General features: G+C 67.8%; 58 protein-coding genes and 1 pseudogene (1 of these 59 cut by a window edge). 21 read left to right on the top strand and 38 right to left on the bottom strand.

The annotated features are described in order from the left end of the window. Positions 1-37: 37 nt before the first annotated feature. Entirely contained in the window at positions 38-493 is a 456-nt protein-coding gene (locus U5918_RS03505) for a molybdopterin-dependent oxidoreductase (protein WP_335999483.1), read from the bottom strand. Between the two features lie 73 nt (positions 494-566). Beyond that, the gene (gene coaBC, locus U5918_RS03500; RefSeq protein WP_335999482.1) at positions 567-1,724 is read right to left on the bottom strand and encodes a bifunctional phosphopantothenoylcysteine decarboxylase/phosphopantothenate--cysteine ligase CoaBC; all 1,158 of its coding nucleotides are present in this window, start codon (positions 1,722-1,724) and stop codon (positions 567-569) included. Positions 1,725-1,878: 154 nt separating this feature from the next. Between coaBC and U5918_RS03495 the strand changes: the two genes are divergently transcribed. Then, a complete protein-coding gene (locus tag U5918_RS03495) occupies positions 1,879-2,388 on the top strand; it encodes an SCP2 sterol-binding domain-containing protein (protein ID WP_335999481.1) in 510 nt (169 codons plus the stop codon). Positions 2,389-2,497: 109 nt separating this feature from the next. On the opposite strand, the gene U5918_RS03490 is transcribed toward U5918_RS03495, so the two are convergent. The 3 genes from U5918_RS03490 to trpB form a co-directional block, all read right to left on the bottom strand. Next, positions 2,498-2,953: a YbhB/YbcL family Raf kinase inhibitor-like protein gene (locus tag U5918_RS03490; protein ID WP_335999479.1), complete on the bottom strand. Its 456-nt coding sequence runs from the start codon at positions 2,951-2,953 to the stop codon at positions 2,498-2,500. Between the two features lie 81 nt (positions 2,954-3,034). Then, the gene (locus U5918_RS03485; protein ID WP_335999478.1) at positions 3,035-3,769 is read right to left on the bottom strand and encodes an NAD(P)/FAD-dependent oxidoreductase; all 735 of its coding nucleotides are present in this window, start codon (positions 3,767-3,769) and stop codon (positions 3,035-3,037) included. Positions 3,770-3,811: 42 nt separating this feature from the next. After that, positions 3,812-4,984, bottom strand: coding sequence for a tryptophan synthase subunit beta (gene trpB, locus U5918_RS03480; RefSeq protein WP_335999476.1), 1,173 nt, complete (start codon positions 4,982-4,984; stop codon positions 3,812-3,814). A 123-nt stretch (positions 4,985-5,107) separates the two neighbouring features. On the opposite strand from trpB, the gene U5918_RS03475 reads away from it, so the two are divergent. After that, a complete protein-coding gene (locus U5918_RS03475; protein ID WP_335999474.1) occupies positions 5,108-5,638 on the top strand; it encodes a type II toxin-antitoxin system RatA family toxin in 531 nt (176 codons plus the stop codon). Positions 5,639-5,647: 9 nt separating this feature from the next. On the opposite strand, the gene U5918_RS03470 is transcribed toward U5918_RS03475, so the two are convergent. Continuing rightward, on the bottom strand, positions 5,648-6,394 hold the full coding sequence (locus U5918_RS03470) for a halocyanin domain-containing protein (protein WP_335999473.1): 747 nt from the start codon (positions 6,392-6,394) through the stop codon (positions 5,648-5,650). A gap of 98 nt (positions 6,395-6,492) precedes the next feature. Between U5918_RS03470 and U5918_RS03465 the strand changes: the two genes are divergently transcribed. The 4 genes from U5918_RS03465 to purL all read left to right on the top strand — a co-directional run bounded on the left by U5918_RS03465 (position 6,493) and on the right by purL (position 11,524). Next, entirely contained in the window at positions 6,493-6,909 is a 417-nt protein-coding gene (locus tag U5918_RS03465; protein ID WP_335999471.1) for a DUF7541 family protein, read from the top strand. 71 nt (positions 6,910-6,980) lie between these two features. Continuing rightward, complete coding sequence (locus U5918_RS03460; RefSeq protein ID WP_335999470.1) at positions 6,981-7,232, top strand: DUF6684 family protein; 252 nt, start codon at positions 6,981-6,983, stop codon at positions 7,230-7,232. A gap of 156 nt (positions 7,233-7,388) precedes the next feature. Continuing rightward, positions 7,389-9,284 carry a cytochrome c oxidase subunit I gene (locus U5918_RS03455; protein WP_335999469.1) on the top strand — a complete coding sequence of 632 codons (1,896 nt, stop codon included), beginning with the start codon at positions 7,389-7,391 and terminating at the stop codon, positions 9,282-9,284. Between the two features lie 83 nt (positions 9,285-9,367). Beyond that, positions 9,368-11,524, top strand: coding sequence for a phosphoribosylformylglycinamidine synthase subunit PurL (purL, locus tag U5918_RS03450; protein ID WP_335999468.1), 2,157 nt, complete (start codon positions 9,368-9,370; stop codon positions 11,522-11,524). 1 nt (position 11,525) lies between these two features. Here the strand turns inward: purL and U5918_RS03445 are convergent, their stop codons facing one another. Then, positions 11,526-12,017, bottom strand: a complete 492-nt coding sequence (locus U5918_RS03445) for a cupin domain-containing protein (protein ID WP_335999466.1) — start codon at positions 12,015-12,017, stop codon at positions 11,526-11,528. Positions 12,018-12,071: 54 nt separating this feature from the next. Then, the gene (locus tag U5918_RS03440; RefSeq protein WP_335999464.1) at positions 12,072-12,257 is read right to left on the bottom strand and encodes a DUF7550 family protein; all 186 of its coding nucleotides are present in this window, start codon (positions 12,255-12,257) and stop codon (positions 12,072-12,074) included. Positions 12,258-12,346: 89 nt separating this feature from the next. Between U5918_RS03440 and hisF the strand changes: the two genes are divergently transcribed. The 3 genes from hisF (at position 12,347) to U5918_RS03425 (ending at position 15,503) form a co-directional block, all read left to right on the top strand. Further along, on the top strand, positions 12,347-13,159 hold the full coding sequence (gene hisF / locus U5918_RS03435; protein WP_335999462.1) for an imidazole glycerol phosphate synthase subunit HisF: 813 nt from the start codon (positions 12,347-12,349) through the stop codon (positions 13,157-13,159). Positions 13,160-13,244: 85 nt separating this feature from the next. After that, positions 13,245-14,216: a phosphomevalonate decarboxylase MvaD gene (gene mvaD / locus U5918_RS03430; protein WP_335999461.1), complete on the top strand. Its 972-nt coding sequence runs from the start codon at positions 13,245-13,247 to the stop codon at positions 14,214-14,216. Between the two features lie 42 nt (positions 14,217-14,258). Further along, positions 14,259-15,503: an NAD(P)/FAD-dependent oxidoreductase gene (locus U5918_RS03425; protein ID WP_335999460.1), complete on the top strand. Its 1,245-nt coding sequence runs from the start codon at positions 14,259-14,261 to the stop codon at positions 15,501-15,503. Positions 15,504-15,506: 3 nt separating this feature from the next. On the opposite strand, the gene U5918_RS03420 is transcribed toward U5918_RS03425, so the two are convergent. The 4 genes from U5918_RS03420 to U5918_RS03405 form a co-directional block, all read right to left on the bottom strand. After that, complete coding sequence (locus U5918_RS03420) at positions 15,507-16,577, bottom strand: chemotaxis protein CheW (RefSeq protein WP_335999459.1); 1,071 nt, start codon at positions 16,575-16,577, stop codon at positions 15,507-15,509. Further along, the gene (locus tag U5918_RS03415; RefSeq protein ID WP_335999458.1) at positions 16,574-17,473 is read right to left on the bottom strand and encodes a ParA family protein; all 900 of its coding nucleotides are present in this window, start codon (positions 17,471-17,473) and stop codon (positions 16,574-16,576) included. The genes U5918_RS03420 and U5918_RS03415 overlap by 4 nt, the downstream gene beginning before the upstream one ends. Positions 17,474-17,547: 74 nt before the next feature. Continuing rightward, positions 17,548-19,032 carry a cysteine--tRNA ligase gene (gene cysS, locus U5918_RS03410; RefSeq protein ID WP_335999456.1) on the bottom strand — a complete coding sequence of 495 codons (1,485 nt, stop codon included), beginning with the start codon at positions 19,030-19,032 and terminating at the stop codon, positions 17,548-17,550. A 43-nt stretch (positions 19,033-19,075) separates the two neighbouring features. Beyond that, positions 19,076-19,582: a DUF7523 family protein gene (locus U5918_RS03405; protein WP_335999454.1), complete on the bottom strand. Its 507-nt coding sequence runs from the start codon at positions 19,580-19,582 to the stop codon at positions 19,076-19,078. Between the two features lie 141 nt (positions 19,583-19,723). On the opposite strand from U5918_RS03405, the gene U5918_RS03400 reads away from it, so the two are divergent. The 4 genes from U5918_RS03400 to U5918_RS03385 all read left to right on the top strand — a co-directional run bounded on the left by U5918_RS03400 (position 19,724) and on the right by U5918_RS03385 (position 21,615). Continuing rightward, positions 19,724-19,870, top strand: coding sequence for a hypothetical protein (locus tag U5918_RS03400; RefSeq protein ID WP_335999452.1), 147 nt, complete (start codon positions 19,724-19,726; stop codon positions 19,868-19,870). Positions 19,871-19,960: 90 nt separating this feature from the next. After that, positions 19,961-20,839 (top strand): CbiX/SirB N-terminal domain-containing protein, encoded by an 879-nt coding sequence (locus U5918_RS03395; RefSeq protein WP_335999451.1) that lies wholly within the window; start codon positions 19,961-19,963, stop codon positions 20,837-20,839. Between the two features lie 93 nt (positions 20,840-20,932). Beyond that, on the top strand, positions 20,933-21,304 hold the full coding sequence (locus tag U5918_RS03390) for an ArsR/SmtB family transcription factor (protein WP_335999449.1): 372 nt from the start codon (positions 20,933-20,935) through the stop codon (positions 21,302-21,304). A 2-nt stretch (positions 21,305-21,306) separates the two neighbouring features. Continuing rightward, positions 21,307-21,615, top strand: coding sequence for a DUF7521 family protein (locus U5918_RS03385; RefSeq protein ID WP_335999447.1), 309 nt, complete (start codon positions 21,307-21,309; stop codon positions 21,613-21,615). Positions 21,616-21,645: 30 nt separating this feature from the next. Here U5918_RS03385 and U5918_RS03380 read toward each other — a convergent pair whose 3' ends face one another. Continuing rightward, positions 21,646-22,860, bottom strand: coding sequence for a LolA family protein (locus U5918_RS03380; protein WP_335999445.1), 1,215 nt, complete (start codon positions 22,858-22,860; stop codon positions 21,646-21,648). Positions 22,861-23,205: 345 nt separating this feature from the next. Between U5918_RS03380 and U5918_RS03375 the strand changes: the two genes are divergently transcribed. After that, positions 23,206-24,291 (top strand): DR2241 family protein, encoded by a 1,086-nt coding sequence (locus tag U5918_RS03375; RefSeq protein ID WP_335999443.1) that lies wholly within the window; start codon positions 23,206-23,208, stop codon positions 24,289-24,291. On the opposite strand, the gene U5918_RS03370 is transcribed toward U5918_RS03375, so the two are convergent. After that, on the bottom strand, positions 24,288-24,863 hold the full coding sequence (locus U5918_RS03370) for a DUF7524 family protein (protein WP_335999441.1): 576 nt from the start codon (positions 24,861-24,863) through the stop codon (positions 24,288-24,290). The genes U5918_RS03375 and U5918_RS03370 overlap by 4 nt on opposite strands. A gap of 38 nt (positions 24,864-24,901) precedes the next feature. Next, positions 24,902-25,096: a methytransferase partner Trm112 gene (locus tag U5918_RS03365; protein WP_335999440.1), complete on the bottom strand. Its 195-nt coding sequence runs from the start codon at positions 25,094-25,096 to the stop codon at positions 24,902-24,904. Positions 25,097-25,254: 158 nt separating this feature from the next. Here U5918_RS03365 and U5918_RS03360 point away from each other — a divergent pair, with 158 nt between their 5' ends. Continuing rightward, positions 25,255-25,617, top strand: coding sequence for a group I truncated hemoglobin (locus U5918_RS03360; RefSeq protein WP_335999438.1), 363 nt, complete (start codon positions 25,255-25,257; stop codon positions 25,615-25,617). On the opposite strand, the gene U5918_RS03355 is transcribed toward U5918_RS03360, so the two are convergent. Next, complete coding sequence (locus U5918_RS03355) at positions 25,618-26,994, bottom strand: adenylosuccinate synthase (RefSeq protein WP_335999436.1); 1,377 nt, start codon at positions 26,992-26,994, stop codon at positions 25,618-25,620. It lies immediately after the preceding gene. Between the two features lie 209 nt (positions 26,995-27,203). On the opposite strand from U5918_RS03355, the gene U5918_RS03350 reads away from it, so the two are divergent. After that, the gene (locus tag U5918_RS03350; RefSeq protein ID WP_335999435.1) at positions 27,204-27,509 is read left to right on the top strand and encodes a hypothetical protein; all 306 of its coding nucleotides are present in this window, start codon (positions 27,204-27,206) and stop codon (positions 27,507-27,509) included. 2 nt (positions 27,510-27,511) lie between these two features. Here U5918_RS03350 and U5918_RS03345 read toward each other — a convergent pair whose 3' ends face one another. After that, positions 27,512-29,926, bottom strand: a complete 2,415-nt coding sequence (locus tag U5918_RS03345) for a DUF7527 domain-containing protein (protein WP_335999434.1) — start codon at positions 29,924-29,926, stop codon at positions 27,512-27,514. Between the two features lie 186 nt (positions 29,927-30,112). Here U5918_RS03345 and U5918_RS03340 point away from each other — a divergent pair, with 186 nt between their 5' ends. Continuing rightward, entirely contained in the window at positions 30,113-30,397 is a 285-nt protein-coding gene (locus tag U5918_RS03340; RefSeq protein WP_335999433.1) for a DNA-directed RNA polymerase subunit L, read from the top strand. Positions 30,398-30,418: 21 nt separating this feature from the next. Here U5918_RS03340 and U5918_RS03335 read toward each other — a convergent pair whose 3' ends face one another. From U5918_RS03335 to U5918_RS03245, 19 genes and pseudogenes are all read right to left on the bottom strand, one after another. Then, on the bottom strand, positions 30,419-31,291 hold the full coding sequence (locus U5918_RS03335) for a hypothetical protein (RefSeq protein WP_335999431.1): 873 nt from the start codon (positions 31,289-31,291) through the stop codon (positions 30,419-30,421). Positions 31,292-31,528: 237 nt separating this feature from the next. Next, positions 31,529-33,046, bottom strand: a complete 1,518-nt coding sequence (locus U5918_RS03330; protein ID WP_335999429.1) for an NADH-quinone oxidoreductase subunit N — start codon at positions 33,044-33,046, stop codon at positions 31,529-31,531. Further along, positions 33,047-34,594, bottom strand: a complete 1,548-nt coding sequence (locus tag U5918_RS03325; RefSeq protein WP_335999427.1) for a complex I subunit 4 family protein — start codon at positions 34,592-34,594, stop codon at positions 33,047-33,049. It abuts the gene before it with no gap. Then, complete coding sequence (gene nuoL / locus U5918_RS03320; protein WP_418771146.1) at positions 34,594-36,627, bottom strand: NADH-quinone oxidoreductase subunit L; 2,034 nt, start codon at positions 36,625-36,627, stop codon at positions 34,594-34,596. The genes U5918_RS03325 and nuoL overlap by 1 nt, the downstream gene beginning before the upstream one ends. A gap of 1 nt (position 36,628) precedes the next feature. Continuing rightward, positions 36,629-36,931, bottom strand: coding sequence for an NADH-quinone oxidoreductase subunit NuoK (gene nuoK / locus U5918_RS03315; RefSeq protein WP_335999425.1), 303 nt, complete (start codon positions 36,929-36,931; stop codon positions 36,629-36,631). After that, positions 36,931-37,269, bottom strand: a complete 339-nt coding sequence (locus tag U5918_RS03310) for a hypothetical protein (RefSeq protein ID WP_335999424.1) — start codon at positions 37,267-37,269, stop codon at positions 36,931-36,933. The genes nuoK and U5918_RS03310 overlap by 1 nt, the downstream gene beginning before the upstream one ends. Next, positions 37,266-37,541, bottom strand: a complete 276-nt coding sequence (locus U5918_RS03305; protein ID WP_335999422.1) for an NADH-quinone oxidoreductase subunit J — start codon at positions 37,539-37,541, stop codon at positions 37,266-37,268. Before U5918_RS03305 ends, U5918_RS03310 begins: the two co-directional genes overlap by 4 nt. A 173-nt stretch (positions 37,542-37,714) precedes the next feature. Further along, a complete protein-coding gene (locus U5918_RS03300) occupies positions 37,715-39,391 on the bottom strand; it encodes an NADH-quinone oxidoreductase subunit D (protein WP_335999421.1) in 1,677 nt (558 codons plus the stop codon). Between the two features lie 149 nt (positions 39,392-39,540). Then, positions 39,541-39,618, bottom strand: a pseudogene (locus U5918_RS03295) (NuoI/complex I 23 kDa subunit family protein); the annotation flags it as partial. A gap of 133 nt (positions 39,619-39,751) precedes the next feature. Beyond that, positions 39,752-40,213 carry a NuoI/complex I 23 kDa subunit family protein gene (locus tag U5918_RS03290; RefSeq protein WP_335999420.1) on the bottom strand — a complete coding sequence of 154 codons (462 nt, stop codon included), beginning with the start codon at positions 40,211-40,213 and terminating at the stop codon, positions 39,752-39,754. Between the two features lies 1 nt (position 40,214). Then, entirely contained in the window at positions 40,215-41,258 is a 1,044-nt protein-coding gene (locus tag U5918_RS03285) for a complex I subunit 1/NuoH family protein (RefSeq protein ID WP_335999419.1), read from the bottom strand. Then, the gene (locus U5918_RS03280; RefSeq protein ID WP_335999418.1) at positions 41,258-42,934 is read right to left on the bottom strand and encodes an NADH-quinone oxidoreductase subunit D; all 1,677 of its coding nucleotides are present in this window, start codon (positions 42,932-42,934) and stop codon (positions 41,258-41,260) included. Before U5918_RS03280 ends, U5918_RS03285 begins: the two co-directional genes overlap by 1 nt. Then, a complete protein-coding gene (locus U5918_RS03275) occupies positions 42,931-43,635 on the bottom strand; it encodes an NADH-quinone oxidoreductase subunit B (RefSeq protein WP_335999417.1) in 705 nt (234 codons plus the stop codon). Before U5918_RS03275 ends, U5918_RS03280 begins: the two co-directional genes overlap by 4 nt. 3 nt (positions 43,636-43,638) lie before the next feature. Further along, positions 43,639-44,049: an NADH-quinone oxidoreductase subunit A gene (locus tag U5918_RS03270; RefSeq protein ID WP_335999416.1), complete on the bottom strand. Its 411-nt coding sequence runs from the start codon at positions 44,047-44,049 to the stop codon at positions 43,639-43,641. A 182-nt stretch (positions 44,050-44,231) separates the two neighbouring features. After that, entirely contained in the window at positions 44,232-44,999 is a 768-nt protein-coding gene (locus U5918_RS03265) for a hypothetical protein (protein WP_335999415.1), read from the bottom strand. Between the two features lie 75 nt (positions 45,000-45,074). Then, complete coding sequence (locus tag U5918_RS03260; protein ID WP_335999414.1) at positions 45,075-45,797, bottom strand: hypothetical protein; 723 nt, start codon at positions 45,795-45,797, stop codon at positions 45,075-45,077. A gap of 107 nt (positions 45,798-45,904) precedes the next feature. Further along, positions 45,905-46,552, bottom strand: coding sequence for an AIR carboxylase family protein (locus U5918_RS03255; RefSeq protein ID WP_335999413.1), 648 nt, complete (start codon positions 46,550-46,552; stop codon positions 45,905-45,907). Between the two features lie 135 nt (positions 46,553-46,687). Continuing rightward, on the bottom strand, positions 46,688-47,866 hold the full coding sequence (locus U5918_RS03250; protein WP_335999412.1) for a 5-(carboxyamino)imidazole ribonucleotide synthase: 1,179 nt from the start codon (positions 47,864-47,866) through the stop codon (positions 46,688-46,690). A gap of 55 nt (positions 47,867-47,921) precedes the next feature. After that, positions 47,922-49,799, bottom strand: a complete 1,878-nt coding sequence (locus U5918_RS03245; protein ID WP_335999410.1) for a flippase activity-associated protein Agl23 — start codon at positions 49,797-49,799, stop codon at positions 47,922-47,924. Positions 49,800-49,893: 94 nt separating this feature from the next. Here U5918_RS03245 and ribH point away from each other — a divergent pair, with 94 nt between their 5' ends. The 3 genes from ribH (at position 49,894) to U5918_RS03230 (ending at position 52,037) form a co-directional block, all read left to right on the top strand. Then, positions 49,894-50,295 (top strand): 6,7-dimethyl-8-ribityllumazine synthase, encoded by a 402-nt coding sequence (gene ribH / locus U5918_RS03240; protein ID WP_335999409.1) that lies wholly within the window; start codon positions 49,894-49,896, stop codon positions 50,293-50,295. A 1-nt stretch (position 50,296) separates the two neighbouring features. Then, entirely contained in the window at positions 50,297-51,445 is a 1,149-nt protein-coding gene (locus tag U5918_RS03235; RefSeq protein WP_335999408.1) for a pyridoxal phosphate-dependent aminotransferase, read from the top strand. A gap of 193 nt (positions 51,446-51,638) precedes the next feature. Then, on the top strand, positions 51,639-52,037 hold the full coding sequence (locus U5918_RS03230; protein WP_335999407.1) for a pyridoxamine 5'-phosphate oxidase family protein: 399 nt from the start codon (positions 51,639-51,641) through the stop codon (positions 52,035-52,037). A gap of 18 nt (positions 52,038-52,055) precedes the next feature. Here the strand turns inward: U5918_RS03230 and U5918_RS03225 are convergent, their stop codons facing one another. Further along, a complete protein-coding gene (locus U5918_RS03225; protein WP_335999405.1) occupies positions 52,056-52,487 on the bottom strand; it encodes an FAD synthase family protein in 432 nt (143 codons plus the stop codon). After that, positions 52,484-52,972: a Mov34/MPN/PAD-1 family protein gene (locus tag U5918_RS03220; RefSeq protein ID WP_335999403.1), complete on the bottom strand. Its 489-nt coding sequence runs from the start codon at positions 52,970-52,972 to the stop codon at positions 52,484-52,486. The genes U5918_RS03225 and U5918_RS03220 overlap by 4 nt, the downstream gene beginning before the upstream one ends. Positions 52,973-53,076: 104 nt before the next feature. Here U5918_RS03220 and U5918_RS03215 point away from each other — a divergent pair, with 104 nt between their 5' ends. Further along, positions 53,077-54,524, top strand: the 5' portion of a protein-coding gene (locus tag U5918_RS03215) for a DHH family phosphoesterase (RefSeq protein ID WP_335999402.1). It continues 457 nt past the right edge of the window; 1,448 of the gene's 1,905 nt are visible here — the first part of the coding sequence; its start codon is at positions 53,077-53,079; its stop codon lies off the right edge, out of view.

Raw genomic sequence — 54,524 nt, 5'->3', positions numbered from 1 at the left:
CCGGCAAAGACGTTCCGGCGGTTTCAGCCCCGAAACCTCACGCCGTCTCGAGCGGCTCCTCGGGCGACAGGCGTTCGAGATCGGTCGGGTCTGCACCCGACTCGAGGGTCGCCGTCTCGATCCGGGCGATCCCCTGTGCGCTCCGTCCGCTGCCAATCGCCGGACCGACCACGCGGATGCCCTCGGGGCCGAGCCGCTCCCCGTCCTGCCGGTAGGCGAGGACGGCCGAGAGCGCGTCGGCGACGGGGAGACAGACGCGGTAGCCGTCCCGGCAGGTTAACAGGACGTGCGTCGCGTCGGGCGCGCCGTCGGCGGCCGCCAGGAGCGATCCCACGTCGAGTCCGGTCCAGGGGCCGTCGATGGGGCCGCTGTCGTCACAGTGCATGCTCGCGTCCGAGCGGACCGGCTCGAACCCGTCGCACGCGTCGAGCGCCGTCGGGAGCAGTAGCTGTCGCCGGCCCTCGACCCGGATGGTCGCGTTCGCGTCGCTCACGTTCTGACATGTCCGTGCCAGCGGAAAAACCCGCCGAACGTTCCCGGCGTCCGGGAACCGACCCGCAGAACCCTCAGTCGAGTTCGCTCGCGAGTTCCTCGGCGACGCGCGCGCCGAGTCCGGCCTTGCTCCCGGCGTACTCCTCGGCGCTCTCGGCGCGGACCAGGAGCGCCCGGGTCTCCACGTCGCCCATCACGTCCGCGCGGTTGCCGACGACGAAGGACAGGCCCGCACGGTTCATCGTCTCGCGGGCGCGCTCGACCAGTTCGTCGTCGCCGCCCTCCGTCTCCACCTTGAACCCGACGATGGCGAGATCGGGGTGAGCGTCCCGGACGGCGTCGATGAGCTTCGGCGTCGGCGAGAGCGAGAGGGTCAGTTCCTCCTTCCCCGATCTGATCTTCTCGTCGGCCGCCTCGACGGTGTAATCGGAGATGGCCGCCGCCGAGACGAGGGCGTCGGCGTCGTCGGCCTCGGCCTGGACCGCGTCGAGCATCTCCGCTGCGCTCTCGACGGTCTCGACGTCGGCGTAGGGGACCGAGTCACCGTCGTGGACCAGCGTCACGTCGGCCCCGCGCACGTGGCAGGCCCGCGCGACGGCCCGGCCTGTCTGGCCGGAGGCGCGATTCGAGAGCGTCCGGACCGGATCGACGGACTCGGTGGTGGCGCCGCTGGTGACGATCACGTGCTGCCCCTCGAGTGGGTCCGGCGTCGCCGCCCGGGCCGTGGCGGTGACGATGGCCTCCTCGGTCGCGATCTTGGCCTTCCCCTCCTCGATCCGGGGATCGACGAAGTCGACGCCCCAGGACTCGACTTTCTCGATCGTCTCCAGGACGCCGGGGTGGTCGTACATCGGTTCGTGCATCGCGGGGGCGACGACGACGGGCACGTCCGCCCCCAGGGCGGTCGTCGCGCAGGTCGTCACCGTCGTGTCGTCGATCGCCGCGGCGAGTTTCCCGACGGTGTTGGCGGTCGCCGGCGCGATCAGGAGCACGTCGGCCCACCCGTCGCGACCGCAGAGTTCGACGTGCTCGACGCTGCCGGTGATCTCCGTGACGACCGGGTTCTCGGTGGCGAACTCGACGGCCCACGGGTGGACGATCCCGCGGGCGCTGTCGGTCATCACGCCCCTGACCGAGGCCCCCTGTCGGCGGAGCTCGTGTGCCAGCTCCACGGTCTTGACCGCGGCGATGGAGCCGGTGACGCCGAGCGCGACGTTCACTCCGGAAAGCATTGGACACCAGTTGGCACCCCCGAACTAAATCCGTGGGGGTTCGACCGACGCGGGAGGGGGGTACTTGGCCACCCCGTGATTTGGGGGCCGTTAAAAAGCACCCGTAGATTTGCGCGTGAACTTTTACTAGGGTTGGGTATCAAGTGGTGATGCTATGGCAGATGGACTCATATTCCCGAGTTCGGAATGGTTCGACAGCTATCAGGAGAAAGTAAACAACAATGCGGAGTACGCCGAGAAGTCCGCCGGGTGGGGCGTCGACTTCAACGGCGACTTCATTTTCAAGATGACCGACATGCCTCTCGACGACATCGACGTCGAGGCCATGCCCGAGCACCTCCAGGACGAACTCGATCAGTACGTCTCGGAGGGCGCCTCGGGCCACACAGGCCAGACGTTCGTCGGCCTCGAGGACGGCGAGTGTACGGACGCCTACCTCATCGAGTCCGAGGACGAGGTCGACAACGGCTTCAAGCTCACCGGTACCTACGACAACTGGGTCGAACTGACCAAGGGCAACATCGGCGCCGTCGACGGCATGATGTCAGGCAAGTTCGAGCTGGACGGCGACATGCAGAAGATCCTCCAGTACTCCGACGCCGCGACGCTGCTCACCGAGTGTGCGACGGAGGTCGATTCCGTGTTCGCAGACGAAGAGTACTGAGGAGTCCACTCGAACGCCGATAGAGCACCGCTCTATCGAGCCCGACTGCACGCAGTTCGGTCGGACCGCGCCTGGCACCCGAGGGGTGGGGGCGCGAGGTTCGCACTTTCTACGGCGCGTACGTCCCTTCGAGCCGCGCGTTCGCCAGCACCTGTCCCATCATCTCGTCTTCCAGGTCCTCCGTGTCCGCCGACGGCGACAGGTCCAGCGTGGTGTCCAGCGCGTAGAGCCGGAACCGGTAGGTGTGTTCGCGATCCGGCGGATTCGGCCCGCCGTAGCCGTGTTCTCCGTAGTCGTTCTGTCCCTCCTGGGCGTCGCTCGCCGACCAGTCCTCCGGGATATCGCTGGTGTCGGGATCGATGTCCCAGACGAGCCAGTGGTCCCAGATCTTCCCCGCCGGCTCCATCGCGTCGGGGTCGTCGACGATCAGTACCAGCGACACCGTCCCCGACGGGACGTTCTCGATCCGTAGCGGCGGGTTGACGTCGGCTTCGGTGTAGCCGTACCGCTCGGGGATTCGCGCACCGTCCTCGAAGGCCGGACTCTCCAGTCGCAGGTCACTCACACTTTGCCTCCACTGGCTGTACGCGCGGCTGGGAAAAGAAACTACGCGTGACCCCCGGTCGTGGGCCCGGTCGACGGCCCGTCAGTCCTCGTCGGCCACGCTGGGGTGCTGGGTCGGCGCGTCGGGATGGGGCTCCTCGAAATAGGTCCGCATCGCGTCCATCGACTCGTGCTCGCGCTCCCGGCGCTCCTCGTCGTCGATCTCCTCACACCCTGGCGGGACGTCGCGGCCCCGGCCGGTGAAGTAGCCCTCCGGCGCCACCCAGTCGTGGTAGAAGGGCCGGTCGTCCTCCTCCAGGAGGGTCACGCCGACTTCGGCTCCGTGGCCGGCACAGACGGCTGTCTGGTGGGGTTTCTCGGCCAGCCGACCCGCGGCGTAGAGGCCATCGACGCCGGTTCGCCCCCGCTCGTCCGTGTCGACGTAGGTCTTCCCGCGATCGACGAAGCCCACGCCGTCGATGCCGCGGAGGTAGTCGACCTCGTTCTTCGTCGCGGCGACGACGTAGTCCGCCCAGAACTGCTCGCCCGCAGCGGTCTCGACGGCGAATCCCTCCTCGTCGACGGACACCTCGATCACCTCGCCTTCGCGGAACGCACAGCCCGCGCGTTCGGCCTGGTCCGCGAGCATGTCGAGGAAGAGCCGGGAGTTCACGCCGGCGGGGAAGCCTGGGACGTTCTCCAGGTGGCCGTTGCGTCGGAGCAGCGACTCGCCGTCGCTCAGTACTGTCGTCTCGAGGCCGTGGCGAGCGGTGAAGGTGCCGGCAGTGAGGCCGGCGACGCCGCCGCCCACGATGCAGACGTCGGTGGTCTCGGTCATGACGGGCGAGGGTTCGCCGGCCCGCGAATAGAAGGGTTCGGTTCAGTCTCCGAGGTCGAACGTCTCGGCGGCGGTCTCCATGTCCTTGTCGCCCCGACCGGAGAGGTTGACGACGATCGTCTCGTGGTCGGTCTCCTCGGCGACTCGTTTGGCCATCGCCAGCCCGTGGGCCGTCTCCAGCGCGGGGATGATCCCCTCGGTCTCAGAGAGGGTCCGGAAGGCCTCCAGCGCCTCGTCGTCGGTGATGGCCCGGTACTCGGCGCGGCCGGTTTCGCGGAACAGCGCGTGTTCCGGGCCGACGCCGGGGTAGTCCAGGCCCGCGGACACCGAGTGGACGTCCACGTCGTCGTCGATCACTCTCGTCCGCATCCCGTGGATCACGTCCTCGGTCCCCGAGTCGAGCGGCGCGGCGTGGCGGTCGGAGTCGGCCCCCTCACCGCCGCCCTCGCCGCCGTAGAACGCCACGTCGTCGTCCCGGAACGCGTGGAACAGGCCGATGGCGTTCGACCCGCCGCCGACGCAGGCGACGGCAGCGTCCGGAAGCCCGCCGATCTGCTCGATGGCCTGCTCGCGCGCCTCCTCGCCGATGACGGACTGGAACTCCCTGACCATCCGCGGGAACGGGTCCGGGCCGACGACCGACCCGACGAGGTAGTGGGTGTCGTCGACGTTCTCGACGAAGTCCTCCAGGGCCACGTCGACCGCGTCGGCCAGTCCGGCGCCGCCCCGCGTGACGGGGTTTACCTCCGCGCCCATCAGCCGCATCCTGAAGACGTTCATGCGCTGGCGCTCGACGTCTTTCTGCCCCATGTAGATCTCCGTGTCCAGGTCGAACAGCGCGCCGACCATCGCGGTCGCGGTGCCGTGCTGGCCCGCGCCCGTCTCGGCGATCAACCGCTCCTTGCCGGCCTTCTTCGCCAGCAGGGCCTGCCCGACCGCGTTGTTGATCTTGTGGGCCCCGCCGTGGAGCAGGTCCTCGCGCTTGAGGTAGATCTCCGCGCCGTACTCCGCCGAGAGTCCCTTCGCGTGGTACAGCGGCGTCGGCCGTCCCGCGTAGGACTCGAGGATCGCCCGGAACTCCTCGCGGAACGCGTCGGTCTTCGCGACGTCTTCGAAGGCCGCCGCCAGCTGCGCGAGTGGTTCCAGCATCGGTTCGGGGACGTGCCGGCCGCCGAAACCGCCGAACTCGGCGTCGCCGTCGTCGTGCTCACTCATGTCGGTCCAACTGCTCGCCCGGACCACATATGTGTACTGTTACCCGGCGCACGCCCGCGTGGCCCCCTCGCGCGGCGAGACGTCTGCGGAATATTTACGGGCGTTTCCGCCCCAGGGACGGGTGTGGACAGAGTCGAGGTCAGCACCGTCGTCTACCTGCCGCCCGAGGAGATCTACGCGTTCCTCGAGGACTTCCCCCGGTACGCCGAATACTCGAAGCACCTCCGGGAGGTCACGAGCGACGGGGACGGGAGCCCGGGGACCGAGTACTTCCTCACTTTCGCCTGGTGGAAGCTCAGCTACACCGCCCACTCGGAAGTGACCGACGTGGATCCGCCACACCGGATCGACTGGGCGCTCACGAAAGACCTGGACGCGCAGGGTCGCTGGGTCGTCGAGGAGGCACCAGACGAGGCCCCTGACGGCGAGTCGGACGCCTGTCGCGTCCGACTGATCGTGGAGTTCCGCCCGGATTCGGCCGATTCGGGAGCGCTGGACCTCCCGCGATTCGTCTCGCTGGACTGGGTGATCGAGAAGGTGAAGCCGAAGATCCAGGCGGAGGCCGAACGCGTCGTCGAGCGGATCGTCGCCGACCTCGAGGGTGAGCCGCGCGCGGTCGACCTCGAGATCGAAACGGGCGACGCGTCCGTCTGATCGAGTGCCCTACTCGGGCGTCTCGTAGTCGCCGCCGTACTTCATGAACACGTAGGAGAGGCCCAGCGACGCGCTCATCACGACCGCGGTCGCGACGCCGATGGTCATCGCCTCGGGCGGGAGCGCGGGGCCGCCACCGCCGCCCCCGCTCTCCTGTTCGACCGTCGGGTAGTCCGTCCCGACGACGATCGAGCCGAGCATCCCCGACCCCTGGTGGGGGTTGCAGTAGTAGTTGTAGATGCCGTCCTCCTCGAAGGTGTGCTCGTAGAGGACGCCGGTCCCGCTCTCGGCGGAACCCGAATCGAGCGGGCCGTCGCCGTCGGAGACCACGTTGTGGGCGCCGCCCTCGCCGGTCCACTCGAACTGGACGGTCGCGCCGTTGTCGACGTGGATCCCCGCGGGCGAGAAGCCGAAGCCCTGGTCGCCGGTCCCGACCTCGACCGTCGCGCTGCCCTGCCCGGTCGCGTCGGTGACGGACCCGCTGTAGCCGTTCGCGTCGTCGAGGTAGCCACCGAAGTCCGGCGGGCCGCCGCCCCCGCCTCCGGCGCCGTCGGTTCCCTCGGCCGTGCCGTCACCGCCCGCCGTTCCTTCCGCGGCCGTTCCGTCGGCCGCCGTTTCGTTGCCCGCCGATTCCGTTCCCTCAGCCGCCGTCGTCTCCTGGGCGGCCGCCGTCCCAGCGACCCCGGAGGCGGCAGCGCCGCCAGCCGTCGCCAGGAGGAAGCCCCGCCGTGACACGTCCGCCGAACGGTCAGTCATGTGCGAGCGTTGGGTGGGGGTGGTAGTGAATATGTTGATTCCGTGCGACCGGGACCCGTTCCGATGCGCATTTCACGATAGAGGTTCTTGCACGTCGCATGGAAGAGGAACCCGGACTGAGCGACCAGTATCGGATGGCGAGCCCCTGGCCCGTGTTCGTCGCGCTCGGGTTCGTCCTCTCGGAGGTCGGGATCATCCTCGGCCTGTTCTCGATCGCCGTCGGCGGGCTCTTGCTGTTCGGGGGGAGCGTCGCGGGCATCCTCAAGGAATCCGGCTACGTCGATACCCTCTGGGGATCGCTGCTCGTCTTCGGCGTCGCGCTCGCGGCTATCGGGCTCGGGCTCGTGACGTGGCGCGTCGGACTCGACCCGGGCGTCCTGACGTCGGTGATGGTCACGCCCGGCGACTTCGGACAGCTCGTCCCGCGCGCGCTCGCCGTGGCCGTCGCCGGGATCATCCTGCTCGCAGCCGGCGGAACCGTCCAGGCGCTCGAACGGAACGTCGACCCCCGGTGAGCAGTCTCAGTACTCTCGAGTACCGCTTCGATTCCGACAACCTATTTATCACCGTCCACAAACGACCGGGTATGCTCCCGAGTACGTTCGACCGCGAAACGATCCTCGACCTCACGGTCAACATGATCCCCCTCGGTATCCTGCTGTTTTTCATCATCGTCTTCGGGGTGGCCAACCCCTGGGGCTGGAACAACGTCATCTCGACGATCCAGTTCGGCATCGTCGGCCTCGCCTTCATCCTGCTGGCGATCCTGACTTACTACTCCGGCAAGGCCATCTCGGAGGCCGAGGCGGAGATGGAAGGCGACGAAGAACACGCCTGATCCGCGCTCGCGGGCCGACTGCAATTTATCTGCTCGATAGCAACGACTGGTAGCCACTCGGCTGCGACGCCGACCCGCCGTCCCCCGACGAACACGTTCGCCACGGCATTCAAAGGGAATCTTTCTTTAGCCCCCAGTCCCGAACGTCGAGTATCAATGGCTGCAGAACAGCTCGCACTAACGGTGCTGATGGGCGTATTCCTCGTCGCCGTCGTCGCGCTGCTCACGCGGGTCGAGGACTGGCGCTCGTACACACCGCTCGCCGGTGGCGGCGCCATCGGTGAAGAGGCAGGGTACGGGCACGACGAGAAGCCCGGCGGAATCGTCCGGTGGCTCACCACCGTCGATCACAAGGACATCGGGATGCTCTACGGCACCTACGGGGTGCTCGCGTTCGCGGTCGGCGGCATCTTCGCGTTCCTGATCCGACTGCAACTGGTCACCCCCGGCGGGGTCGCCTTCGAGAACAGCTTCTACAACGCCATCCTGACCAGCCACGGGATCACGATGCTGTTCCTGTTCGGGACGCCCATCATCGCGGCGTTCTCGAACTACTTCATCCCGCTGCTGATCGGGGCCGACGACATGGCGTTCCCGCGGATCAACGCCATCGCGTTCTGGCTGCTCCCGCCCGGTGCACTGTTGATCTGGGGCGGCTTCTTCATCCCCGGGATCGTGGCCTCCCAGACCTCCTGGGTCATGTACCCGCCGCTGTCGGTCGAACAGACCCAGCTCGGCGCGGACCTGATGATTCTCGGCCTGCACCTGACCGGGGTCTCGGCGACGATGGGGGCGATCAACTTCATCGCGACCATCTTCACCGAGCGGGGTGAGGACGTCAACTGGGCCAACCTCGACATCTTCTCGTGGACGGTCCTCACCCAGTCGGCGCTGATCCTCTTTGCCTTCCCGCTTCTGGGCAGCGCGCTCATCATGCTCCTGCTGGACCGGAACTTCTCCACGACGTTCTTCGCCGTCGAGGGCGGTGGGACGATGCTGTGGCAACACCTGTTCTGGTTCTTCGGCCACCCAGAGGTGTACATCCTCGTGCTCCCGCCGATGGGACTCGTGAGCTACATCCTGCCCCGCTTCGCGGGCCGGAAGCTGTTCGGGTTCAAGTTCGTCGTCTACTCCACGCTTGCCATCGGGGTCCTCTCCTTCGGCGTCTGGGCCCACCACATGTTCACGACCGGCATGGACCCGCGACTGCGCGCCAGTTTCATGGCGGTCTCGCTGGCAATCGCGATACCGAGCGCGGTGAAGACGTTCAACTGGATCACGACGATGTGGAACGGGAAGCTCCGCATGACGGCCCCGATGCTGTTCTGTATCGGGTTCGTCTCGAACTTCATTCTGGGCGGCGTCACCGGCGTCTTCCTCGCGTCGATCCCGGTCGACATGGTGCTGCACGACACCTACTACGTGGTCGGGCACTTCCACTACATCGTCATGGGCGCCATCGGCTTCGCGGTGTTCGCGGGGATCTACTACTGGTTCCCGATCTTCACCGGCCGGATGTACCAGCGGACGCTGGCGAAGTGGCACTTCTGGCTGTCGATGATCGGCACCAACCTGACCTTCTTCGCCATGCTGGCGCTGGGCTATCTCGGCATGCCGCGCCGGTACGCGACCTACGAGTTCGACGGCGCGCTGGCCCCGCTCGCACAGGTGACGACCTTCCACCAGCTGGCGTCGCTCGGCGCCTTCATCCTGCTGGTCGGCCAGATCATCTTCGTCTGGAACCTCGTCCAGTCCTGGCTCGAGGGTCCCCGCGTCGGTGCGGACCCGTGGAACCTCAAGGAGAAGGCTCCCGGGCTGTACGGTCGGGAGTTCATCTGGCACCAGAACCGTCTGGACACCGACATCGCGACCGACGGCGGTCCCGAGAGCGAAGAGAGCGGGACCTCGTCGGATCTTCGATCCGACGGCGGCGACGAGGAGGCCGAGGTCGCTACCGACGGTGGTTCCGCGAGCGACGCGAGTGGGACCTCGTCGGATCTTCGATCCGACGGCAGCGAGCCGTCGACCGCTGACGACGCAACCGACGACTGACGCAGCGGCCATTCGTCCGCTCTTTTTGCTTCGCACGCGCGACATGGAAAGCGATTTAGCCGGCCTGTGGCTACCTGCGCCCAATGAGTCTGTCCGATCAGGACCGCGATCTCGTCACCGCGGAACTCGGCCGCGAGCCGACCCCGGCCGAGGCCGCGCTCTTCGAGAACCTCTGGAGCGAACACTGCGCGTACCGGTCCTCGCGACCGCTGCTCTCGGCATTCGACTCCGAGGGCGAACAGGTCGTCGTCGGCCCCGGTGACGACGCAGCCGTCGTCGCCCTCCCGGGAGGCGAGGGCGATTCGGAGGTCTACATCACGCTGGGGATCGAGAGCCACAACCACCCCTCCTACGTCGACCCGTTCGACGGCGCGGCGACCGGCGTCGGCGGCATCGTCCGCGACACGCTGTCGATGGGCGCCTACCCAATCGCGCTCGCCGATTCCCTCTACTTCGGCGGCTTCGACCGCGAGCACTCCCGCTATCTCTTCGAGGGGGTCGTCGAGGGCATCTCCCACTATGGCAACTGTATCGGCGTCCCCACGGTGACGGGCAGCGTCGCCTTCCACGACGACTACGAGGGGAACCCGCTCGTCAACGTCTCCTGTATCGGCCTGATCGACGACCCCGACCGGCTGGTGACCGCCGAGGCCCAGGAGCCGGGGAACAAACTCGTCCTCGTCGGCAACGCAACGGGCCGGGACGGCCTGGGCGGCGCCTCTTTCGCCAGCGAGGACCTCGCGGAGGACGCCGAGACCGAGGACCGGCCGGCGGTCCAGGTCGGCGACCCGTACACCGAGAAACTGCTGATCGAGGCCAACGAGGCCTTACTCGACGAGGGGCTGATCGAGTCGGCCCGCGACCTCGGCGCGGCGGGGCTGGGCGGCGCGACGAGCGAACTCGTCGCCAAAGGCGGTCTGGGTGCCCACATCGAACTCGAACGGGTCCACCAGCGCGAGCCGAACATGAACGCGCTGGAGATCCTGCTCGCCGAATCCCAGGAGCGGATGGCCTACGAGGTCGCTCCCGAGAACGTGGATCGGGTGGCGGAAATCGCCGAGCGCTACGACCTGGGCTGTTCGGTCATCGGCGAGGTGACCGACGGGAACTACGTCTGCGAGTTCGAGGGCGAGACCGTCGTCGACGCTCCTGCGGAGTTCCTCGGCGACGGTGCGCCGTTCAACGACCTCGACTCGGTGGAGCCGACCCAGCCCGACCGGGACCTCCCCGAGATCGAACTGGACGAGGCCTTCGAGGCGGTCGTCGGCGCATCGAATACGGCCTCGAAGCGCTGGGTCTACCGGCAGTACGACCACGAGGTGCAGGTCCGGACCGCGACGCCGCCGGGCGACGACGCGGCGATCCTGGCGATCCGCGAAAACGGGACGGGCCTGGCCTACTCCGCGGGCGCGGACCCCAACTGGACGGACGTCGCCCCCTACGACGGCGCCCGGGCGGTCGCGCTTGAGAACGCCACGAACGTCGCCGCCAAGGGGGCGACCCCGCTCGCGGCCGTCGACTGCCTGAACGGCGGGAACCCCGAGAAACCGGAGGTCTACGGCGGCTTCGAGGGAATCGTCGACGGGCTGGCGGACATGTGCGCCGAACTCGACGTGCCAGTCGTCGGCGGCAACGTCTCGCTGTACAACGACTCGGCGGCGGGCCCGATCCCGCCGACGCCGACGCTGGCGCTGGTCGGGACCAAGGACGGGTACGACGCCCCGCCCGCCGAGTTGGCCGGGGCGGGCGACCTGCTCGTGGTCAACGACCGGGCGCTGGCCGGGGAGGCGGACCCCCGTCTCGGCGGCTCCGAGTACCTCGCGCAGGCCGGCGGGAGCGACCGGTTCCCGACGCTGCCCGACGACCGTCCCGCGTTCCTCGAGACGCTCGCGGCCGTCGCCGACGACGAGGCGACGCTGGCCGTCCACGACGCCAGCCACGGTGGCCTCGCCGTGACCATCGCGGAGATGGTGACCGACGAGGCAGGCGCGGACGTGGCCCTCGAGGGGGACGCTTCGGCCGCCGAACTGCTCTTTCACGAACAGCCCGGGCGCGTCGTGATCGAGACGACCGACGCCGACGCCGTCGCGGCGGCCTTCGACGGAATCGCGCCGGTCGAACGGATCGGGTCCGCCGACGACTCCGGCGCCCTCTCGCTGACGGCCAACGACGAGACGCTCCACTACGGGGTGGACGTGATCCGAGATCTGCGCTCGGTCATCGAGCGCGAACTGGAGTAGCTCAGTCCCCGTCTTCGTCGGCCGGCCAGTACTCGACCTCGTCCTGCATCGAGTAGTACCCCTCGAAGGCCCGTTCCTCCCGTCCGCCCGGCGGTGAGCCGACGTAGACGCCGAACTTCCCCATCTCCGGATAGATGGTCACGTCGGGTTCGGTCATGGTGGAGACCATCAGGTAGCGCAGCGGCTCGTCCCCGTCGTTGACGATGCGGTGGCCGCCCGACTCGTCGGCCGGGAGCGTCACGAAGTCGCCGGCCCGGAGGTCGTGGGTTCCGTCCGACGCCCGCAACTGCCCGGCGCCGGCGAGGACGTAGACGGCCTCCTCGTTCGCCGTGTGGTAGTGGTACGGCCAGGAGCGCTCGCCGGCCGGGAGTTCGTAGAGACTACAGCCGAGGTCGTCGGCGTCGACGGCCGCGCCGAGCTCCTTCCGGCGGAAGGTGGCCGACTCGCGGTCGTACGTCTGCCAGTCCAGGTCGCCCTCGTTCACCTTCTCCATACGCGATGTACTGCCGAACCGATCAAAAAACCAACCGGTGAACCGGGAGCCGATTCAGAGCAGGAACGGGATGCCGAACGTGACGGCCAGCCCGATCAGGAGGACGACGACGCCGAAGCCGACCTGGCTCGTCGTGAACTCGCTCTGGGGTGCGGTGCTGCGAAGCGGCGGCTGGCCGTCCGGAATCTCCGGACTCGCCGGATCGTATTCCTGACTCGTCTCGTCGTGATCGTCGCTCATACGCCGACGTTGGCAGTCGGGTCACTTCGGTGTATCGAAAGCCCGAGCGAAACCGTCAAAGCCGCGACGGTCGAATTCGCACCTACCAGATGCTCACCAAACGGATCATCCCGTGCATCGACGTCGATCTCGACGAGGACGGGAACGCGGCCGTCTACACGGGGGTCAACTTCGAGGACCTGGAGTACACCGGCGACCCGGTCGAGATGGCCAAAAAGTACAACGAGGCCGGAGCCGACGAGTTCGTCTTTCTGGACATCACCGCCTCCGCGGAAGGTCGAGAGACAATGCTCGACGTCGTCGAGTCCATCGCCGACGAGGTGTTCATCCCCCTGACCGTCGGCGGCGGCATCCGCACCCGGGAGGACGTCAAGGAGACCCTGCGGGCCGGCGCGGACAAGGTTTCGATCAACACCGGCGCGCTGCAGCGCCCGGAACTCATCACCGAGGGGGCGAAAGCCTTCGGCAACCAGTGCATCGTCATCAGCGTCGACGCCCGTCGCCGCTTCGACGAACAGGGGGACCACTACGTCGAGGTCGACGGCGAGTCCTGCTGGTTCGAGTGCACGGTCAAGGGCGGCCGCGAGGGGACCGGCACCGACGTAATCTCCTGGGCCGCCGAGGCCGAGGAACGCGGCGCGGGCGAACTCTTCGTCAACTCCATCGACGCCGACGGGACCAAGGAGGGCTACGACATTCCGCTGACGAAGGCCGTCTGCGACGCCGTCTCGACGCCGGTCATCGCCTCCTCTGGCTGTGGCGGCCCCGAGGACATGTACGAGGTGTTCACCGACGCCGGCGCGGACGCCGGCCTCGCGGCCTCTATCTTCCACTTCGGCGAGTACTCGATCCAGGAGACCAAGGAATATCTGGACGAACGCGGCGTGCCGGTGCGGTTGTAGGATTCGAGTGCTCGTACCGAGGGCGGTTCATTCGAGACGAGTGCCAGTCCGGTTATAATAAGTTGGGGTACGCTAATCGGAGGGTATGAAAGCGACGGCGACGGCTCATCCGATTCAGGGGTTGGTGAAGTACCACGGGATGCGCGACGAAGAGTTGCGCCTCCCCTATCACGACTCGATCAGCGTCTGCACGGCGCCGAGTCACACGAAGACGACGGTCGAATTCGAACCCGACGCGAGCGAGGACGTCTTCCTGATCGACGGCGAAGAAGTCGACGGACGAGGCCGGGAACGCATCGAGAAAGTCGTCGATCACGTCCGCGAGCTGGCGGACATCGAGCATCCCGTGCGGTTCGAGTCGGAGAACGACTTCCCGACGAACATCGGCTTCGGCTCGTCGTCGTCGGGCTTCGCCGCCGCCGCGCGGGCGCTGGTCGCCGCGACCGACCTCGACATGACGCTGCCGGAAATCTCGACGGTCGCGCGACGGGGCTCCTCCTCCGCGGCCCGGGCGGTGACGGGGGCGTTCTCACACCTTCACACAGGGCTGAACGATCACGACTGTCGCTCGGAACGTATCGAGACCGACCTCGAAGACGAGTTGCGGATCGTCGGCGCGGAGGTGCCGGCATACAAGGAGACCGAGGAGGCCCACCGCGAGGCCGCAGACAGCCACATGTTCGAGGCACGGATGGCCCACATTCACGGCCAGATCGCCGAGATGCGCGACGCGCTCCGGGCGGGGGACTTCGACCGGACCTTCGAGCTGGCCGAGCACGACTCGCTGTCGCTGGCCGCGACGACGATGACCGGCCCGGCCGGGTGGGTCTACTGGCAGCCGCGAACGATCGAGGTGTTCAACGCGGTCCGGCAACTCCGCGAGGAGGGCGTGCCGGTCTACTTCTCCGTCGACACCGGCGCGAGCGTCTACGTCAACACGACGGCCGACGCCCTCGATCGCGTCGAGGGCGCGGTCGCTGACTGCGGCGTCGACACGCGGGTCTGGGAAGTCGGCGGTCCCTCGAAGGTCCTCGATTCGAGCGAGGCCCTGTTCTGACGGTCGGAGGCCTTTACCCCTCGGCGAACCAACGGGCCGTCGATGAAAGTCGCAGTTTTCGGGGCCGGGTACGCCGGCCTGACGCTCGCGCGACGGCTGGAGCGGCGGCTCCCGCCCCAGGTCGACCTGGTCGTCGTCGACGAGTCGACGTCGCACCTGGTCCAGCACGAACTCCACCGCGCGATCCGGCGGCCGGGTCTGGCCGACGCGATTACGGTCCCCCTGTCGGAGTGCTTCGAGCGTGCCGACGTTCGAGAGGCCAGCGTGGTCGACGTCGACCCCGACGTGGGGGTCGCGACGCTGGACGGCGGCGAGACGCTCGACTACGACGTGGGTGCGGTCTGTCTCGGCGCGGCGACCGCCTTCTACGACCTGCCGGGCGTCGAGGAGCACGGGATCCCGCTGAAGCGACTCGACGACGCCGAACGGATCCGATCGGCGGTGCTCGACGCGTTCGACGCGGGTGCTGCCCGACTGGTCGTCGGCGGCGCCGGGTTATCCGGGATCCAGGTCGCGGGGGAACTCGCCGCGCTGGCCGACGAGGAGGGCGTGGGCGACGAGACGCGGATCACGCTGCTCGAACAGCAAGACAGCGTCGCGCCGAACTTCCCTGCCAACTTCCAGCGCGCCGTGCGCGACGAACTCCGCGCCCGCGACGTCGAGATCCGGACGGACGCGACCGTCGCCGGCGCGGACGAGGCGGCGATCGAACTCGAAGACGGGACCGAACTCGGCTACGACGCGTTCGTGTGGACCGGCGGGATCCGTGGCCCGGACGCGCTCGAAGGCGAGCGGCCGCGGATCCAGAGCCGGCTCCGGCTGGCGGGCGACACGTTCGTCGTCGGCGACGCCGGGCAGGTCGTCGACGCCGACGGTGCGGCCGTACCCGCGAGCGCACAGGCGGCCGTCCGGGAGGGGCGCGTCGCCGCGACGAACGTCGAGCGCCTCGTCGAACACCGACTGGACGAGAGCGCTCGCGGGGGCTTCGAGCCCCGCCTCGACCCCTTCCGGTTCGACTCGCCGGGGTGGCTCGTCAGCGTCGGTGACGGCGCGGTCGCACAGGTCGGCGGGGCGGTCCTCACCGGCGCGGCGGCGACCGCACTGAAGACCACCGTCGGCGCCGGCTACCTCACCGGTGTCGGGTCGGTCCGGGCGGCCGTCGACCTGGTTCGCGAGGAACTGGAACTGGCGGGCGGCGACGGGGACCCGACCGACGACGTCCCCGTCGAGAACGAGGCGCCGCTGGACGTCGAGATCGGAGACGGCGACGAGGAATCCGAGGACTGAGCGTCAGGACGAGGAGTTCAGCGCGAGGTCGGGGGTGGTCCAGACGATGAAGTCGTCCTCGTCCTCGCGGTTGATGATGCCGTTGATGTGTTCGTCGTCCTCGTCGGGTGACTCGTTGACCTCGTCGTCGGTGATGGGCGTCACCTGCCGGACCTCGTCGACGACCCAGCCGAGGTGGCCCTGTTCGTCCATCTCCTCCGAGTCGAAGACCACGATGAGGTTGCCCCGGCCCTCGTCGGCGACCGCGAGGGCGTCCTTGGGGTTGATGATCGCCGTCACCTGCCCGCGGAGGTCGACGACCCCCTCGACGTGCGACGGCGAGTTCGGCACGCGGGTCATGTTCTCCAGTTCGACGATCTCCTCGATGTACTCGATGTCGAGACAGAACCGCTCCTCGCCGAGTTCGAACTCGAGGACGCGCGTGTGATCGCTCGCGTGGGCCGCGTGTCTGCCCGCGGCGGCCGCCCGCGCGGCGGCGACCGTCCCCTCCGCGTTCAGCATCGACTGGTCGTCGTCCTTCGCGACCGTCGTCGCCTGGTCCGGGATAGCGAACGTACCGCCGTTAGACAGCGAGTCGACGGCCGCAGCCGCGTCCGCCGACGACACCGACTCGGCGACGCCGGACTGGGGCGTCGTCCGTTCGTCGGACTCCCCGTCCGACTGCCCACCGGCCGGCGCGTCGGTCTCGTCCTCGTCGTCGCCCTCTCGCTCGCCGGTGTCGGGCTCCGACTCGCTGGCGCCGGATTCCCCTTCGTCGGTCCCCTCGAATTCGAACCCGCTCGGCTCGTCCCCGGTGTCGGCTGCGCCGGACTCGTCGGCGCCGCTCGCGTCGGCCGGTTCCGGATCGTCCGTCGGGTCGACCGTCTCGTCGATGGTCGGCGATCCCGACTCGTCTTCGGCCTCGGGGTCGTCAGCCTCCGCAGGCTCCTCCGCCTCCGCTTCGGGGGGTTTCACCTCGGCCTCGCCACCGTCGGCGGAGGTGTCGGGGTCGTCCCCCTCGTCGTTCGTTCGTCGCCCTTCCCGCATCTCGCGGATGCGGTTCGCCCGTTCCATCCGTTCGTTGTCCTCGGTCATCGTGTGATCTCCTCGGCGAAGCCGAACTGTCGGTCCAGTTCCGTCGCGACCTCCAGGAACACGTCTGCCACGTCCACCGTCGGATCGTAGGCGAAGAGTGACTGGCCGGCGGAGAAGGCCCGCTGGAGCGCGACCCGCTTGCGAACCGCCCAGACCGGCACGTCGTCGAACACGGCGCCGAGCCACTCGAGCATCTCCTCGTCTTCGTTGGTCGATTCGACCCGGTTGGCGACGACGCCCACCTCGCGGACCGTCCGATCGGTGCGCTCCTCCAGCGCGGCGATCTGGTCGAACAGGAGTTCGATCGCCCGCTCGGAGGTCGCCTCCGTCAGGGCCGGGATCAGGACCGCGCCGGTCGCGTAGATGGCGGTGTCGGTCAACTGACCGTAGAAGGGCGGCGAGTCGACCACGACGTAGTCGTAGCCGGTGAGTTCGTCGAGCACTGCCTCCAGCCCGCCCAGGGCGTGGGGCCCGGTGAGGGTTTCCGGTGACGCGTTGATCGTCAGCGGCGTCAGCGCCGACGGATCCATCGACAGCGACGGGTCGGCCTCGAGCGTCGCCATCACGCTCGCCAGGGTGAGTTCGTGTTCGGCCTGGAGCATGTCGACGTTGCTCGGCAGGACGTCCATCTCGTCGTGCTCGACGATCAGGTCGCGGACCGCAGAACGCTGCTCCGGGTCGGTCAGCACGTCGAACAGCGTCGGCGGCGCTGCGTCGTAGGCCTCGACCAGGCCCAGCCCCTCCGTGGCGTTGCCCTGCGGGTCGAGGTCGACGAACAGCACGTCCCGGTCCCGCTGGTTGAGCGCCCCCGCGACGTTGATCGCGACCGTGGTCTTCCCCGTCCCGCCCTTGGCGTTCGTCACACACAGCGCCGCGGGACGGTCGTCTCCGTGCATCGCTTCTACCCGCTCTGGGGCGCGCCCGCTCATAAAGGCCCGCTCCCGATTCTCAATTGTTGTACCGCGACGGCTCAGTCGAACCGGGCGACTGGCCCGTCGTCGGTGTCCTCGACGGTCACCCCGAGTCCCTCGAGTTCGTCACGCAACTCGTCGGCGCGGTCGTAGTTCCCCGATTCGCGCTCCTGCTCGCGGAGCGAGAGGACGAGGTCGGCCAGCTCCTGCGCGACCCGGACGTCCCCGCTGGACTCGCCGCCGAAACTGAGGCCGAGGACGCCCGCGCCGAGGTCCTCGAACGTCTCGACGGCCCGGCGGAGGTTGCGATAGTCGTACTCGTCGTGGTCGTCGACGTGGCGGTTGACCGCCCCGGCGAGTTCCAGGAGGGCGGTCGTCGCCTCCCGCGTGTTGAAGTCGTCGTTCATCGCTTCGGTGAAGTCCTCGCGGACGGCGTCGATCGCCTCCCCGAGGGCGTCGTCCTCCACTGTGGTGTGGGCGTCGACGCTGTCGGCCGCCTCGACGGCCCGCCGGTACCCTCGTTCCAGTCGCTCCCAGCGTTCCTCGGCCTCGGCGACCGTCTCCGCGCTGTAGGTGGCCTTGCTGTGGTAGGCCGTCGAGAGCAGGAAGGTGCGGGCCACGTTCGGGCCGTGTTCGCCGACGAACTCGGCGACCGTCGAGAAGTTGCCCAGCGAGGAGGACATCTTCTCCTCACTCGTCTCCAGCAGGCCGACGTGCAGCCAGTAGCGGGCGAACTGCTCGCCGGTGGCCGCCTCGCTCTGTGCGATCTCGTTCTCGTGGTGGGGGAAGACGAGGTCCTGCCCGCCGACGTGGACGTCGATGCTATCGTCGAGGTGGGTCATGCTCATCGCCGAGCACTCGATGTGCCAGCCGGGTCGCCCCTCGCCCCACGGCGAGTCCCAGGTCTGGGCTGTCTCGCAGGCTTCCTCGGGCGGCGCGGCCCCCTCGTGCTGGTGGTCCTCGATGGCCGCGGGGTCGACCCCTCCAGCTTTCCAGAGCGCGAAGTCGGCGGGGTTGCGCTTCTCGGATCGCTCGTCGGGGTCGCCCTGCGCGTCGAGTTCCGCGGGGTCCTGATTGGAGAGTTTCCCGTAGTCCTCGAAGGACGTCACGTCGAAGTAGACCGAGCCGTCGACCTCGTAGGCGTGGCCCCGCTCCAGCAGCGTCTCCACGAGGTCGATGATCTGGGGGACGTGTTCGGTGACGCGGGGGTAGACCTCGGCGCGCAGGAGGTTCAGCGAGCGCATGTCACGGATGACGCTCCGGACGTAGTGGCGGGCGACGTCGGCCTCGCTCTCGCCGTCCTCGCCGACCCGCGCGACGATCTTCTCGTTCACGTCGGTGAAGTTCTCCACGTGGCGAACGTCGTAGCCGACGTGTTCGAGCCACCGGTGCATGACGTCGACGTGGACCCAGCCGCGGGCGTGGCCCAGGTGGGCCGGATCGGAGGTCGTCAGCCCGCAGTAGTAGAGCAACACCGAATCGGGGTCCCGTGGCTCGAAGTCCTCGCGCTCGCCGGTGAGCGTGTTCGTCACGCGAAGGGTCATTACCGGAATTGAGCGCGGGGGACGGTTTCAATGCGTCGGAAAATCACCGCTCGCCGTCTGCGGTCGCCGGGACGGTCGAAAGCGCCGCTTCGACCGCCCGGAGGGCGTCCGCCCCCGCCCGGCGCTCGACGACCACCAGCAGCGCGTCACCGGCGACGCCGGCGGCCGTCACCGCCACGTCCTCGGCCCGGAGGTGATTCAGAACGTGTGCCAGCGACGTCGCGTCCACGTCCCCGGTGGCCAGCACGCCGGTCAGGGTTCCACCATCAGGGACGAGCGCTGTGTCGCCGACCGTCAACATGGCGTCGGTTTCCTGGTCAGCGTCGACCGCTCCGAGTCCGCTCTTCATGTTCACCCGGGCGTCGGCTCCCGCGGCATCGTAGTCCGGCAGGTCCTCGGCGTAGCGGCGGAGTGCGGCCACGACGGCTTCCTCGTCGGCCAGGTCGAGAAAGCGCGCGGCGGCGGTGTAGTTGACGACGCCCGCCCGCAACGCCTCGTGGAGAAACGGATGGGTGCGGACGGCCTCGCGGGTGTCGGCTGCGAGCGACATACCCCACCCGCGTCCGGCGCGAGTAAAAACGCCCCGGCTCGACCGGGTATTAAAGCACCCATAACTTTGTGGCAATTTAGCTATTCCCATGGGGATTGTTCTCATGGACGTGTCGGGGGGAGCGCCCGACTCGGACTCACCATGCCGGAAACCACGATTCCAAACTGCGCGGAGCACTGTCCGTTCAAGAAAGCTGTAAGCGGGACCTGCGACCACGACCTCGACCAGTCGCTGGTTCGGGAGTTCCTCGACAATCCGGGGCAGGGGTGTCCGTTCGGCCCGGAATGATCGGCCGCAGCGTTCGTCGTATCGGCCCACTGAACCGGCCGCGAGCGGGACATCCGAACCCCTAAGCCGCGCCTGGCCCAACGGGCGGGTATGCAAGCGCTGGTCATCGCGGCCCACGGGTCGCACCTCAACGCGGAGTCGAGCACGCCGACGTTCGACCACGCGGACACGATCCGCCGGTCCGGCGCGTTCGAGTCGGTGCGCGAGAGCTTCTGGAAGGAGGAGCCCCATTTCCGGGAGGTCCTCCGGACCGTCGACGCCGACGAGGTGTACCTCGTGCCGCTGTTCGTCAGCGAGGGCTACTTCACCGAACAGGTGATCCCGCGGGAGTTCCGCCTCGACGAGTGGGACGTCGACCAGTGGGACTCCGACGGCACCGGCGCGACCCACACCACGCTGACCGCGACGGACACGGGCCAGACCGTCCACTACTGCGGGCCGGTCGGCACCCACGACGCCATGAGCGACGTGATCGTCCAGCGCGCCGAGTCGGTGACGGGCGACCCCGAGGTGGGCGAGGGCGTCGGCCTCGCCGTCGTCGGCCACGGCACCGAGCGCAACGAGAACTCCGCGAAGGCCATCGAGTACCACGCCGACAACATCCGAAAGCGGGGCCGTTTCGACGAGGTGAAGGCCCTCTACATGGACGAGGACCCGGAGGTCGACGACGTGACCGACTTCTTCGAGAGCGAAGACGTGGTCGTGGTGCCGCTCTTCATCGCCGACGGCTACCACACCCAGGAGGACATCCCCGAGGACATGGGCCTGACCGACGACTACCGCGAGGGCTGGGAGACCCCCGCCGAGGTCGACGGCCACCGGATCTGGTACTCCGGGGCGGTCGGCACCGAGCCCCTGATGGCCGACGTGGTGCTCGAACGGGCGGCCGACGCCGGCGCGGACGTGCGCGAGGCCATCGAGCGCGTGCGCGAGGAGACAGGAAGCGGTCGGGTGACGGCCTCCGACTGAGTGACCCGGACCGATGCACGCCGCCAGCGGACCGTTTTCACGGTTAGAAAGTGACTGTATGCTTTTAACCCCCGAGGGGACCTCCGTCGAGTCGTGAGTGAGGACTGGGAGCTGGCCGAGGTTCTCGACCTGCTCAGCGACGAGTACGCCCGCTCCATCCTCGCAGCCACGAGCGTCGAACCCATGTCCGCCAAAGAGCTCTCCGAACAGGTTAACGCGTCCCTCCCGACCGTCTACCGACGGATCGAGTGGCTCCAGGAGTACGAACTCCTCGAGGAACGCACGAAAGTCGAACTGAGCGGCAACCACCACAAGGTGTACTCGGCGACGCTCGGTCGCTTCGCGATGGACCTCGCCGAGGGCGGGTACGAGGCCACCATCGAGCGCACCTCACGGACCGAATTCCCCGGCGAGGACGCCGAGGACACCGCAGACCGCTTCACGAAAATGTGGGAGAACCTCTGACCATGATCGGGATCGCACAGCTGTCCTACTGGCTGATCCTCGGGCTGTCGCTGGGCTCGGTCCTCGTCGGCGGCTACGTGGGCTACCAGGCCTACCGCGGGTTCCGCCGCCACGACAGCCGGCCGATGCAGTACCTCTCCATCGGCCTGTTCCTCCTCACGGCGGTGGCCTTCGGCCTCTCCTTTATAGGCTCCCTCCTCCTCCAGCAGGGGATCCTCCCCCTGCGCTTCGAGCAGCCGCTCGTGATCCTGACGCGGTTCCTGCAGTTCCTCGGCGTCTCCTTCATCGCCTACTCGCTGCACAAGCGGTAATCCGAGGCCGGTGGGCCTCGCGGTCGACGCTCACTCACACCCGACGGATCTCGCGATCTCGATCAGCAGGTCCGGACCGAGGTCCTCGCTGAACACCTTGTAGTAGTAGCCGTCGCACGACCAGGTGACGTAGTTCGTGTACCCGACCCGGACGTCGGCGCTTCGATCGCCGATCGACACCTGCCAGTCGCCCTCGGACGAGGAACTGATCGTGGCCTTGGTCACGGTCACGCGACTGGTCGCGTTCGCGTAGCGGAGGCCGACGTTCGTGATCCCGCGACCGTCGCTCCGGGAGGCGTACTGCAGTGTGAAGGTCGACGGCAGCGTCGGCTCCGGCACGGAGAAGTTCGTCTGGGACCGCAACGCTGCCGTCGACGAGTACGTGTCGATGCGGGGCTGGTCCTTGCGCTCGACCGACGCGTCGGCCGGCGAGTCGTACTCGAACACCGAGTCCGACAGCCCCGGGTCGAAGGTCACGTTCTCGTAGATCACCGTCTGCGAGTGGCGTTCGCCGTCGGCCATCCACGCGGTTTCGCGTTTCAGCGGGAAGAACCGCTCCGCGTCCACCCAGAGCCGTTGCTCGTACTCGTCGACCAGCGACTCGTTGCGCGGCGTGATCGAGAGGACGTACACCGTGCGCCCGTCGACGGTGTCGGTCCCGTTGTACCTGACCCCGAAGGCCGCGTCGCGCATCTCGGCCGTGGTCTCCCCGGCCCGTGCGCCCTGGGGAGCGCCGGACTCGGGGACCGAGGGTAGCGGATCGATCCCCGGCGTCGGTGTGGCCGCCGTCCCGGCCCCCGACTCCGTGACGTTCAGCCGCGAGAACAGATCCGCGATGCGCTCGCCCTGCGTGCGCTCCGTCGGGCGGTCGGTACTGCTCAAATCGAGCCGCGTCACGTTCCCCGAGTGGCGGTTCCGCCACCACATCACCGAGCCGTTCGAGACGGTCACGTTGTTGGCCGGTCCCGGCCCGCGTACCAGTCGCTCGCGAAACAGCCCGTCGGTGGGTCGTAGCGACACGCGGTGGACCGACTCGTGGGTCTCGTCGCCGCCCGTCACGACGGTCCGTCGCGTCGCGTTGAGCCCGTCGATCGACGCGAATCGCTCGGCGGCGTTCGCGCCGATCTGCGTCGCAGACTCCGGCTCCTCCGCGCCCGTCTGGACGAGTCCGAACACACCGAACACCCCGACCAGCACCACGACCGCGACGACGAGGCGTTTCGGGGTGACGAATCTGGACGCCATCCGTTGTGCGATGAAATGGATAGCTAATTGATAGTCGTTTCGAGACGCGAGTCGGCGACGATCGGTGACGGTAGTCGACCCGCCGCGAAAGAGGGGGGCGACGGCGGGTCGGCCGTCGTGGAGGACCGAAGCATGGTCGCGGGAGACCGCTCTGTTCGGGGCAGCGAACCGAACCGGCGTCAGCGCGGAACCATGCACTTCCCCGTAGGCCGTCGTCCCACCTAAAGGGGGACTCGGCGTTTCCGACCCGGAAGTTCGGCCCAAAATATATATGTGAGTACTGGGCTGGCGGCGGGCGACGGCGGGAACGACGGAGTTTTTCGGCTGGCAGCCCTGCCACCGGACATGAGCGAGACGGCGGTGCGCCGGCTGCTTGCAGCCGCTGACGAGGACGGCGTCGACTGCGACGGCCTCCGGGTCGAGGCCGCGACGGCGGGCTACCGCTTCCGAACGCCGGAGATCGAACGCGATGGACTCTCCGAGTCCGCGCTACGCGACGTGGCCGCCGACCACTCGGCCTACGTCACGAACTGGCACTTCTGGGAGCACGTCGCGCCCGACGCCCCCGCCGACCGCGCCTACCTGCGCTGGCTCGAAGGGGCCGACGAGACGCCCGTGCCCGAGCGATACGAGCGACTGGCCGAGGGAACGGGCCGCGAGTGGGGCCAGTTGCGCCTGTCCGTCGAAGGGGACGACGACGGTGACCGGCGCTACGAGGTGCGCCACGTCGACGACGTCGACGCACCCGTCGGGGATCTGGAGCGCCACGAGGACCCGCTGGACGCCCGCGAACTGGCGAAACGCGACGACCGCGGTCGGTACCGACCGCTGAAGACCGCGCCGACGCTCCGGGACGGGTGGGTCTTCGCCGACCTCGACCCCGGAGAGCTCGTCAGCACGGTCGATTTCGTCTACCCGGCGACCGTGGTCAACTGGCACCGCGAACGGGAGGGCGACCTCGACGTCGACCACTGGACGGAGACGATGGGGCGCCAGAGCGGCATCTACGGCGTGATCGAGACCTGGAACCGCCAGGAGGGCCACGAACACGTGAACTGGGTCGCCGAGGCCTGCTGTGACGACTCCCAGTGTCTCAAGCGCCGCGAGTGGGAGTACGACGACGAGACCGACCTCGACGTCGACGGCGGCGACGGCGCCTTCCCCTGCCGGGAACCGTGTTCGCTCGTCGTCTCCGCGGCCCGGCAGTGGACGAAACTCGAGGGCGAGGAGTCACGGACCTACGAGTTCGAGCTCACGCCGAGCGAGAAGGACCAGCTCGAGGCCATCGTCGACGCGGTCGCCGACGGCCGGACCGAGGAGATCAGGGAGGCCGACGTCTACGAGGGCGCCAACCGGTACCGGACGCGCTACCTCCGGGCCAAGCTGTTCGACGACGAGGGCAACCTCTGTGGCGTCGAGACCGAGGACTAGCGGACCAGGAGGACGCCCGCGACGACGACGGCGACGAAGACGATCACCGCGCCGGCGGCCACCGCGCCGCTCTCGAAGACCGTCGCCGCCCCGATGGCGACCGCGACCGCCAGCAGTCCGAGCGCGAGGACCGGCAACTCGGGCCGCTCGGTGAGCAGCGACGCGGACCCAGCTTCGGCGGTCCCGGCGTCGGCGTCTGTCTCGCCGCCCTGGGGTTCAGCGAGGCTCTCGTCGACCTCGACGGTCCCGGTGTCGTCGGGTTCGACCAGTTCGACGTCGACCCAGCGCGTCGTCGCGCCGTAGCCGGTCGAGAGCTTGATCTTCCCGCGGACGGGGCGGTGTTCGTGGACGCTGACCGGGATGTCGGTGGTGCCGTTGGCCTCCACGTAGAAGTTGGTCTCCGGGAGCGAGGCGACGGCCGACAGGCGCTCGTCGAGGTGGACGTGGACCCGGCTCGCGTTCCCGTGGTTGTGGACCCTGATGACGAAGGAGTCGTCGGTCTCGATGGCCGCCGGGATCTCCATGGAGTTGCGCTCCCGACGGTTCACTTGCACGGGTAACTCTTCGGGCACACGGACACCTCCGCGTGGCGGGGAGAAAAAGGTTCAGCCTACGCCGGGGTCTCTTCGCGCATGTCCGGCGGCAGCAGGTTCGGGATGCCGTCCTCGATGGGATACTCCTCGCCGCACTCGGTGCAGACGAGTCGGCCGTCGAGGATCTCGTCGTCCTCGCGGCTGTCGACCTCCAGTTCGAGGTCGTGTTTATCGAGCGGACAGCAGATGATGTCCATCAGGTCCTCGCGCATAGTTCATCTGCGGCGGGGCCGGGCAAAAACGTGCCGGACGCGTCCATCCCGGGGCCGGATCCACACGTAATCCCTTTGCCGAACGGATTCGCAACGCAGACGCCGTCTGCCACTCGTTTACGCCAGCTATTTCGGACCCGCACCCCCCGAGCTCTCGTATGGAGGCCGAGACCCTCTACGATCGGCTGGGTGGATCGGACGGTATCGAGGCGGTCGTCGACGACTTCTACGACCGGATGCTCGACGACGAGCGGATGCGCCCGTTCTTCGAGGACGTGGACATGGAGCGCCAGCGTCGCCACCAGCGGCTGTTCATCAGTCAGGTCGCCGGTGGCCCGGTCGAGTACGACGGGGCGAACATGCGCGCCGCACACGAACACCTCGGGCTCACGCAGTCGGACTTCGAGGTGGTCGTCGACCACCTCGGTGCGAGCCTCGACGCCTGCGGCGTGGACCGGGGCGACGCCGAGGCGGTGCTCGCCGCGGTCCGAGAACTGGAAGACGACGTGCTCTGTCGGTGATCAGAACGGCCGCTCGCGGACGATGGTCTGGGAGCGACCCGGGCCGACGCCGACCGCGTAGATCGGCGCGTCGAGTTCCTCGCTGAGGTAGTCCAGGTAGGCGCGGGCGTTCTCGTGGAGCGCGTCGTAGCCCTCGCTCGCGACGGCTTCCCAGTCCTGCTCGGGCCAGCCGTCGAAGGATCGGAGGTTGACCTCGCAGTCGGCCCACTGCTCGGTGGTGGCCGGCATGGTCCGGAGTTCCTCGCCGTCGAGCGTGTAGGTGTGACCCACGTTGAGTTCGTCGAGGCCGGCGAGCGTGTCGACGTGGTTGACCGCGAGGCCGGTGAACCCGCTGGCTCGCGTCGCGTGGCGGAGCATCGGGACGTCGAGCCAGCCGACGCGGCGCGGCCGGCCCGTCACGGTCCCGTACTCGTCGCCCTCTTCGCGGATGTAGGTCGCGAGTTCCTCCTCGTCCCCTTCGCCCTGTTCCTCGTAGCCCGGCGTGTCGCCGACGACGCCGCCGAGTTCGGTGGGCATCGGGCCGCTCCCGACGCGGGTCAGGTAGGCCTTGACGATGCCGATCACTTCGCCGTCGCCGACGAGGCCCGGGGCGAGGCCGGTCCCGGTGCAGGCGCCGCCCGCCGTCGGGTTCGAGGACGTGACGAAGGGGTAGTTGCCGTGGTCGATGTCGATGATCGTCCCCTGGGCGCCCTCGAAGATGACGTTCTCGCCGTCGTCGATGGCGCTGGCGAGGAACTCGCCGGCGTTGACGGTCATCCCCTCCTCGTCCAGTCGGCGGCCGAACTCGCTGAACTCCTCGTAGAGGGCGTCGACGTCGAAGGCCTCGGGGTCCTCGAGGTCGGCGACGTCGAGTCCGTAGACGTCCTCGACGAGGGCGCGTTTCTGCGGGACGGCGTACTCGAGGCGGTCGCGGAGCACCTCGGGCGCCAGCAGGTCACCGATCCGGACGCCGCGGCGGCCGGCCTTGTCCTCGTAGGTGGGCCCGATGCCGCGCCCGGTCGTGCCGACCTCGTCGTCGGTCTCGCTCTTGACTTCCTCCTCGATACCGTCCAGCACCCGGTGATAGGGGAGAATGACGTGTGCGCGCTCGGCGACGCGCACGTCGGGGTCGAGCCCGCGCTCTCTGAGCGCGTCGAGTTCGTCGAACAGCGTGCGGGGGTTGACGACGCACCCGTTGCCGAGCACGCCGACTTTCCCGCGAACGGCCCCACTGGGGACGAGCGACAGCTTGTACTCCTCGTCGCCCTCGACGACAGTGTGACCGGCGTTGTCGCCGCCCTGGTAGCGGACGACGACGTCGGCGGCGTCGCCGTAGAGGTCGACGATGCCGCCTTTGCCCTCGTCGCCCAGCTGGGACCCAACGATAGTTACGGTCATGAACGGGCTTTCTGCCGGTCCCGATAAACCGGTTACGGTCGGCTCGGAGTCCGCCTGCCGCGAGTCCGGAACGGCCGTTTCGACCCGCGTGCCGTGTGGTATCATACAAAGATTTAAACCCACACCCGTCGAATAGGTAATTTGAGGCGCTTCTTTAAGTACGCCGGACAGCAACCTTTAAAACCTGCGAACACAAGTTAACAATTGCCATGATAGACAGGCTTGAGAAGGAAGTAGACATGCTCGAGCGCCATCTCCAGGTCCTCCGGATGGTCATCGAGAACGAGCCGATCGGCATCGTCAAGATGTCGAACGAGACCGGCTACCCACACCACAAGGTCCGGTACTCGCTGCGCGTCCTCGAAGAGGAGAACCTCATCGAACCGTCGAGCCAGGGTGCAATCACGACCGAACAGACCTCCGAGTTCGTCGACGACCTGGACGAGAAGATCGACCAGATCGTCGAGAAACTCGACGACATGAAGATCGACGACGTCGCCGAAATCGAGAACTAGCTCTAGATCTCCGGTACGGAGAGGTTGAACTTCTCTTCCCGGGCTTCGACCAGGCAGAGGTGGAACCCGTCTTTCCGCGAGAGTTTCACGAAGCTCTCCCGCTTGTCACGGCTGAGCAGCCCGCTCCCCGTGGCGTCGGCGGCCGCCTCCATCGCCTCCGGCTCGAAGAAACTCGACGTGACGAGGAAGGCCCCCGTCAGCGACTCCTTCGACTCGCCGACCCGCTGGCCCGCCGCGATGAGTCCCTCCATCATGTCCTGGCTCGCCGGCTGGCGTGACTCGTTCATGTTCGCCACCAGCAGCGGGTTCCCCATCCGATCTCTGAGGATCACGTCGAAGGACTCCTGGCTGCGATGCTGTTCCCCGTCCTCCTCGTACTGGACCGTGATGGCGCCGTTGAGGTCCGCCCGGTCGATCTGCGGGAGCGCGTCGTACAGCGGTCCGAGCGCCTCCTGGTGGCCGGTATCGCGGATCTCGTAGGGGAGCACCCGCACGACCCACTCGACGAAGCGGTACTGGATCGTGTCGGTGAGGTACTCCTGGAACGGCTCGCCGTCGACCGCCACGTCGTCGGCCTCGAACTGGGTGTGGTACTGGAGCTGGAGATTGGCGTTGACGGCGCTGGCTTCGGCCTTCCCCGCGTGGGCGGCCTCCAGCGTCGCCTCGCCCTTGGACTCGTAGCGGACGAACAGGTTCGTCCCCTGGATCGCCTCCCCGGGGCCGAGTCGCTCGCGGTCGGCGACCGACTCGCCGCCCTCCTCCGTCCGGAGTTCGTCGATGCGTCGTTCGAGCCGTTCGACGCGTTCTTCGAGTTCGTCCCGCTCGGCAGCCAGTTCGTCACGTTCCTCGGAGACGGTCTCCAGTTCCGACTCGAGTTCCTCGATCTCGGCCTCCCGCTCGTCGACTTTGGCTTCCAGCTCCTCGATCTCGGCGGGGTCGGCGCTTCCCGCCGGCTCTCCGGCCGCCTCGGTCTCCGCCGGCTCGGGCTGGGGATTCCCACGCCCGCCCTGGGCGGCCGCGTCCTCGGGCTCGCGTCCGGCCCCGCGCTCACCCGCCGGCCCCTGCTCCGGCTGATCGACCCGCCCTGAGGGGGTCGGTTCCGGATTCCCGCCCGTGGCCGCGCCCGGATCCGCTTCCGAGCGCGGGGTCGGACCGCCCGCGGCCGGCGACGGCCCCGCCCGATCGGCCTGATCGCTCCCCGGCTCGTTCGTCCGCTCGGGATCGAGCGACGGGATCGACCGCGTCTCCAGGTCCGCCACGCTGGCAGCGTCCGAATCCCGGGACTGACGGCCGGAGCGTCCCGACTTGGCCACGCCCGCGTCGCCTCGCTCCGGCGTCCGTCGCGCGCCCGGATCCTGCTGTGATCTCGTCGACTGTTCCTGCGTTCTGGTCGGTTCCTGCGTCCCGGTCGGTTCCTGCCGGGGTTGCTGATCCGTGCGTCGCCCGGACGACGCCCGGTGCTCGTTCCCGTCGTCCCGTCCGGACTGGGCGTCGGCCCGCGACTCCGCCGTGGGATCGCCCGACTCGTCAGCGGTAGCCGGGTCGCTCTCGGCCGCGGGCTCCGGTTCGGCGGCCCGCTCGTCCGCCCCGTCGCTGGCCTCGGCGTCGGCGACGTGGACTTCCTCGGGGTCCGCCGTCTCCGGTGCCCCCTCGTCGACCGTGTCGGCGTCGTCCGTGTCCGCGTCGCTCGCGTCTGCGCCGGCCGAATCCGTGCTTGCCGGATCGTCCGTCGCGTCGTCGGCTTCCGAGTCCGCCGCATCGACCTCTGCGCTGCTCGCCGTCGCAGCGGCCTCGGTCGCACTGGATTCCGCGCCTTCTGTCTCCGTCGCGCTCGTCCCGTCGTCGGGGTCCGCGCCCCCGCCGGCCGCCGCGCCCGTCGGTTCGGGGATCTCGAGGACTTCGATGTCGACGGGTCGGACCTCGTAGATGCCGACCTCGTCGTTGGCCTGCTCGAAGGCCTCGTCCTCGATCAGGAGGTTGTCGCTCGCGCCGACCCAGGCCACGCTCATCGAGCGCCCCTGGTGGTAGACGAGATAGTAGTCGCCGCTGAGGACGTTCTCGGAGAGTTCGACGAAGCCGGTGAAGTTCCCCTGTGTGAGCGTGCGGTCGACCTCCTCGATGGCCGTCTCCTCGGTGTAGTACTGGGCCCGGACCTCGTCGCTGCGGTCCTGCATGACCGCGAGCAGGGGCAAGGCGGGCGAAGGCGCCTCGTAGGCGGTCCCCGAGGCGTCGACGAAGTCGTCGATCGTCCCGTCCAGGACGCCGATCACCTTCCCCGACGTCATGCAGAGTCGCGTCGGTCCCGCCGCGACGATACCGGAGAATTCCTCGTCGGCAAGGTCGTGCAGGGCGGCGTACCCGCCCGAGAACGGTCGGGCGTCCCAGTCGTCGACCTGCTCGACCGCGCGTGTCGTCATTACGTGACACAAGTCCCATGCGCTCCTAATACTTTGCGCCACTCGGCGTTCGAAACCCCGGCACGATTTTTGACCGCTCGCACAGTGGCGCTCCCGGGAACTGCTCTCCACCCGCACCTGGAATTACGCCTTCCGGTCGTGTTCGCAGTCGTAAGACTGATTGCCGGGATGTAACTATCCCCCTGTATGGAACTGCGGGTCATCGAGAAATCCGATACGGAGCTCTCTATCGAGATCGCGGGCGAGGATCACACCTTCATGAACGTGCTGAAGGGCGCACTGCTGGAGTCCGACGGCGTCGAGGCCGCGACCTACGACGTGAACCCCGAACAGTCCGGCGGTCAGACCGAACCGATCCTCACTGTGAAGACCGAGGAGGACGTCGACGCGCTGGACGCCCTCGAGGCCGGCGCCGAGAGCGTCATGGACAAGGCCGACGACTTCCGTACCGCCTTCGAGGCCGCGGCCTGATCGCGGCGCGGCGACTCGTTTTCAGCAGGTCACCTGCGTCACGTAGAGCCGTCCGTCCGGCGCCGCGTGGACGTCCACCCCCACCAGGCCCTCGGGCGCGTCGGCGAACTCCGAGCCGCCGCCCGCGTAGCTGTCGGCCAGTTGCCCACCGAGTTCGCCTTCGGTGTCGGGCAGCCCACCGCTTCGGTCCGGGTCGTAAGAGAACGTGGCCGGGTCGAAGCCCCCCTCGCACGCGCCGTCGAGTCGGTCGCTGATCGCGTCGCGGCTCACCCCGGGCTCGTCGCGCTCGCCGTACTCGGCCCGGACCACCCGCTGGTTGACGTACGTCGCGGCGGCGGCCACGTTCTCGTCTGCGGTCAACTCGTCGTACCCCGCCGCCGCGCGGTGGCCGTTCAGCGACTCGACGTAGCTCGTCTCGACGGCTGCGAGGCCGAGTCCGTCCGCGGCCGTTGCGTTCCCGGGCACCGGCGGCGTCGGCGAGATACCGGGGAGGTAGATCACGCCGAGGAATCCCAGCGCCAGGAGGACGACGAGCGCACCGACGCCGAGGAACATGGCCACGAGTTTGGCGTCCAGCACCTCCAGGTAGCCCACGTCCGCAGAGGGGCTGCGGGTCCCGTCGTCGAGCATCTCCCGGACGATCTCGTCCTCGTCGTAGCTGAGTTCCCGGCGCTCCAGCGTGGCGTTCCCGCAGCGGTCGCAGGGCGGTGTGTGTTTGGGGTGGTCGTTCCCGCACTCGGTGCAGATCCAGGCGTGGGTGGTCGTCCGCTCGTCGTCGTCGGCCTCTGGCGCCATCGGGACGACCGCCTTCTCGAACTCGCTGTGCCCGCAGTTGTCACAGGGCGGATCGTTGCGCTCGTGGGGCTTCCCACAGTACTCACACCGCCACTTCATCGGGCGGACCGAGGGACGCCTGTGCGGAAAGTGTGTCGGTAGCGAGACGCGACCGGAGCGAAGGTCTCGAAAAGTGCGAGCGAGGTGAGCCCTCGTTAGGCGAACGGGCGAAGCCCGTGCGCCTCGACCCGTGAGCCGCGAGCAGCGAGATGCGACTGAAAGGAGCATCTCGAAAGGTGCGAACGGCGAGCGGAGTGAGCCGCGAACAGCGCGATTGAATGAAAATCAGCCGCGGCCTCAGAACAGCGCCGAGGCGGCGTCGTAGGCGGTCCCCGAGACGAGGCCGAAGGCGGGGAGCAGGAGGAAGGTCGCGACGGCCGCGACGACGATCGCGGCGTAGAGGCCGGCCGGGTGGGACGTGACCTCGAAGTCGCCGGTCGCGTCTTCGATCCACATGGCCTTGACGACCCGGGAGTAGTAGAACAGCGAGAGCGCGCTGTTGACGATGAGCGCGCCGGCCAGCAGCCAGGCCGAGAACGTCGCGGCGCTGGCGGTGGCCGACAGGAGCGCCCACTTCGAGAGCGCGCCGCCGCCGATCGGCAGGCCCGCGAGGCTGAACAGGAAGATGGTCATCGCGAAGGAGGCGATGGGCGCCTGTTCACCGAGGCCGTTGTAGTCCTCGAAGGTCCGACCGACGCCCCAGTGCTCGACGAGTGCGACGAACAGGAACGCGCCGGTGTTCATGAACCCGTAGACGAACAGGTGGAGCATGCTCGCGCCCAGGGCGTAGCCAGGGTCGGCCGTCCCCGTCAGCACAGCCAGGCCGATCAGGGCGTAGCCGGCGTGGCCGATCGAGGAGTACGCCAGCATCCGCTTGACGTTCTCCTGGGTGGCCGCGGCGAAGTTCCCGAGCGTCATCGTCACCAGCGCGAGCACGGTGAAGGCAAGCGCCCAGTCGATGGTGGCGGCGACCGCCTCGAGCGGGAAGGCGGTGACGAACACGCGGAACGCGAGCACGAACCCGGCGGCCTTCGAGGCCGACGAGAGGAACCCGGAGATGGGTGCCGGCGCGCCCTCGTAGGCCTCCGGCGCCCAGAAGTGGAAGGGCACGGAGGCGGTCTTGAAGGCGAACCCCCCCATCACCATCAGGATCCCGATGCCGAGGACGCCCGTGTTCTCAACGCCGCCGACCGCGTCGGCGACGCCGCCGAACTGCAGCGCGCCCGTGGCCGCGTAGACCAGGCTGATCCCGTAGACCAGCACCGCCGAGGAGAGCGCGCCGATCAGGAAGTACTTCATCCCCGCTTCGACGCTCCCGCGGTTGTCCTTGAGGTAGGCGACCAGCCCGTAGGACGGGAGGCTCGACAGTTCGAGCGCGACGAACGCCGTCGCGAGGCTGTTGGCCGAGGCCATCACCGTCATCCCGGTGGTCGCGAGCAGCAACAGCGAGTAGTACTCGGCCTGGTGGGGCCGGTCGGCCAGGTAGTCGTAGCTCGCGACGGAGACGAGCGCCGCCACGCTCGTGAAGACGAACGTGAAGAACAGGCTCATCCCGTCGACGACCAGCTGGCCGCCGAAGAGGCTCAGTTCGCCGCCCGTGCGCGGCATCCCGGTCCCGGCGACCAGGAACCAGCCCGTGACGGCCATCGCGAGCACCGAGCCGCCGGTCGCGAGGCCGGCGAGCAGGGCCGGCGAGCGGTCGTCGGAGTCGATGCTATCGACCAGGAACAGGGCGAGCGCGGTCAGCCCGAGCAAGAGTGCAGGGGCCAGCGCCGCCCAGTCCGGCAACGTGTTCGACGTCTGGAGTGGGATCATCTATGCACCACCTCCCAGGCCGAGGGCGGTCATGTCGACCACCGCGTCCTGGATCATCGTGTAGAACAGGTCGGGCGCGACGCCCAGCGCGATGACGAGCGCCAGCAGTACGAACAGCGGCGCCACGTCCTGGATCGGCGCGCGACCCACGTCGTAGTCGGTCTCGAGCCGGAAGGGCCCGAACAGCGTCATCTGCATCGCCCGCAGCAGGTAGCCCGCGACGATCACGATGCCGAACATCGCGATCCCGGTAAACAGCGGTGCCGCCCACGAGCTGGCGTACACCTGCGACTGGAACGAGCCCATGAACACGAGCACCTCGGCCGCGAACCCGGACATGAGCGGCAGGCCCATGTAGCCGAAGGCCGCGGCGACGAACACGCCCGCGGTGACGGGCATCCGATCCGCCATCCCGGACATGTCGCCGATCATCCGGGTGTGCGTCTCGTTGTAGATGACGCCGACGGCCATGAACATCAGCCCGGAGATCAGGCCGTGGCTGACCATCTGGAACGTCGCGCCGCCGAGTCCGTGGGGCGTGAAGGCGATCAGCCCCAGGATGACGTAGCCCATCGACGAGATGGACGAGTACGCGACGATCCGCTTGAGGTCCTTCTGGGCCAGGGCCAGCAGCGCACCGTAGATCACCGAGACGACCGCGAAGATGGCGATCAGTTCGGCGTTGGCGCGCGCCACGTCCGCGAGCATCGTGAAGTTGAACCGCAGCAGTGCGTAGGTCCCCATCTTCAGCAGGACGCCCGCCAGCAGCACCGACACCGGCGTCGGCGCCTCGACGTGGGCGTCCGGCAGCCACGTGTGGAAGGGGACGACCGGCACCTTGACCGCGAAGCCGAAGAACAGCGCCGCGAACGCGGCCAGCTTCACGATGCCGGGACCGAAGCCGGCGACGCTACCCAGCTGCCCGGCGTTCAGCGCCTGTGCGATCTCCGGCAGACCGAGCGACGTGATCGAGTCGCCCAGCCCGAAGACGAGCGCGAAGAACCCGGCGAACATCACCAGGCTCGCCACGTTCGTGTAGACGAAGAACTTGATCGCGGCGTACTTCCGGCGCGGACCGCCCCAGACGCCGATGAGGAAGTACATCGGCACGAGGACGCCCTCCCAGAAGACGAACCACAGGAGGAAATCGAGCGCCGCGAAGACGCCGATGAGCGCGGCCTGCATGAACAGGATCAGGCCGTAGAACTGCGACTGGCGCTCGTCGATGGGCGTCCAGGCGCTGACGATCGCCAGCGTCGTCAGGATCGTCGTCAGCACGATCAGCGGCATGCTCACGCCGTCGAGGCCGACGTGCCAGTTGACGGCGTACGGCCCGAGCGTGATCCAGCTCGCCATCGTCTCGAAGGCGAGTTCGCTGTCGGCCAGCAGTGCGTTGCCCGAGGCCTCGAAGACGCTGTACATCCAGAGGCTGATGCCGACTGGCACGAGGCTGAGCACGGCGGCGAACTTCCCGGCGTACTCGTCGGGGACGACGAAGACCAGGCCGGCGGCCATCAGCGCGAACAGGATCAGCAGTTCGACCAGCATCAGAACCACCCCCCGATGACGCCGAAGGCGATCAACAGGAGCGCGAGCCCGATGGTCAGCAGGGCCGCGTAGTTGGAGACGACGCCGGTCTGGATCCGTCGGACGCGATCGCCCGAGAAGAGGCTCACGCTACTGATCCCGTTGACCACGCCGTCGATGATTCCCTGATCGAACGTGTCCGCCGCGCGGGCCAGCGGAAGGGTGACGCCCTCCGCGAGCCATACCTGATACTCGTCCTGGTAGTAGTTGTGCATGAGCACCGTCCGGAATCCGCCGAGTTTCTTCGTATGTTCGACCGGCTCTGCGACGTTGTAGAGTCGGTAGGCCAGCCCGGCACCGGCCAGCGCCAGCCCCAGCGACAGGGCCGCCGAGATGAGCAGCGTCGGGATCTCCCCGCCCGCGATGTACGCGGACTCGTAGGGGAGCAGTTCCTCGTACACGTGCAGGCCAGTCAGGAACTCCGCGTTGACCACTTCGGAGCCGACCAGCCACTTGTGGAGGTAGTCGATCTCCAGCCCGGTCAGCTTCGCCACCGGCACCATGTTGATGAAGCCGATGGTCGCCGCGAGGATCCCGAGCACCGCGAGCGGGAACTTGACGTTCCAGCCCACGCCGTGGGGATCCTCCGCGGTGTCCGTCCGGGGTTCACCGTGGAAGGTGAGAAAGACCATCCGGAAGGTGTAGAAGCCGGTCAGGAAGACCGCGAGCAGGCCCATCGCCCACGCGACCAGCAGGACCGGACTCCCGAGGCCGTGGATCAGCGCCTCGTACAGCACTTCGTCCTTGGACCAGAAGCCCGCGAACGGGACGATGCCCGCGAGCGCGAGCGAGCCCGAGAGGAAGGTCCAGTAGGTGACGGGCATCTTCTCCTTCAGCCCGCCCATGTCCCACATGTTCTCGTTGTGGTGCATGGCGATGATGACCGACCCCGCGCCGAGGAAGAGCAGCGCCTTGAAGATTGCGTGGGTGGTCAGGTGGAAGACCGCTGCGACGTACCCGCCCGAGCCCAGCGCGAGCATCATGTACCCGTACTGGGAGATGGTGGAGTACGCCAGCACCTGCTTGAGTTCCTGCTTGACGACGCCCATCGACGCCGCGAACAGCGCGGTGAAGCCGCCGATCAGTGCGATGATGGCCATCGTCGTCGGCGTCAGCAGGTAGAACCCGTACATGCGCGCGACGAGGTAGACGCCGGCCGCGACCATCGTCGCCGCGTGGATCAGCGCCGAGACGGGGGTCGGACCCTCCATCGCGTCGGGCAGCCAGGTGTGCAGGGGGAACTGCGCCGACTTGCCGACGACGCCGCCCAGCACGAGCAGGCCCAGGATCGTGAACCAGGTCTGCGCGTCGAAGCCGAAGAAGCTCTCGCCGCCCTCGAGCGCGAGTTCGGCCAGGTGCGGGAAGCCCGCGTCCGTGACGAACAGGCCCGTGCCGAAGGTGGCGAAGATGCCGACGACGCCGATCAGGAAGAAGAAGTCACCGAAGCGGGTGACCAGGAAGGCCTTCTTCGCGGCGCTCGGCGGCGCGTCCTCGCGGAACCAGAAGCCGATGAGCAGGAACGAACACAGGCCCACCAGCTCGAAGAACATGAACGCCATCAGGATGTTGTCCGCGACGACGAAGGCGAGCATGCTGAAGCTAAACAGGGAGAGCGAGGCGTAGTACCGCGGGAGCCCGGTTTCGCCCTCGTCGTTCATGTACCCCAGCGAGAAGACGAACACGAGCACGGAGATCAGCGAGACGATCAACAGCATCAGCGAGGAGAGCGGGTCGATGTAGATGCCGAGCGTGAGATCGAACGTGTTCACGCCCGTCGCGAACGTCCAGATCTCCTCGTGATAGGCCGTCTCCGACCCGAGGATGCCCGCGACCGTCAGCGCGGTCCAGATCGAGATGAGCAGGGAGCCGGCCGTCGCGAAGATGCCGGCCAGCGCGCCCCGCTTTGGCATCCACTTGCCGAAGGCAAGCGCGATTACGAACGATACGAGTGGCAGCACCGCGATCGCCGGTACGAACTCGAATGCACTCACCATCTTACCACCTCATTGTCGTCGGTTTCGTCACGTCGATGTCCGCGAAGTTGCGGTAGAGCACGAGCACGATGCCGATCCCGATGGCGACCTCCGCGGCGGCCAGGGCCATCGTGAACAGGGAGAACACCTGCCCCGTGAGGTTCCCCCACTGGAAGGAGAAGGCCACGAGGTTGACGTTGGCCGCGTTGAGCATCAGCTCGACGGACATCAGAAAGACCAGCGCGTTCCGTCGGGTCAGGATCCCGAACAGCCCGATGCAGAACATGCCCGCCGAGAGCAGCAGGTAGTACTCCGCCGGCACCATCAGCGGTCACCTCCGTTCGGGGCCTGTCCGCCGTCGGCGAGCACGCCGACGTCGACGTCCTCGCGCTTTGCCAGCATGACCGCGACGTCCAGCGCCGCGTCGAGGGCGACGGCGATGACGATGAACGAGACGAGGAACTCCTCGCTCGCGTGGGCCGTCATATCGACGAGGTCGAACATGGCGTAGCCGATGCCCGCCGTGACCGAGGCGTCCGGGAACCCGACGGGGGACCCGAACGAGGACGTGGCGAAGACGGCCGCCAGTACTGCGAACAGGCCGATCGCGGCGACGCCCGCCGTCCAGTTTATCCCCTCGGCCAGCCGCGGACGCGTCGTCATGTCGTCACCTCACTGGGCTCGGCCGTCTCCTCCCGGCGGGTGAGCATGACGGCGAAGGTGATCAGGATCAACACGCCGCCCACGTACACGAGTACCTGCATCGCGGCGACGAACTCCGCGCGCAACATCACGTAGTGGATCGCGACGCTGAGCAAAGCGACACCCAGCATGAGCGCCGAGTGCCACATGTCCCGTAACAGGACGACGCCGAGGCTGCTCCCGAGTGTCACCAGAGCGAACAGCCCGAACGCTGCAGTTTCATACAGTGCCATCTTACATCACTCTCCTATCGGTGGGCCTTTGAAGATTTCTTTATCAGATTCGTCCGAGCGTCCCCGAGACGGGGCCGTCCCCCCGGATACGCGCGATTGCGAGGGCGAAAGACCAGACAGAGAATTGATGGGTAGTGGGAAACGGCCGTAATGCGCCGCGCGCGAGGGCGGCGTCAGCGATCGACTTCTCCGAGAACGATGTCGAGACTCCCCAGCGACGCGATCATGTCCGCGAGGTACTCGCCCTCCGCCATCTCCGGCAGCGCGTGGAGGTTGTTGAAACAGGGGCTCCGGATCTTGAACCGCGCGGGCTTTGAGGTCCCGTCCGAGCGGATGTAGACGCCCAGTTCGCCCTTCGCTCCTTCCACGGCCCGGTAGATCTCCGTGTCGGGGTCGGGTTTGAGCGTCCGCGGGACGTTCGACTGGATCGTGCGGTCGTCTTCTGGCCAGTCCTCCAGCAGGTCCACGCACTGATCGACGATCTTCGCCGACTCCTCGACCTCGCGCATCCGAACGAGGACCCGGGCGTAGTTGTCGCAGCCGTCCTGGGTGACGACGTCCCAGTCGAGTTCGGGGTAGTAGCCGTAGGGGTCGTCGCGCCGGACGTCGTAGTCGATGCCGGACCCGCGAGCCACGGGACCGGTCACGCCGTGGTCTTTGGCGACCGCTGGCTCCAGGATGCCCGTCTCGACGGTTCGCAGCTGGAACACCTCGTTGCTCGTGAGCAGGTCGTGGTACTCCTCCAGCGCCGCCGGCAGCGCGTTCGTGAACGCCCGGATCTTGTCGAAGAACTCCGCGCGGGGTTCCGGGAGGTCCCAGGCGACCCCGCCAAGCCGGAAGTAGTTGTACATCATCCGCTGGCCGGTGAGGTCCTCGAGGATGTCCTGTGCGATCTCCCGGTCCCGGAACGCGTACTGGAAGATGGCCGTGAAGTCGCCGTAGACGTCGAGCGCGAAGGTCCCCAGCGCGAGGAAGTGGCCGGTCATCCGCGAGAGTTCGACGCCCATCGTCCGCAGCACCTGTGCGTAGTCGGGCACGTCGATGTCGGCCAGATCCTCCGCCGCCCGCGCGTACGCCCACTCGTTGGTCATGTTCGCCGTGTAGTCCCAGCGGTCGGGATACGGCATGATCTCGTGGCGGTAGTTCGACTGCTGGGCCATCTGCTCCTCACAGCGATGGAGGTAGCCGACGTCGGGTTCCAGATCGAGCACCTGCTCGCCGTCCAGCACCGTCTCGATGTGGAGGACGCCGTGGGTCGCCGGGTGGTGGGGCCCGATGTTGATGAACATCTTGTCCTGATCGCCCTCGGATTCCTCGCGCTGATCGTCGACCAGCGGGTTGACGTGCTCGCGGATCGGGACGATCTGCGGGTTCGTCTGGTCGTAATCCCGCGCGAGCGGATGGCCCTGCCAGGTCTCGGGCAGGAGGATGCGCACGAGGTCCGGATGCCCCTCGTACTCGATCCCCACCAGATCGTAGGCCTCGCGCTCGTGCCAGTTGGCCGTCGGATACACGGGCGCGGCGGTCTCGGAGACCGGTTCGTCCGTCGGCGTCGGGACGACGACGCCGACCTCCTGTGTCCGGTCGTCGTACTTCGTCAGGTGATAGATCGACTCGTAGCGATCCTGATACTCCTGGGCCGTCAACAGCGACAGGTGGTCGAAGCCCGCCTCCTCTTTCAGCGTCGAGAGCACCTCCTGCACCGCGTCGGGCCTGATCACGAACGCCTCGGCGTTGAGATGCGTCTCCCGGCCCAGCACCCCGTCGCCCAACAGCGCTTCGAGTTCGTCGTAGTCGACCGCCCCCTCCTCGGTCACGCCCGCGTCGCGTGTCGGTTGTTCGAGGCTCATGGTGAAACGCCCGGCCGTCGACCGGCCGGTCGGGTACGTCCGCTAGCACGCGCCCGCGAATAAGCGCTATTTGCGGGGCGGTTGCGGGCCTGAAGCCAATGGCTCTCGGTAGTTACCGTGAGGAAAAAGCGTCGAGTAACAGCCATCGATTACTGGTAGTCCAGTTCGCCTTCGCCCTCGCCGATCCAGGCGCCGCGATCCGGCTCCCGGGATTCGAGCGGGTCCACGCCCACCACCTTTTTCCGCTCGGGTGGCTCACTCCGTTCGCCACCGCTCGCACAAAAACGTGGGCGAAAAAGCGGGACCTCACTTCGTTCGGTCCCGGGAACCAGCGCGCTTCGCGCGCTGGATGCTCGTTTTCTACTGGTAGTCCAGTTCGCCTTCGCCCTCGCCGATCCAGGCGCCGCGATCCGGCTCCCGGGATTCGAGCGGGTCGATGTCCTTGTACCAGGGGACGTTCTTCAGCTGTTCCTTGTTGTAGACGAACTCGTCTTTCGTGTCGGCGGTGAACTCGAAGTTCTGGGTCAGCAGGATGGCGTCGACGGGGCAGACCTCCTCACAGAGCCGGCAGTAGATGCACTGGCCGATGTGGAGGTTGTACTCCTCGCCGTTGCGCTGTTCGTCGGTGACGATCTGGATGGTGTCGTTCGGGCAGACGTTCTCGCACTGCCGGCACCAGATGCACCGCTCCTGGCTGAACTTGTGGACCCCGCGGAAGCGGGGGCTCACTTCGGGCGCTTCTTCGGGGTACTCGACCGTGAACGTCTCACCGTCGAGCGCGTGTTTCATCGTCGTCGCCATGGATTTGAGCAGTCCGATCATGTTACACCACCACCCCGACGATGACCGCCGTCAGGATCAGGTTCGCGAAGGAGAGCACGAGCATCCCCTTCCAGCCGATCTCGATCAACTGGTCGATACGCACCCGGGGCAGCGCCGACCGCGCCCACTGGGTGAACAGGAAGACCGCCCAGATCTTGATCAGGAACCAGACGATCCCGGGCAGCACCGGCCCGGCCGGCCCGCCGAGGAAGATCGTCGCCACGATGGCCCCGCCGAGGAAGATGTGGACGAACTCTCCCAGGTACATCAGGACGAAGTAGACCGAGGAGTACTCGGTCTGGTAGCCGGCGACGATCTCGGTGGGTGCTTCGGGCGTGTCGAATGGGTTCCGGCCGACCTCCGCCAGGTTCGCGATCATGAAGAGCACGAACGCGAACGGGTTGACGAAGGCGTACCACGAGGGAATCGCGATCCCGCCGACGCTCACCAGCGTCGCGCTCTGGGCCGCGACGATCTCCGACAGCCGGAGCGTCCCGGCGAAGATCACGACCGACGCGCCCGTCAGCACGAGCGGGATCTCGTAGGCCAGGTTCTGCGCGACCGCGCGCAGGCCGCCCAGCATCGAGTACTTGTTGTTCGACGCGTAGCCCGCCATCACGAGGCCCAGCGAGGCCAGCGACGCGACGGCGAAGACGTACGCCAGGCCGACTTCGGGGTCGGCGATCTGGATCCCGTTCCCCATCGGGATGACGGCGAAGCCCAGCAGGGCCGAGCCGGCGATGAGCAGCGGTGCGACGTCCCAGGCCGGTCGATCGACGTTTTCCGGGACGATCAGTTCCTTCGAGAGCAGGCGGACCGCGTCCGCGATGATGATGAACAGCCCGAAGGGCCCGATCCGGTCGACCGCGATCCGGTCCGTGAACGCGGCGGTGATCTTCCGCTTCGCCCACGGTCCGGCGATAGCGACGTTCGTGAGCATGAAGGTGCCCACGAGCGCCGAGGCGATGAACGCCGCCAGGAAGAACTGCGCCGGGTCGTTGGCGTTCAGGCCGAGCAGCCCCGCGATGGTGTCCGGCAGCGTCATCAGCGATCCACCTCGCCCATGATGGTGTCCAGGCTACCCAGCGTCGCGATCATGTCCGGGATGTACTCGCCCTCGCTCATCTCCGGCAGCGTCTGCAGGTTCGAGAACGACGGGCCGCGGATCTTGAACCGCGCCGGCTTGTCGGTGCCGTCCGAGCGGATGTAGATCCCGAGTTCGCCCTTGGCCGCCTCGACGGACTTGTAGATCTCCGTGTCGGGGTCGGGCTTGAGCGTCCGCGGGACGTTGGCCTGGATCGTCCGGTCGTCCTCGGGCCAGTCCTCCAGCAGATCCGCACACTGCTGGATGATCTTGGCGGACTCCTCGACTTCCTGGAGCCGAACGAGCAGGCGCGCGTAGTTGTCACAGCCGTCCTCGGTGACGACGTCCCAGTCGAGTTCCGGGTAGTAGCCGTAGGGGTCGTCGCGCCGGACGTCGTAGTCGACGCCCGACCCGCGGGCGACCGGGCCCGTCGCGCCGTAGCTCTTGGCGACCTCGGGCTCCAGGATGCCCGTGTCGACCGTCCGGATCTGCATGATCTCGTTGCTGGTCAGCAGGTTGTGGTACTCCTCCAGGCGCTCGGGCAGGTCGTCGATGAAGTCCCGGATCTTCTCGAAGAACTGCTCGCGCGGCTCCGGGAGGTCCCAGGCGACCCCGCCCAGGCGGAAGTAGTTGAACATGAGCCGCTGGCCGGTCAGGTCCTCGAGGATGTTCTGGACCGTCTCCCGGTCCTGCATCCCGTACATGAAGGTCGCGGTGAAGTCGCCGATGACGTCCAGCGCGTACGCGGCCACCGCGAGCATGTGCGAGAGGATCCGCGACAGCTCGGCCGACATCGTCCGGACGACCTGTGCGTACTCCGGCACGTCGATGTCCGCGAGTTCCTCCGCAGTTCGGGCGTAGGCCCACTCGTTCAGCAGGCCCGCCCCGCCCCAGTCCCAGCGGTCGGGGTAGGGCATGATCTGGTGCCGGTAGGTGCCCTGCTGGCACATCTGCTCCTCGCAGCGGTGGATGTAGCCGATGTCCGGCTCGACGTCGACGACCTGTTCCCCGTCCAGCGTCGCCTCGATGTGGAGGACGCCGTGGGTCGCCGGGTGGTGGGGCCCGATGTTGAGCAGCATCGTGTCGCTGTCGTCGTTGGCCCGCCGGTCACCCTCGAGGGGGTTCGCGTTCTCCCGGAGCGTGACGATCTGCGGTTTCGTCTGGTCGTAGTCCAGCGAGAGCGGGTGTCCCTGCCAGGTCTCGGGCAGGAGGATCCGGCGCGGATCGGGGTGGCCCTCGTAGTCGATCCCGATGAGGTCGTAGGCCTCCCGCTCGTGCCAGTCGGCCGTTCGGAAGACCGGGGCCGCGGTCTCCGAGACCGGGTCGTCCTTCGCGGTGGGGACGACGATACTGACCTCCTGGGTCCGGTCGTCGTACTTCGTCAGGTGGTAGATCGTCTCGTAGCGGTCCTGATACTCCTGGGCCGTGACGCAGTTGCAGTTGTCGAAACCGGCCTCCTCCTTCAGCGTCGAGAGGACCTCCTGGACCGCGTCGGGGCGGATCACGAACCCGTCGGCGTTGACGTGGGACTCGCGGTCGAGGACCGCGTCGCCCAGCAGGGTCTCGAGTTCGTCGTAGTCGACGGTGCCGTCGTCGGCGACGCCGAGTTCGTGTGCGTGTGCTTTCTCGATGCTCATGGCGAATCGACCCAGTTGTACCGCATTACGAGGTCGTCTTCGTCTATCTGTGCGGCGAGTTTGTCCACGATCTCGTCCTGTTCGAGATCACCGAACTGCTCGAGCTCGTAGGGTTTGACCGTCACGGGTGCGCTCTCGCCGTTGGCGATCCGTTCCTGGAGCTTCGCGACACCGTAGATCAGGGCCTCGGGCCGGGGCGGACAGCCGGGGACGTGGATGTCCACCGGGATGACCTCCTCGGCGCCCTTGATGACGTTGTAGCCCTCCTGGAAGGGGCCGCCGGAGATGGTACAGGAGCCCATCCCGACGACGAACTTCGGCTCGGGCATCTGGTCGTAGACCCGCTTCATGCGCGGGGCGAACTTCGAGACGATGGTCCCGGGAACGATGATCACGTCCGCCTGCCGCGGGGACGCGCGGGGGACGCCGGCACCGAATCGGTCGAGGTCGTGTTTGACCGAGTAGGTGTGCATCATCTCGATGCTGCAGCAGGCGATCCCGAACTGCAGCATGAACATCGACGAGCCCCGCACCCAGTTCATGAACTTGTCGAACTTCGTGAGGATGAAGGGCGAGGAACCCAGGGCCTTCCGGAGCGGGGAGTTGAACCGGCTGTCGGCCCCCTCGCCCATCCGGGCTTCCTGCGTCGACTGTCCGGTGTCGGCACCGATCGTGTCCGTCAGGTCGTTTTGGCTACTCATGTGTTATCTGGTATCTGTCCGCGCGTCGGTCCGCGGCGAGCGGACCCATTCGACAGCGCCGTTGCGCCACGCCCAGCCGAGACCGACGACGAGGACGCCGACGAACACCAGCATCGGCGCCAGCACCTGCATCAGGCTGGCCCCGTTCTCCAGTGCGCTGCGGTAGATGACCGTCCACGGAAAGATCAGGACGGTCTCGATGTCGAAGATCAGGAACAGCAGCGCGACCATGTAGTACTGGATGTTGAACCGGATCCGCGTGTCTCCGGTCGGCACCTCGCCGCTCTCGTACGTTGAGCGTTTCCCTTGCTCGGGCACACTGGGCCGGAGAAGCTTCGATACCATCATCATCCCGACCGGGATGAGAAGACCGACCAGCGCCAGCGCCCCGATGGCTATCCATGGATTACCCATCCGTGTACACCTATCGTTATTCGGGTTAGGAACGGTGGCATATAAGGGTTCATTCTTCGGTTTTCGGTCGGTTGATCGGTCGAACGCCCGATCTCCCGACGAACCCGCCCGTCGTCGGCCCTCGCCCGGTCAGAGCGTCGTCAGGACCGCTCGCCCGTCATGGTCCGTCCGGGGCCGCCGGTTCAGGGTCGCTGGAACTCCGCCAGCGCGTAGTCCTGGTCCGCGGTGTCGACCGCCAGCGCGAACGGCCAGTCCCCCTTGACGCAACTCGTCGGCCCGGTCTGGTTCCCGGGGAGTTCCAGCGCCATCTCGTAACAGCTCTCGCCGGCGACGGTCGCCGTGCCAGTGATCTCCGCGGTCGCCTCGTCCCAGTCGACGCCGAATCCGTCCCCGACCGTCACGTTCTCCCCATCGACCCGCCAGGAGTCCCCGACGGTGAGGTCCCGGCCCTGCGCGAGGACCGCCGGCGTCCTGAGATAGAGGAACAGGCCCCCGACCGAGTCCCGGCGGATCACCTGGTGGAAGGCGGTGCCCTGGACCGCCGTCGTCGACGTCCGTCCGACGCCCTCGACGCTCGCGTTGATCTGGACTCCCTGATAGACCGACCGGGAGGTGTTCTCGACGGCGACGACGGCCCAGCTCATCCCGAGCGTCCGGTTCCCGTCGTCCGCGACGTACCCGTACGCCTCTCCCTCCCGGAACAGGTAGAAGTCGTCGTTCGGGCCGCCGAAGCGGCTCGAATTCAGCGCCTCGGTCGCTGTCTCGTCGTCACCGGAGTCGCCGTCGTCGGTTTCGTTCGCCTGATCGGCTGGCGTCGCCGACCCCGCCGGCGTCTCCGGCGACGGCGGTCCCTCGACGGTCTGGTCGACGCCCCCACTACAGCCTGCGAGCACGAGCAACAGCGCCACCGCGATCGTCCCCACCCCCTTGCGCGTCGCAAACGTCACCATGCGCGATACTATCGCGAGCGGGCGCTTAATTTTACTGCATACTGCCGAAAAAGATCCGTGGCCGGGTCGGCCGCGTCAGGGTCGGTTGAAGTCTGTCAGCGTGGTCTTTCCGAGGGAGAACTGCGCGTCACCGGAACCGGACGCGTTGAACCCGAGCGCGAACGGCCAGTCTTCTTTGACGCAGCCCTGGAAGGTCGAGGTTCCGTCGCTGGCCTCGAAGGTGTGACACTCCTGGCCGGCGACGGTGTCCGTGCCGGTCACCCGGACTTCGATCGGCTCCGACCCCGCGACGTCCGTGGCGTTGAAGTCCTCGGCTGTCAGCGTCCACTCGTTGCCCGCCGTGAGTTCCTGGCCGTCGATCAGGATCTGGGGCAGGTGGAGGAAGAGGAACACGGCGCCCTGGGACTCGAGGGTTCCGTCGAAGAAGTTCCCCTGGGGTCCGGTGACCGTCGTCGTGTCGCTCGTGGTGCCGAACTGACTCTCGATCTCGACGGTCACCTCGCCGTCGCTCACGTCCGTCACCGTCCAGGTGTACTCGCTGTTGTCCCCGCGCGCGGACTCGGTCTCGTAGGAGTAGGACTCACCCTCCGTCCACTGGTAGTTCGTCGACGGGATCGAGGCCTCGGCGTCCGCGTCTCCCTCGACGCTCGCGTCGGGCGTCCCGTCCTCGGTCGGCGTCGGTCCGTCGGTCGAAGCGTCGGTCGGCGAGGTGTTCCCGCCGCCGGAACAGCCGGCGAGTACCACCGTGGCCGCCAGCAGCAGGGCCACGAGGACTCGTCGGTTGTCAGAGTCGAGCATATCCGCGCTTTGTATGATCGGTTCATATATCTATGGGATCCAACAGCAACCGGGCGCTCGGCCGATCGGAAAACACCGTCACGTCCGGCGATCGCTTCCCTGCCGTCTCACTCGGGACGGTCTCTGAATCCGGGCGTCCCGAGTTCGTGGAGGTCCCGCGACACCTCGCCGACGCCGTCGCGCAGCCCCTCGTGGTACTCGACGAGCCTGTCGCGCAACCCGTCGTGCTGACGCGAGAGGTGCTGGACCGCCGAGAGCGCAGCGTTGAACGACTTGCCCGCGTCGACGGCCGTCAGCGGCGCGCCCTGTGGCATCCCGATCACCGAGTCCACCGACTTCTCCTGGACCGGCACGCCGATCACCGGGAGCGGGTAGGCGATCGAGGCCACCATGTTCGGCAGATCGGCCGACTTCCCGCCTGCCCCCGCGATGATCACGTCCAGCCCGCGCTGTTCGGCCGTCTCCGCGTAGGCGTACATCAGATCGGGCGTCCGGTGGGCCGAGACGACGAACGTCTCGAACGTGAACCGGGCCTCGGGCGGATCGTCGTAACTCGTCTGTTCGGCGAAGCCCAGGTCCTCGGTCAGGACGTCGTAGGCCCCGGGGCGACCGGACTCCGAGCCGGCCATCACGTCGAGGTCCGAGTCCGAACCCATGACGATCCCGATCTCGGGCGTCTCGTCGGTCGGTCTGTCGCGCGCTGCCTCCTCGCGCAGGTCGTCGATCAGCGATTGCACGCGATCGGACTGGGTCATACGTCCCTCTCTGACTGGCGTCGGTGTAAGAATGCCGGATCAGCGAAACCGGCGATCGACCGCGGCCGCGGCGGCCGTGTAGTGCGACAGCGGTCGCCCGTCGATCGTCGTCTCGTCGAGCCCCATCCCTGCGAGCTACTCGACGAAGGTGAGGCCGTCGCGCAGGTCCCGCGCCATGGTGAGCAGGCCGGCGAGGTCGGCGTCCGACCCGGCGCCGCCCGCCTCGGCGTCACCGGTCAGCGTGACGTGGCCCATCTTCCGCAGCGCGTAGACCTCCCGCTTGCCGTACCAGTGGAGGTGCGCCCGGTCGGTGGCGAAGACCGCGTCCTCGCCCGAGAGCGTCGCCGCCTGGCGTTCGTCGACGTCGCCGAGGACGTTCACCGAGACGGACGGGTCACGCCGTTCGGTCGACCCGAGCGGGCGGGCCGTGACGGCCCGGACGTGCTGCTCGAACTGCGAGGTGTGACAGCCCTCGATCGTCCAGTGGCCCGAGTTGTGCGGCCGGGGCGCGATCTCGTTCAGCAGGATCTCCTCGCCCGTGTCGAACAGCTCGATCCCGAAGACGCCCCGGCCGTCCATCTCGGCCAGCACGTCCTCGGCGACTTCCTGCGCGGCCTCGATTCGGTCCGCCGGGGCGCGAGGCGGCGAGACCGACCCACGCAGGATCTCTTCCTCGTGGATCGTCTCGGTCACCGGGAAGGTGTCGGTCTCGCCGTCCGTTCCCCGACAGCCCATCACCGCGAGTTCGCGCTCGAAGGGGACGAACGCCTCGACCATCGCCGGCCCGGCGATGTCGTCCATCGCGCTTTCGGCGTCCTCGCGGGACTCGACGAGCACGTTGCCCCGGCCGTCGTAGCCGCCCTCGCGGGCCTTGAGCATCGCGGGCGTCCCCAGATCGTCCAGGGCGGCTTCGAGGTCGGCCACCGAGTCGACCTGCCGGAACTCGGGAACTGGAATCCCAGCGTCGCCGAGCCGTTTCTTCTGGACGAGTTTGTCCTGGATCGTCCGGAGCGTCTCGGGCGCCGGGTGGACCGGCACGCCGGTCTCCTCGGCGACCGCTTCGAGCACGTCGGGATCCGTCAACTCGATCTCGTAGGTCAGATAATCGGCCCGCTCCGCGAGCTCGCGGATCGTCTCCGGATCGTCGAAGTCCCCGACGACCTGGTCGCGGACGACCGGCGACGCCGGCGCGTCCGGGGTGGGGTCCGAGACGACGAGCTCCACCCCCAGCGGAGCCGCCGCTTCACCGAGCATCCGGCCGAGCTGGCCGCCCCCGACCACGCCGAGCGTCGGTCCTGGCGACGTCAGTGTCATCGACCGGCGGTTTCCCCGGGACGCGCTTAAGGATTGCCAACCGGGGAGGCGCGGCTCACGTGCCGGGCGGCGTCGCCGTCGCGTTCGCGTCGCCGACGTAGTCCGGGTGGATGAGGAAGACGGTCTCGGTCCCGTAGGTCCGGAGTTCGTAGGTCGCGCTCCAGTAGTCCGGGAACGCCCGGCGGGCCTGGGCCTCCTCGTTGACCGTGTCGTCCTCGTCGTCCTCGTCGTGGGCCGCCACGATCACGACCGGCGGCTCGGAGTCTTCGACATCGCCGAGTTCCGCCTCGTCCTGTGCGCAGTCCACGCTGGCCCCTGATTGGTTGAAGTACCACGGGAGCGGGAGGGCGTTGAACCAGTCCGCACACGCGGGCGCGAGGGTGAGCCCGCGCTGTTCCGACGGCAACAGGTCCGAATCGGCCGGGTACCCGTTCCGCACGAAGTCCGTCGTCGCGTTCGTGCCGCCGTCGACGAAGAAGTCGCCGTACAGCAACACGTCGGTCCCGTCGTTGGCCGCGGCGGCCGCGTCCATCCGGTCGAGCGCCGGCCGCACGTCGTCGCCGGGCTGGGCGTACTGGACGAGCGCGTTCTCGCTCTCCTGGGCCTGCGGTGCGAGGTAGACGCCGTAGACCCCGGCCCCGGCGACGAAACTGACGACGACGATCACGAGCACCGCGGCCGCGGCCATGCCCACGGGATCGTCGTCCGCGAGCGACTCCCGGCCCCATCGGAGGAGCAGCGCGAACCCGACCGCCGCCGGGATGGCGAGCGGGACGACCGCGTGGATCGCCGCCCAGGGTGCCTGGATGTCCGTCACGATCGGGTAGCCGAGCACGGAGACGAACCCGCAGTAGAAGGCGAAGGAAACGAGGTCGCGGGGCCGGTCGCCGGAGTACCGGTCGACGACGAAGCCGACGACCGCCAGCACGCAGAGTGCCAGCGCGCCGTACCCGAGCGTCTGGACGAGGTCCCCGAGGTAGGGGATGTAGGCGTGATCGCTCATGTCCCCGCTGACCCAGAGGCCGAAGAACTCCTTCCAGGCCCCGACGGTCGCCCGATCGACGACGGTGACGAACATCCCGAGGTCGGCCTGTGAGAGGGCGTTGTACAGCCCCACGTCCGTCGGGTCGCCGTCCCGGGGCGCGTAGAAGAAGACGATGATCGCGAAGAACTCGACGACCGCGAGCAGGATCCAGTGGAGCCAGTCCCAGACGCCGTAGACGAAGGCGACCAGGTAGTCCATCAGGATACTCGTCCACGCACGCTCGCCCTCGCGCGCGAGGAACAGGCGGTGATCGAGCAGCAGGACGGCCGCGCCCGCCCAGGTGATCGGGTAGATCAGCGCGTTCTCCTTGGCGGTGAAGGCGAGCGCCGTCGCCGCGACGCCGAGGAAGAGATAGCGGGGCCGCCGGAAGTCGAGCAGGCGGACGAACGCCACCAGCGCGGCGAGCATGAAGACCGCCACCAGGGGGTCCCCGCGCATGAACCGCGTGTAGTACAGCAAGAGCGGGTTGACCGCCAGGAAGAGCGCGAGCGCGCCGACTTCCAGGTCTCGCAGACGGTGACGCAGGCCCAGCGCGAGCAGCGGGGTCAGCCCGCCCAGCAGGGCGACGATCGCTCGCATCGCGAAGTCGCTGGCCCCGAACACGCTGAACACGAAGCTGTTGACGTGGTGGTAGAACGGCCCGTGGATGATCGCCCGGTACGCGTAGTCGCCGGTGTGGAGGTACTGGAGGATCCACCACCCCACGCGCCCCTCGTCCCAGTGTGCGATCCGCTCCCCGAGGAACAGGAATCGGGCGAACAGGGCGAACGCGGTGAGGCCGGCGACGACCAGTACGATGCGGTCGACGCCGAACCGCGTCGGGAGGGCGGTCTCGGAGTCCCGGGCAGGGGTCTCCGTCGTCGAGTCGTCGTCCTCGACCGTTGCCATTGTCGATGCAGTCAGTCCCGGGATTTAGAATCCTTCTGGTTGGCGGCGAGTGCCGAACGGTATTTCTTTAGGTCCCCATTGCCATCCCCGACGTATGGTACGGCTCGGACTGGTGGTCGCGGAGTTCAACCGCGACGTCACCGAAGAGATGGAGCGGGCGGCCCGTGCGCGCGCCGAGGAACTCGGCGCGACGGTCGTCGAGACCGTCCACGTCCCCGGTGCGTACGACTCGCCGCTGGCGGCCGATCGGCTGGCCCGGCGCGAGGACGTGGACGCCGTCACCGTCGTCGGCGCGATCAAGTCCGGCGACACCGATCACGACGAGGTGATCGGGACGGCCATGGCCCAGGGGCTGACCGACGTCAGTCTCGACCGCGACACGCCCGTCACCCTGGGCGTGACCGGCCCGGGTATGAGCATGGACGAGGCCCACGCCCGCACCGACTACGGTGCCGAGGCACTGGAAGGAGCCGTCGCCCTCGTGGAGGAACTATAACATGGATCTAGACTTCGCAGACCGCGTCCAGCGAGTAGAACCGAGTGCGACGCTTGCGATCAGCAACCTCGCAGCGGAACTGGAGGCCGACGGCGTCGACGTCGTCGACCTCTCCGTCGGCGAACCCGACTTCGACACCCCCGAGAACGTGAAGGCCGCCGCCGAGGACGCCCTCGCCGCCGGCCACACCGGCTACACGTCCTCGAACGGCATCCCCGAACTCAAAGAGGCTATCGCCGAGAAACTGCAGGCCGACGGCCTCGATCACGGTCCGGAGAACGTCATCGTCACCCCCGGCGGCAAGCAGGCCCTGTTCGAGATCTTCATGTCCCTCATCGACGACGGAGACGAGGTCTGCCTGCTCGACCCAGCGTGGGTCTCCTACGAGGCCATGGTCAAGATGGCCGGCGGGACCCTCTCCCGCGTCGACCTCTCGCCGCACGAGTTCCAGCTCGAACCCGCCCTCGACGACCTCGAAGCCGCCGTCTCCGACGACACCGAACTGCTCGTCGTCAACTCCCCCTCGAACCCCACTGGCGCTGTGTACTCCGACGCCGCCCTCGAAGGGGTCCGCGACCTGGCCGTCGAGCACGATATCACTGTGATCTCCGACGAGATCTACAAGGAGATCACCTACGGCGTCGAGCCGACGAGTCTCGGTACCCTCGACGGCATGGCCGACCGGACGATCACGGTCAACGGCTTCTCGAAGGCCTACGCCATGACCGGCTGGCGGCTGGGCTACTTCGCCGGCCCCGAGGACCTGATCGCCGAGGCCGGGAAGCTGCACAGCCACTCGGTCTCCTGCGCGGTCAACTTCGTCCAGCACGCGGGCGTCGAGGCCCTGGCGAACACCGACGAGGCAGTCGTCGAGATGCGCGACGCGTTCGAGGAGCGCCGCGACATGCTCGCCGACCTGTTCGCCGACCACGGCGTCGACGTCCCCGTCGGGGACGGCGCGTTCTACATGATGCTCCCAGTGGACGACGACGATCAGGCCTGGTGCGAGGGCGCCATCGAGGACGCCCACGTCGCGACCGTCCCCGGCAGCGCGTTCGGGACGCCCGGCTACGCCCGCCTGTCCTACGCCGCGAGCAAGGAGCGCCTGCGCGAAGGCGTCGAGCGGCTCGCTGAAGAAGGGTACCTCTGAACCCCGCGCGACCCCGATAGCTGAGCGCCCTTTTTCCGATTCGCCGCCCTCCGAGCGACTGCGATTCCGGAACGAGTACGCTGACCCCGACAGGTGTGACCAGCACTCAGTCCCCGGATTTGATATAGCGAACTCCAGTGTATCCGGTCTGACCTGAACCAGATACAGGTGGCTGGCGACCGAAGCGGAACGCATGGCCGAGACCTCCCAGATCCCGCCGGAAGCCGAAGAACTGCTCACGAGCGAACCGCTCGTCGCCCACCTCGCGACCTGTCGCGACGGGAAGCCCCACGCCGCCCCGATCTGGTTCCGGGTCGGAGACGACGGACTCGAGGTCGCGGTCGCGGGGCGGAAGTTGGAGAACGTGCGCGAGAACCCCCGCGTCGCGCTCTCGATCCAGCGCGACGAGAACGGGCACCCGCAGTGGGGCGTCACGGTCCGCGGGACGGCGACGGTGGTCGAGGACGAGGCCGAGAGCGAGGACCTCAACCGCCGGCTCAACGAGAAATACGGCGTCGAGGAGGACGCATGGGAGGGGAACACGGGCGTCCGGATCGACGTGGGGTCGGTCGATCACTGGACGTACGACTGACGCGGGCCGACGACCGGCTCAGTCACAGCGTTCGTCGCAGATCCGCTCGACGATCCGCCCGGTCGAGAGCAGTTCGTCGTCGCGAACTTCCTCGCGGCCGGAGGCCCGCTCGACGGCGCAGTCGATGCCGGCCTCGTCGAGTGCCGCCGCGAGTTGCTCCTCGTCGTGGTGCTGGTCGTAGCCCAGCGCGATCACGTCGGGGTCGATCTCGCGGATCGGCACGAAGAAGTCCTCGGCGTGGCCGATCCGGGCCTCGTCGACCGGCTTCAGGGCCGCCACCATGTCCCGGCGCTGGCGGTTCGAGAGGATGGGTGGCTCCTTGTGGGTCACGTTCTCCCGGCGGGCGACGATGACGTGGAGTTCGGTCCCCATCGCCGCGGCCGCCTCGAGATAGTGGACGTGGCCGGGGTGGAGGACGTCGAAGGTGCCCTGGGCGACGACGGTCGTCATAACTCGTCCCTCAGCTCCTCGTCGATGTCGGCCTGCGTGAAGTCGAAGAACTCCTCCTCGGGGAGGTCGATGTCCAGCACGTCCAGTTTCCGTGGCTCGCCCTCCTGGTCGAAGGCCTGCCAGTCGGTTTTCCCGTAGGGCGCGCCGACGATGATGTGGACGTCACCTTTGTGGAAGGTCTGGAGGTCGGCGTCGCTGGGCCGGAGGACGCCGTTCGGGTGTGAGTGGACCGACCCGGCCGCGCGCATGTCGTTCGGTACCATATTCGTCTTGACGGTGGCGCTGACGGGGTTCGATTCGGTACCCGGGATGACCAGCACGTCGGTGATGACGGTCCCGTCGCGGTCCAGGCCGACTTTGCGGGCGGATTCACCCCGGAGCAGGCCCATGTACTCGTTGGGGTGGGCGTCTTCCGACGCTTCGAGGGCAAAGTCCAGGGCGTCCTCGGCGATTCCGAGGACCTCGCCCGACCGGAACAGCCGCATACTCCATTCTCGGGCCGGTCGCCTTCTAAGCGTTCCGGATGCGCCGAGGGCGACCCGTCAGCGTTTCCAAAGGTTAAAACGCGCGAGCGCCGAACCTCCGGCAAATGTCTCCATCCACTCCCGACGACGGGGCGGAGGTCTCCGCCGACGGAGTTCCTACGGTTTACGACCTCGCTGACGGCTGTTCGCTCGACGACGTCGAACGCGGAAATTACTATCACGCGACGGTCAACGGCGTCGTCGCCTACGGCGTGTTCGTGGACGTCACCGATGGCCTGTCAGGCCTCGTCCACGAGTCGAACCTGGTCGGCTCCTACGACGTCGGCGACGAGTTGCTCGTCGAACTCTCCGAGATCAGAGAGGACGGCGACGTGAGCTTCGAGGAGATCGAACTCGCCGAGTACGAGACCGAGCGCGTCGACGCCGGTGAATCGGTCCCCGTCGCCGACCTCGCGGACGTCGTCGGATCGACGGTCTCGCTCGAGGGCGAAGTCGTCCAGATCAAACAGACCGGCGGGCCGACGATCTTCCAGCTCCGCGACGAGTCCGGCGTCGTCCCCTGTGCCGCCTTCGAGGAGGCCGGTGTGCGGGCCTATCCAGACGTGGAGATCGACGACGTCGTCAGGATCACCGGTCGCGCCGAGATGCGCGAAGCGGCGATCCAGATCGAGGTCGATACGCTCGAACGCTACGAGGGCGAGGCGGCAGCCGACGCTCGCGAGCGACTCGATGCGGCGCTCGACGAGTACGCGGCCCCGAACGACGTCGAGCCGATGGTCGACTGGCCGGCCTTCGAGAAGCTTCGGCCCGACCTGGAACAGGTCGCCCGGCGGCTCCGCGAGGCCGTCCTCGAAGGGCGACCGATCCGGATGCGACACCACGCCGACGGCGACGGTCTCTGTGCGTCCGTTCCCCTGCAACTGGCCCTCGAACGGTTCATTCGCGACCACCACCACGACGCCGAAGCGCCGCGACACCTGCTCAAGCGGCTCCCGAGCAAGGCCCCCTTCTACGAGATGGAGGACGTCACGCGGGACCTCAACTTCGCCCTGGAGAACCGCAAGCGCCACGGGCAGAAGCTCCCGCTCCTCCTGATGCTCGACAACGGATCGACCGAGGAGGACACGCCGGCCTACCGCAACCTGGCCCACTACGACGTGCCCATCGTCGTCGTCGACCACCACCATCCCGACCCCGACGCGGTCGGCCCGCTGGTGGACGAGCACGTCAATCCGTACCTCCACGACGAGGACTACCGGATCACGACGGGCATGATGTCGGTCGAACTCGCCCGGATGATCGACCCATCGCTGACCGACGAGCTCCGGCACGTCCCCGCGGTGGCCGGCCTCGCCGACCGCTCGCAGGCCGAGGTCATGGACGAGTTCGTCGACCTGGCCGCGGAGAAGGGTTACTCGGAGTCGGACCTCCGGGACGTCGGGGAGGCCCTCGACTACGCCACGCACTGGCTGAAGTACAACGACGGCCGCGAGCTCATCAACGACGCCCTGAACGTGGCCTGTGACGACCGCGAGCGCCACGACGAACTCGT

Source organism: Halorientalis sp. LT38, from assembly GCF_037031225.1.
Classification (GTDB): Archaea; Halobacteriota; Halobacteria; order Halobacteriales; family Haloarculaceae; genus Halorientalis; species Halorientalis halophila.
This window is presented reverse-complemented; position numbering and strand designations above follow the sequence as displayed.

Coding starts and splice junctions, on each gene's coding strand:
- coaBC (WP_335999482.1), bottom strand. CDS start 1,724: ATGCTTTCCGGAGTGAACGTCGCGCTCGGCGTCACCGGCTCCATCGCC.
- U5918_RS03495 (WP_335999481.1), top strand. CDS start 1,879: ATGGCAGATGGACTCATATTCCCGAGTTCGGAATGGTTCGACAGCTAT.
- U5918_RS03485 (WP_335999478.1), bottom strand. CDS start 3,769: ATGACCGAGACCACCGACGTCTGCATCGTGGGCGGCGGCGTCGCCGGC.
- trpB (WP_335999476.1), bottom strand. CDS start 4,984: ATGAGTGAGCACGACGACGGCGACGCCGAGTTCGGCGGTTTCGGCGGC.
- U5918_RS03470 (WP_335999473.1), bottom strand. CDS start 6,394: ATGACTGACCGTTCGGCGGACGTGTCACGGCGGGGCTTCCTCCTGGCG.
- U5918_RS03465 (WP_335999471.1), top strand. CDS start 6,493: ATGGAAGAGGAACCCGGACTGAGCGACCAGTATCGGATGGCGAGCCCC.
- U5918_RS03460 (WP_335999470.1), top strand. CDS start 6,981: ATGCTCCCGAGTACGTTCGACCGCGAAACGATCCTCGACCTCACGGTC.
- U5918_RS03455 (WP_335999469.1), top strand. CDS start 7,389: ATGGCTGCAGAACAGCTCGCACTAACGGTGCTGATGGGCGTATTCCTC.
- purL (WP_335999468.1), top strand. CDS start 9,368: ATGAGTCTGTCCGATCAGGACCGCGATCTCGTCACCGCGGAACTCGGC.
- U5918_RS03445 (WP_335999466.1), bottom strand. CDS start 12,017: ATGGAGAAGGTGAACGAGGGCGACCTGGACTGGCAGACGTACGACCGC.
- U5918_RS03440 (WP_335999464.1), bottom strand. CDS start 12,257: ATGAGCGACGATCACGACGAGACGAGTCAGGAATACGATCCGGCGAGT.
- hisF (WP_335999462.1), top strand. CDS start 12,347: ATGCTCACCAAACGGATCATCCCGTGCATCGACGTCGATCTCGACGAG.
- mvaD (WP_335999461.1), top strand. CDS start 13,245: ATGAAAGCGACGGCGACGGCTCATCCGATTCAGGGGTTGGTGAAGTAC.
- U5918_RS03425 (WP_335999460.1), top strand. CDS start 14,259: ATGAAAGTCGCAGTTTTCGGGGCCGGGTACGCCGGCCTGACGCTCGCG.
- U5918_RS03420 (WP_335999459.1), bottom strand. CDS start 16,577: ATGACCGAGGACAACGAACGGATGGAACGGGCGAACCGCATCCGCGAG.
- U5918_RS03415 (WP_335999458.1), bottom strand. CDS start 17,473: ATGCACGGAGACGACCGTCCCGCGGCGCTGTGTGTGACGAACGCCAAG.
- cysS (WP_335999456.1), bottom strand. CDS start 19,032: ATGACCCTTCGCGTGACGAACACGCTCACCGGCGAGCGCGAGGACTTC.
- U5918_RS03405 (WP_335999454.1), bottom strand. CDS start 19,582: ATGTCGCTCGCAGCCGACACCCGCGAGGCCGTCCGCACCCATCCGTTT.
- U5918_RS03400 (WP_335999452.1), top strand. CDS start 19,724: ATGCCGGAAACCACGATTCCAAACTGCGCGGAGCACTGTCCGTTCAAG.
- U5918_RS03395 (WP_335999451.1), top strand. CDS start 19,961: ATGCAAGCGCTGGTCATCGCGGCCCACGGGTCGCACCTCAACGCGGAG.
- U5918_RS03385 (WP_335999447.1), top strand. CDS start 21,307: ATGATCGGGATCGCACAGCTGTCCTACTGGCTGATCCTCGGGCTGTCG.
- U5918_RS03380 (WP_335999445.1), bottom strand. CDS start 22,860: ATGGCGTCCAGATTCGTCACCCCGAAACGCCTCGTCGTCGCGGTCGTG.
- U5918_RS03375 (WP_335999443.1), top strand. CDS start 23,206: ATGAGCGAGACGGCGGTGCGCCGGCTGCTTGCAGCCGCTGACGAGGAC.
- U5918_RS03365 (WP_335999440.1), bottom strand. CDS start 25,096: ATGCGCGAGGACCTGATGGACATCATCTGCTGTCCGCTCGATAAACAC.
- U5918_RS03360 (WP_335999438.1), top strand. CDS start 25,255: ATGGAGGCCGAGACCCTCTACGATCGGCTGGGTGGATCGGACGGTATC.
- U5918_RS03355 (WP_335999436.1), bottom strand. CDS start 26,994: ATGACCGTAACTATCGTTGGGTCCCAGCTGGGCGACGAGGGCAAAGGC.
- U5918_RS03350 (WP_335999435.1), top strand. CDS start 27,204: ATGATAGACAGGCTTGAGAAGGAAGTAGACATGCTCGAGCGCCATCTC.
- U5918_RS03345 (WP_335999434.1), bottom strand. CDS start 29,926: ATGACGACACGCGCGGTCGAGCAGGTCGACGACTGGGACGCCCGACCG.
- U5918_RS03340 (WP_335999433.1), top strand. CDS start 30,113: ATGGAACTGCGGGTCATCGAGAAATCCGATACGGAGCTCTCTATCGAG.
- U5918_RS03335 (WP_335999431.1), bottom strand. CDS start 31,291: ATGAAGTGGCGGTGTGAGTACTGTGGGAAGCCCCACGAGCGCAACGAT.
- U5918_RS03330 (WP_335999429.1), bottom strand. CDS start 33,046: ATGATCCCACTCCAGACGTCGAACACGTTGCCGGACTGGGCGGCGCTG.
- U5918_RS03325 (WP_335999427.1), bottom strand. CDS start 34,594: ATGCTGGTCGAACTGCTGATCCTGTTCGCGCTGATGGCCGCCGGCCTG.
- nuoL (WP_418771146.1), bottom strand. CDS start 36,627: ATGGTGAGTGCATTCGAGTTCGTACCGGCGATCGCGGTGCTGCCACTC.
- nuoK (WP_335999425.1), bottom strand. CDS start 36,931: ATGGTGCCGGCGGAGTACTACCTGCTGCTCTCGGCGGGCATGTTCTGC.
- U5918_RS03310 (WP_335999424.1), bottom strand. CDS start 37,269: ATGACGACGCGTCCGCGGCTGGCCGAGGGGATAAACTGGACGGCGGGC.
- U5918_RS03305 (WP_335999422.1), bottom strand. CDS start 37,541: ATGGCACTGTATGAAACTGCAGCGTTCGGGCTGTTCGCTCTGGTGACA.
- U5918_RS03300 (WP_335999421.1), bottom strand. CDS start 39,391: ATGAGCCTCGAACAACCGACACGCGACGCGGGCGTGACCGAGGAGGGG.
- U5918_RS03290 (WP_335999420.1), bottom strand. CDS start 40,213: ATGATCGGACTGCTCAAATCCATGGCGACGACGATGAAACACGCGCTC.
- U5918_RS03285 (WP_335999419.1), bottom strand. CDS start 41,258: ATGACGCTGCCGGACACCATCGCGGGGCTGCTCGGCCTGAACGCCAAC.
- U5918_RS03280 (WP_335999418.1), bottom strand. CDS start 42,934: ATGAGCATCGAGAAAGCACACGCACACGAACTCGGCGTCGCCGACGAC.
- U5918_RS03275 (WP_335999417.1), bottom strand. CDS start 43,635: ATGAGTAGCCAAAACGACCTGACGGACACGATCGGTGCCGACACCGGA.
- U5918_RS03270 (WP_335999416.1), bottom strand. CDS start 44,049: ATGGGTAATCCATGGATAGCCATCGGGGCGCTGGCGCTGGTCGGTCTT.
- U5918_RS03265 (WP_335999415.1), bottom strand. CDS start 44,999: ATGGTGACGTTTGCGACGCGCAAGGGGGTGGGGACGATCGCGGTGGCG.
- U5918_RS03260 (WP_335999414.1), bottom strand. CDS start 45,797: ATGCTCGACTCTGACAACCGACGAGTCCTCGTGGCCCTGCTGCTGGCG.
- U5918_RS03255 (WP_335999413.1), bottom strand. CDS start 46,552: ATGACCCAGTCCGATCGCGTGCAATCGCTGATCGACGACCTGCGCGAG.
- U5918_RS03250 (WP_335999412.1), bottom strand. CDS start 47,866: ATGACACTGACGTCGCCAGGACCGACGCTCGGCGTGGTCGGGGGCGGC.
- U5918_RS03245 (WP_335999410.1), bottom strand. CDS start 49,799: ATGGCAACGGTCGAGGACGACGACTCGACGACGGAGACCCCTGCCCGG.
- ribH (WP_335999409.1), top strand. CDS start 49,894: ATGGTACGGCTCGGACTGGTGGTCGCGGAGTTCAACCGCGACGTCACC.
- U5918_RS03235 (WP_335999408.1), top strand. CDS start 50,297: ATGGATCTAGACTTCGCAGACCGCGTCCAGCGAGTAGAACCGAGTGCG.
- U5918_RS03230 (WP_335999407.1), top strand. CDS start 51,639: ATGGCCGAGACCTCCCAGATCCCGCCGGAAGCCGAAGAACTGCTCACG.
- U5918_RS03225 (WP_335999405.1), bottom strand. CDS start 52,487: ATGACGACCGTCGTCGCCCAGGGCACCTTCGACGTCCTCCACCCCGGC.
- U5918_RS03220 (WP_335999403.1), bottom strand. CDS start 52,972: ATGCGGCTGTTCCGGTCGGGCGAGGTCCTCGGAATCGCCGAGGACGCC.